The following is a 57,671-nucleotide window of genomic DNA, read 5'->3' on the forward strand; positions in this document are numbered from 1 at the left end:
CTTTTGACTGTCCTGTACCGTTTTAATGTAAAAATTTTAATGCGTGATTTTTTGTAGCAATGTCATTTAATTGGTTTTTGCTGCAAAATTTTGCTTTAAAGACTACATAAAAAGATGCAAAAATAAGCTAATTTGCATCGTACAATATGTAGTGCGAACTTGAGAGAAAGGTGGAAAAATTGCAGCAGTATGCTATTGGTCAACGTTGGCTATCAGACACAGAAACTGAGCTCGGTTTAGGTGTGCTTATTGATGTAGATGAAAGATCTGTCAGCATTTTATTCCCCAAAAGTGATGAGACACGTGTCTATGCACGTAATAACGCTCCACTATCTCGTATCATCTTTAACACAAATGATGAAGTTCAAGATCAGGAAGGCAAGAAGTGGATTGTTGAGTCTGTTGAAGACCGACATGGCGTTTTGCGTTACAACGTTGTTCGTACCTCAGAAAATGGTGAACAAGATCGTAAAGCGCTGAATGAAACACGTATCGGTGCACAAATTCAGTTGTCGAAACCTTTAGATCGTTTGCTTGCAAGTCAGGTTGACTATAAAGAGTGGTATGACCTGCGTATTGAAGCGATGCTTATGCAAGCACAAATGCAGAATAGCCCTTTACGTGGTATGGTTGGGGCGCGTGTTGGTTTAATTCCACATCAGCTTTATATCGCACATGAAGTTGGTAAACGTTTTGCACCTCGTGTTTTACTTGCCGATGAAGTGGGCTTGGGTAAAACAATTGAAGCTGGCTTAATTATCCACCAACAGCTTAAAACTGGTCGCTCAGAACGAATTCTTATTTTAGTCCCTGATTCTTTACAGTATCAGTGGATGATTGAAATGCGCCGTCGTTTTAACTTGCAATTCTCTCTGTTTGATTTAACACGTACTGCATCTATTAAAGAACATGATCCAGAACTCAACCCGTTCTTGACTGAGCAATGCATTATTGCCAGCGTTGATTTGATGGTTGACCATGATGATTTACGTGAGCAAGCAATAGAAGCTGGCTTCGATTTGCTCGTGGTCGATGAAGCACATCATTTGATGTGGAGCGAAGAAGAAGGCGGTAATGATCGCTACGATTTAATTGAAGAGCTAGCTGAAAATACGGCTGGGGTGTTATTGCTTACTGCAACACCTGAACAGCTTGGTGTAGAAAGCCATTTCGCACGTTTACGTTTACTTGATCCGCAGCGTTTTAGCAGTTTAGAGCGTTTCTTAGATGAAGAAACTCAGTACCAGCAGACTGCAAAAATTGCTGAAGTGCTCATGTCTGATCAGCCTTTAGCTCCTGAGCATTTATCTGCTTTAGAGGGTTTGTTAGGTCACAGTATTGAAGACCAGCCGGACCAACGCTTTAGAGCAATTCACGAATTATTAGACCGTCATGGTACGGGTCGTATTTTATTTCGTAATACGCGTGAAGCAATTCAAGGCTTCCCAGGGCGTGATTGTCAGCCAGCACCATTACCAGCACCAGAAGATTGGTCAAAAGATGGAAAACTGCGTGAGCAGATGTGGCCTGAAGAAGCACACCTTGATGGTTCATGGATGCAAAATGACCCACGCGTGCTATGGGTAATGGAAATTCTACGCAGAGATCTTAAGCATAAAAAAGTGCTTTTAATTGCGCGTAGTGGACCCGTTGTTGAAGCTTTAGAAAATGTATTGCGTTTGCATGCAGGCATTCGTACGGCAATGTTCCATGAAGGCATGAGCTTACTTGAACGTGACCAAGCGGCTGCCTATTTTGCTGAAGAAAGCTATGGTGCACAAATTCTACTGTGTTCGGAAATTGGTTCTGAAGGCCGTAATTTCCAATTCGCCAGTGATCTAATTTTATTTGATCTACCAGCTAATCCAGATGTTTTAGAGCAACGTATCGGCCGTCTAGACCGTATTGGTCAAGAAAACCGTATTCAGATTCATGTGCCATATCTTGTGGGAACAGCTCAAGAGCGTATGTTCCGTTGGTACAATGAAGCACTTAATATTTTCAGCAATATTTCGCCAACAGCGCAAACGCTGCAAGAAAACTTTATTGTTGAATTAAAAGACTGTTTGCTTGCAGACCAAGGTCAAACATTTGAGGATTTGCTTGAAGAAGTGAATGTTCAACGTCAAGCTTTAGAAGCTGAACTTCAAGCGGGTCGAGATCGTTTACTTGAATATAACTCATGTCGTCCTATCGTGGCGCAAGAGATTGTTCAGGCTTTAGAAGATTATGATGACAATACAACGCTACCAATGTTTGTGAAGCGTTTCATGTCATCAACCAATATCGACTTTGATGAGCAAAGTAACGGTACTGTGATTATTCGTCCAACAGACCAAATGCAAGTGCAAGGTTTGGCGCTAGACGAAGAAGGCATGACAGCTACTTTCTATCGTGATCAGGCTCAGCTTCGTGAAGATGCTCAATATTTAACTTTAGAGCATCCATTTATTGAAAGTGTAATGGAAATGATCCGTACGCAATCATTTGGTAGTACCAATGTTGCTGTACTCAAATCTAACGCATTAAAGCAGGGTTCAGTATTAATTGAAGTGTGGTTTAAAGTCGATGTCGTTGCGCCTAAGGCGTTGAACTTACCATCGAGCTTACCTAAACAGTTAATTCGTGTGCTATTAAGCGAAACTGGTCAAGATTTGTCTGAAAAAATTGATCCAACAATTTTGAAACCATATTTACATCACTTAGATGGCAATAGCTGTCGTCAGGTGGTTAAAGCTCGCCGTGATATCATTGAGGAACGTTATAAACAAGCGTTGGATATTGCAAAAGTTGATTTGCCACAACTTCAGCAGCAAGCAAAAGAGCATTATGGTAATAAATGGCAATATGAAATTGACCGTTTAACTTATTTAAAACAGTTCAACCCAAGTATTCGTCAAGATGAAATTGACCGTTTACAAAAGCTGCAAAAAGAAGGTTTGAGCTTGCTTGAAGGTTTAACTGTTACACCAGAAGCGATTCAAGTATTGGTTGTAGTTAAGCCATAATTAACTTCAAATAAAAAAAGCGCCTAGAGGGCGCTTTTTTTATAGATCGATTTTGAATTAGATGAGACCAGCATCTTTTAGTTCTAATTTTAAATATGCATAGAAAATTGGAGCTGCGATTAAACCACCTAAGCCAAAAATTGACTCAAATACCAGCATTGCTAATAAAATCTCCCATGCATTTGCATTGATTTTATGTCCAATAATTTTAGCATTAATAAAATATTCAAGTTTATGAACCAGAATGAGATAGAGCAACGCTGCACCTGCGAGTCCAAGGGAAACAGTAAGAGCGGCAATGAACGTTAATGTATTGGAAATAAGATTACCTAAAATTGGAATCAGTCCAAACATGAAGGTCAAAATAGTAAGAGTTTTGGCAAAAGGAAGATGGACTCCCCAAAGCGGTAATATAATAAAGGCAAATAAAATAAAGAGCAGTGTATTAATTGCTGAAATTTTTATTTGTGCAAAAACAACATTTTTAAATGAAATTGATAATTTCTGAATACGTTGGATCAGAAGAGATTTAAAAACAGGTTGCGGAGTACGGCGGTGAAAACCATGTATAGCGACCAAAATACCGATAATGAGGCCCATAACCATCGTCACGAAGTTATGCAAAATATCGGAACTGGTATTTTTTAATATAGTCACGTTATCTTTCATAAACGCGAAAATTTCATCTTTTAATTCTGTCACGCTATCAGGAATATAGCCCGGAAGATATTTGCTGACTTCAGCTTGTAAATGCAGCAGGGTTTGATCAACTTTGCTGTTGATGTTGTGGATGCCTACACCTTTTAAATCATGAACAACAAAGCTAATTAAACTTGTAAAGAAAAATGCAATGAGTGAAATTGTAATAATACTTAATAAAATACTAATAAAAATGCGGGCTCTTTGACCATCAATATAACGCTCTACAACCGAGCTTAAGCTAATAATAATTTCATAAATAAGAAAGCCTGCAAAAAAACTTGCTAAGAGATGTAATGGGATAACCGAAAGCAAAAAGATGCCCATAAGAATGTAGCTTGCAATCAGACTTTGACGATTATTCAAATTTTGCATGTTGATCCCTGAGATCGTTGGGAATATAGAAAAAAGAGCCAATGGAATAATTATTTATACTCTTGCAAGCTATTCGCTTCAATCGGTGAATTATATTTTTATTGGAAAATAGAGGAGTTAGATGTAAAAATGGCCTGTTCATTAACAAGCCATTCATTAGATCATTTTAACGAATTTCTGCTTTATCCAAGTGCCGAGCACCCTCTAAAATCATTCGAATCATAATCATCGTTTGCTCAGCCACTTCCGCACGTTGATGAATTGGAAGATCAATCACTTTGGCGCCCATGTGAAACACAAGTTGCGTAATTGCTTTTGCAACAAGTTCAGGGTGGTATAAGTGGTTGTTGTTTAAGTGCTCTAGACGAATTAAATCTTCTTGTAACTCTTGCTGGAAAAAGTTTAATTGACGATCAACCGCAGCTTTATAAGAGGTAGAACCTGTAAAGCCTTCACGTAGTAGTAAACTTAAATTACCTTCATCGGCATCGAGCTGCTGAAGAAAAATATCGACAGAACTGCGAATAATACTTTCTTGTAAGGAAGCACGTAGGCGAGCCTGACGGATAATTTTACGTAAAACAATACCTGCACGGTCAATTAAAGAAATTGCTAACTCATCAATATCTTTAAAATGTCGATAGAAACTATTTGGCGCAATGCCAGCTTCTCGTGCTACTTCACGTAAACTTAATGAAGCAATACTCTTTTGTGGGCCAATCAGATTTAGAGCAGCCTGAAAAAGTTCTTCTTTAGTAATTGTCGCTTTTCTTCCCACAGAACGCGTAGCTGTTTTAATTTCAATGACATCTTGTTGTAGAGGTGTGTCATTCAGGTTCTGAGAAAGTGAAGATTGGGTCATGCTGTTCAATATATTTGTAAACTCTTAGGATTATAGCCTTAGAAGCTGAACTTGTGAAATTGTAATTAAAAGTACGGGTGTATATACAAATATATATACATGTGTATAATAATTAAAAAAGAGCGACAGAGCCTCCAGCTATGCAAGCAATCGAAAAGAGAAATTCTCTATTCAATTCATTGACACAAACCATTTTTGATAAAGAAATGGCTAACTTCTGGCTACAAAAAGTTAATCCTTTATGGTCTGTAAAACATGGGCTTGTTCAAATTGTAAAAAAAGAATTTGTCGCTCATGACATGGTAAGTCTTACACTAAAATGTAATCGTTTAGTGAAAATAGGTGTTGCTGGTCAGCATCATCCTGTCATTGTTGAAATTGCTGGTCGTCGTTATGAACGTACTTATAGCTTGACGCAAATTGACGAACAACATTTACGTTTAACGATTAAAAAAGTAGCCGATGGTATCGTCAGTAACTGGTTTATGACTGAAAGCCAAATTGGCGATGTTTTTGAGCTTGGTCAGCCTTATGGCGATATGCAGCAAAATATCAAAACACCCAAATTAATTATGCTGGCTGCGGGTAGTGGTATTACCCCAATGTTGAGCTTAATCACTGCAATTAAACAAAGTCAGCAGTTAGATAAAGTTCAAGTACAGCTTTTATATTGGGTAAAGCAACGCTCAGATGCAGCTTTTGTTGAATACTTTGAAAAAGTTGCGCAGCAATTCCCAAATTTTAGTTATCAGGTTTTCTATACACAAGAAACACCAAATGACGAACGTTTAAATGCAGAGCATTTAGCATTAGTAGACGATTTGGAAAATAGCACTATATATGCGTGTGGACCTTCTGGTTTCGTTTCAACAGTGGAACAGCTTTTTGAAAAAGCACCGACTGTCTTAACAGAAGCTTTTAGCTTAACGCGTGATAGTACGGCTGAAGTTGGTTATGTAAATGTCACATTAACCCAGTCTAATAAGGTTATTGCAATTCCAAAAGGCGAATCAATTTTGGTGAGTCTGGAACATGAAGGCCTTAAGCCAACACATGGCTGCCGTATGGGAATTTGTAATAAATGTGTTTGTAGTAAAGCTCAAGGTTCTACACGTAACTTACTCAATGGTAGTGAAAATACCGAACCAAGCCAATTACTTAAAATTTGTGTGAACTCAGCACAATCTGATCTAGTTATTGATCTTTAAGAGAGAACTTTTATGAATATGCCAGTGAAAGTCGAATATTTTAAAAATCCTAAAAATCGAGATTTGACTCCAGCAGAACTTGACGCATTTGCAAAAGAGCTTGATCAGATCAAACAAGAAGTATTGGATGATTTGGGTGAGAAAGATGCTAAATATATCCGCCGTGTCTATGCAGCAGTTCGCTACAGTAGCTTTTTAGGCCGAGCATGTTTATTTGCAGGTTGGTTCCCACCAGCTTGGGTTTTAGGAACAGGTCTATTAGGCTTTTCTAAAATTATGGAAAACATGGAACTTGGTCATAACGTTATGCATGGCCAATACGACTGGATGAACGATCCTAAATTTAATGGTCAAACTTACGAATGGGACACTGTCGGTACTTCTGATAACTGGCGCCAAACTCATAACTATAAACATCACACATATACCAACATTAAAGGTATCGATGATGATATTGGTTATGGTTTACTTCGCTTATTCCCAGAGCAACGCTGGAAACCAGGTTTCTTGTTTCAACCGGTTTATAGCATTCCATTTTGCTTATTGTTCCAATGGGGCGTAGCTATTCAGAACCTTGAAATTGGTCGCGTTCTTTATAAGCGTAAGAGCATGGCAAAATTCGTGGAAGAATTAAAACCTGTTAATAAAAAGATTGGTACCCAGCTTTTCAAAGATTACGTTTTTTTCCCATTAATTGCAGGGCCAGCAGCATTACCTGTATTTACTGGAAATTTGGTTGCGAATGGTCTTCGTAATATATGGACGTTTACGATTATTTTCTGTGGTCACTTTACTAAAGATGCAGAAGTATTTCCAAAGTCTGTTTTACAGGATGAAAGCCGTGGTCACTGGTACATGCGCCAGATTCGTGGTTCTTCAAACTTAAAAGGTTCAGAAGCATTACATATTTTAAGTGGACATTTGAGCCATCAGATTGAGCATCATTTATATCCTGATGTTCCTGCGCGCCGTTATCGCCAAATGGCTCCAAAAGTTGAAGCTGTATGTAAAAAATATGGTTTGAACTATAACAACGCAAGTTTGACTAAACAGTTTGGTCAGGTTGTAGGTCGTATTTTGAAATATGCTTTACCATTTAAAAAATAAGATATTACTTTAACCTCGAAACGCACTACTGATTTTTCAGTAGTGCGTTTTTTTATGGTTAGCACTAGCATGAAGAAGTAAGAGGAGCATTATTTAATATACCCCATCGTTCAAACTGCTTTAAAGATAATGAAATTTCTTTTTCAATATCATTTTCATCTAATTGATTTGCATTAAAAACAACATGAGGTGTGTGCCAGCTTAATCCGCATCGGCGTGCAGTAGCTTTCAAAGGTGCCATCAGCTCATCTAGGGTGAAGCCATTTTGTCCTTGTTTTTGATATGCCGAATCTAAATTGCCAACCGTAACATGTAGGTAAAGTGATTTACCTTCAATAACCTGACCTTCCTGCTCATAAAAAAGATAAAACATCCGCGTTAAAACCGTATCCATCCAAGTTTTGAAAATCGGAGGAACTGAATACCAATAGATAGGGAACTGGAAAATGATGTGTGAAGCAGAGATTAGACGTTGGGCTTCAATTGCACCGTCTTTCATTATATCTAGAGATCCGTTATATAACTCTTGAATATCAAAAATATCGAGTTGGTTTCGAAGCTTTAATGCTTCAACCAAAGCACGATTAACCTTGGACTGATTTAAATTGGAATGAAAGACCAGTAAAAGGGGCTTATTCATAGTATGTCTCCTTAATTTCTATGATGATTAATCACATGCATAAACAATATTCACATCATAAAAAAAGCAGACCTATAATAAAATTGACTAAATTAATTGAGCAGATGAAAGAATTTTGATGAACAAACAGTCTTCTTGGGATGATCAGAAATTCTTTTTAGTGGTTTTAGAAGAGGGGAGTTTCTCGGCAGCCGCTCGTAAATTAGGCGTTACCCAACCTACTGTTCGAACACGTATAGAACAACTTGAAAATCAGTTGGGAACTGTTTTGTTTAGCCGTTCTGTTCATGGCTTGAAACCGACAGAGCATGCTCTAGCTCTTGAACTGCCAGTTCGGGCTATGCAACGTGCTTCTGACCATTTTATGCGTACAGCAAGTGCCCCTCTAAATCTAATTGCAGGTAGTGTACGAGTGAGTGTATCGGAGTTCCTAGGCACGCTTGTTTTGCCTCAAATGCTCTCAAAATTCCGTTCACTTTACCCGGAAGTTAATATCGAAATATCTTTAAACAATGCTTCTGCCAACTTACTAGAGCAAGAAGTTGATCTGGCAATCAGGATGTATCCTCCTGTTCAGGAAGCGCTTGTAGCAAAAAAGGTTGGTGAGGTGCCATTGGGTCTATATGCACATCGAGATTATATACAGCGTAAAGGTTCTCCCATCTGTCTAGCAGATTTAAGTCAGCATGATCTGATAGGACCCGACCGTAATCTTCTTGAAAGAGAAATGATGAGGGTTTTTCTACCTGAAATAAAAAATGAACAATTCAAAATACGGACCGATAGTCATCCTGCTCAATTCTCAGCAGTTAAAGCTGCTTTGGGGGTAGGTTTTATTCAGTGCCCTATAGCAAATCAATGCTCAGAGCTTGTTCAACTGCTTCCAGACCTAGATATTCATCGATATGATCTATGGCTGGTCATTCATGAAGACTTTAGACAAATTCCAAAAATCAGAGCGCTTTTTGATTATTTGGCTCAAGCGTTTGCAGAGTATTTAGATGGGGACGTTAGTTAATAAAAAGCCCAAGCAGTTACGTGCTTGGGCCGGAAAAGGTAATTTATTTAAACTGAATTGAACCGTTTGCATTCACAGTAATTTTAGACTCACCAGCTGCCATATCTTGAGCTGGTGCAGCTTCGGCCATAGCAAACTTAGCCATGCTGGCACGCATTACAGGCTGAGGGAAATAGTTGCTAGTATTTAAGTTTAAGTTAACGAGCGTGTATTGGCTTTTATTCCATGCTTGAGTCAACATTTGAGCACGTTGTTGAAAGTTTTTAGACGCTTCGACCATCAAATCATTTTCAACTTTTTTACGTTGCTCATCTGAAACTGTAAAATTAATTGATTGAGTTTGGAAGCTTTGTTGCAATTCATTGACTAACTGGCTTGCAGCTTTAAAGTCTTTACTTTCAAGACGAATTTCAGCACGGCCACGCCATTCTTTTAGCTTGTTACTGTCGTTATCGTAAATTGGGTAAGTGCTTTGAGCGCCAGTTTCCACTTTTACTTGCGGATATTTACGAGAAACAGCAAGTGCCTGATTCATCAATTGATTAATCTGATTTGAAAGTTCAGCTGGTTGCTTGTTACTTTTTTCAATATATAAAGTTGCGTGCATTTCATCATTAGAAACTTGACGAGAAGCTTCAGCTTGTACATTCACAATATTATAGTTCAAAGCATTATCATCCTGAGCGAAAACCAAAGGGCTAAGGAGAGAACCTAAAAGAAGGGTTGAAACAGCTAAAGTACGCATAATTTTTTCCTTTAAAAATTAATATAAATTTAATTTTTTTCATTAAGAAATGTTAAACATAAGTTATGCATAACTTTTGCAGATTTTGTGGCGTATTTGTAATATTTAGATCAGTTTTTTTAAATTTTGGTAAATATAAAATCTTTTAAAAATAAAGGCTTAAAAATAAAGTATGTCAATGTAACTTAAAAAATCAAAGTAATATAAAAAAAGAATATTTTCTTTAGGTTGTCACATAGTATGATCATAATTCATCTTAACTATTGGGATGATACATTTTTTCAATAAGATTAGATGAGTAAAGTACATAAAAGACGTTTTTTTTCTTGTAAAATTAGGTATCATCGCGCTCCTAGTTACAAGATATAAAATAAGTGTCTTTACTAGTTCTATAAAGCACCGAGTCAAAGGACCAAAAGTCACCAGACTTATTTCTTTCTACCCCTATCAGAGATGGTAATCCGATATGAGCGTTACTTCCGTTAACCCTGCCACTAATGCTACTAACGAATATTATTTGACTCGCCAAAGTCAAATGGAATCAAATGTTCGTAGCTATCCACGTAAATTACCGTTAGCGATAGCGAAAGCACAAGGATGCTGGGTTACTGATGTTGAAGGTACAGAGTACCTTGATTGTTTAGCTGGGGCAGGTACATTGGCTTTAGGTCATAATCATCCTGCGGTGATTCAAAGTATTCAAGATACGTTGGCAAGTGGTTTGCCATTGCATACTTTAGACTTAACCACACCTTTAAAAGATGCATTCACTGAAGCATTGTTAGCATATTTACCTGGTGGTAAAGAAGAATATTGCTTGCAGTTCTGTGGTCCTGCTGGTGCAGACGCAACTGAAGCAGCAATTAAACTTGCTAAGACTTACACTGGCCGTAGTTCAGTGATCAGTTTCTCTGGCGGTTACCATGGTATGACCCATGGTGCACTTGCTATGACTGGTAACTTAAGTGCAAAAAATGCAGTTAACGGTTTAATGCCAGGCGTACAATTCATGCCATATCCGCATGAATACCGCTGCCCACTTGGTTTGGGTGGTGAAGCTGGTGTTGACGCTTTAACTTACTTCTTTGAAAACTTTATCGAAGATGTTGAAAGCGGTGTAACAAAACCGGCTGCTGTTATTCTTGAAGCGATTCAAGGTGAAGGCGGCGTAGTTACAGCTCCAGTAAAATGGTTGCAAAAAATCCGTGAAGTGACTGAAAAGCACAACATCGTTTTAATTTTAGACGAAGTTCAAGCTGGCTTTGCACGTTCAGGCAAAATGTTTGCATTTGAACATGCAGGTATTGAACCTGATGTTGTTGTAATGTCTAAAGCCGTAGGTGGTGGTTTACCACTTGCAGTATTAGGTATTAAACGTAAATTTGATGCTTGGCAACCTGCAGGTCACACGGGTACTTTCCGTGGTAACCAACTTGCTATGGGTACAGGCCTTGTCGTATTAAAAACGATTACTGAACAAAATCTTGCTCAAAATGCGCAAGAACGTGGTGATTATCTACAAGCTGAATTTAAAAAATTAGCTCAAGAATTCCCATGTATCGGTAACGTACGTGGTCGCGGTTTGATGATCGGTGTTGAGATTGTTGACGAGCGTAAACAAGCTGACCGTATCGGTTCACTTCCTGCAGACTCTCAATTAGCTGCTGCAATTCAAACTGCTTGCTTCAACAATAAATTATTGCTTGAAAAAGGTGGTCGTAACGGCACTGTAATTCGTTTACTTTGTCCGCTTATCATCACTCAAGAAGAGTGTGTTGAGGTAATTGCTCGCTTTAAGAAAGCAATTGCAGAAGCATTGGTTGCAGTACGAGGCGCATAAATATGGTGGATTTTGCAGAACATCGTAAAGCGTTACTCTGCAATGATGCACAATCCATTGCTGACTATGAGTCAGCAATGGGCGAAGCGGTAAAAGCCGTTTCAGCATGGTTGCAAAATGAAAAGATGTACACAGGCGGTAGCATTAAAGAATTGCGTTCAGCAATTTCTTTCCAACCTTCAAAAGAAGGTATGGGTGTACAAGAATCACTTCAACGTATGATTGAGCTTTTCTTAAATAAAAGCTTAAAAGTACATCATCCACATTCATTAGCACATTTACACTGCCCAACCATGGTGATGAGCCAGATTGCGGAAGTGTTAATCAATGCAACTAACCAGTCTATGGACTCATGGGATCAAAGCCCAGCCGGTTCATTAATGGAAGTTCAGCTCATTGATTGGTTGCGCCAAAAAGTTGGTTATGGTTCTGGTCAGGCAGGTGTGTTCACCTCTGGCGGTACTCAATCTAATTTAATGGGTGTATTACTTGCTCGTGACTGGTGCATTTCGAAAAACTGGAAAGACGAAAACGGTAAGCCGTGGTCTGTACAGCGTGATGGTATTCCAGCTGAAGCAATGAAAAACGTCAAAGTTATTTGTTCTGAAAATGCGCATTTCTCTGTGCAAAAGAACATGGCAATGATGGGCATGGGCTTCCAGTCTGTTGTGACTGTTCCTGTGAATGAAAATGCACAGATGGATGTAGATGCTCTCGAAAAAACGATGGCGCATTTGCAATCAGAAGGCAAAGTAGTTGCTTGTGTCGTTGCGACAGCAGGTACAACTGATGCTGGTGCAATTGATCCATTGAAGAAAATTCGTGAAATCACAACCAAATATGGTTCATGGATGCATATCGATGCGGCATGGGGCGGTGCATTAATTCTGTCAAATGACTATCGTGCAATGCTTGATGGTATTGAGTTGTCTGACTCAATTACCCTCGACTTCCATAAGCATTATTTCCAAAGCATTAGCTGTGGCGCGTTCTTGTTAAAAGACGAAGCGAACTATCGTTTTATGCACTACGAAGCTGAATACTTGAACTCTGCTTATGATGAAGAACACGGTGTACCAAACCTTGTTTCTAAGTCATTACAAACGACTCGTCGTTTTGATGCATTGAAATTGTGGATGACAATTGAATCACTTGGTGAAAACCTCTACGGTTCAATGATCGACCATGGTGTAAAACTTACTCGTGAAGTTGCAGATTACATCAAGGCAACGACAGGTTTAGAGCTTTTAGTTGAACCACAATTTGCTTCAGTATTATTCCGTGTTGTTCCACAAGGTTATCCAGTTGAGTTAATCGATAGCTTAAACCAAAACGTAGCGGACGAATTGTTTGCACGTGGTGAAGCAAATATCGGTGTAACAAAAGTTGGTAATGTACAGTCATTGAAAATGACAACATTAAGCCCTGTTGTGACATTTGAAAACGTTAAAAACCTTTTAGGTCAAGTATTGGCTGAAGCTGATCGCATTAAAGATGCAATTGCTTCTGGTAACTATGTACCACCAATCGACTAATTGAGTTGATAACAAAAAAAGCCCAGTTTCTTGCTGGGCTTTTTTATTACAGATTCTTTTTATTCAAAATGTGTATGAGTAAATAAAAATATGCACAAACCATGCATATTTTTTAAAAACAAAAATAATTATGCATGATCTATCTTATGCAAATTTCTTATTGTATTGGTATGTCCCCAATATTTTTGGTCACATTGATATATCAATATCGTACTTACTTTAAATAATCCCGTTTTAACTGAAAAAAGTAAGTGGCTGTAATTACAATTAAGACAAGGAAGAAGAAATGCAACAAGTTAATGTGCTTAATGAATTTAAACTGATTATTAACGGTCAATCTTGTTCAGGTGAACAGGGTGAACTAGAAGTTATTAACCCTGCTACAGGTCTAACTGCCGCGCGTTGCGCAAAAGCATCGGTTGAGCAAGTAAATCAAGCGGTGAGCGCTGCTAAACAAGCATCTAAAGCTTGGCAACAAGTTTCACACGATGAACGTAAATCGATTTTAAACAAGATTGCGGATGGTATTGAAAAGCACGCAGAAATGCTTGCAGAGTTAGTTGTGCTTGAGCAAGGTAAGCCACTTGCACTTGCGCAAATGGAAGTGCAGGGAGCAATTGGTTGGACTCGCTATGCAGCCGCTATGGATTTACCTGTTGAAGTGATTGAAGACAGTGAAACCAAGCGTATTGAGCGTCATCGCCAGCCATTAGGTGTGGTGGCTTCAATTACCCCTTGGAACTGGCCGCTTATGATTGCGGTTTGGCATATCATGCCTGCATTGCGCGCGGGTAACGTTGTCATTAGCAAACCTTCTGAATACACACCACTATCAACTTTGCGTTTATGTGAAATCATTCAGCAAGAAGTTCCAGCCGGCGTTATTTCAATTGTGGTGGGTGCTGGTGAGATTGGCGAAGCATTATCTTCTCATCCAGATGTACAAAAAGTGGTGTTTACGGGTTCAACTCGAACTGGTCAGCACATTATGGCTGGTGCAGCTCAACAGTTAAAACATTTAACTTTAGAGCTTGGCGGTAATGACGCGGGTATTGTATTACCAGATGCAAATATCGATGAAATTGCTGCTAAGATTTTTAATATGGCGTTCTTAAATGCAGGCCAAACATGTGCAGCGTTAAAACGTTTATATGTACATGAAAGTCAATATGAGGCTTTATCTCAAAAGTTAGCTGACATTGCCAATGCTCAAGTTGTGGGTGATGGAATGGAATCTTCTACAACATTTGGTCCGGTACAAAACCAAATGCAATATAATAAAGTGAAAACTCTTATTGCTGAAGCTATTGAGCAAGGTGCAAAAGCACTTTCTGGGCAACAACAATTACCAGAGCAAGGCTACTTTATTGCACCTACCATTTTGACTGAAGTGTCTGACTCTTGTCGTGTGGTCCAAGAAGAACAATTTGGTCCTGTGTTACCTGTCTTAAAATATACCGATATCAATGATGCAATTGCTCGCGCTAATGACAGTGAATTTGGTTTAGGTGGTTCAATCTGGTCTTCTGATATTAAAGCTGCTCAAACTTATGCGACTCAGCTTCAATGCGGTACTGTTTGGATCAATACACATGCGGAAGTTCTGCCTCATGCACCTTTTGGTGGCTGGAAAATGTCAGGCTTAGGTGCTGAGTTTGGTTTAGAAGGTTTACTTGAAAATACGATTGGGCAAACAGTCCATATCAGTAAAGTCTAAATATTAATTTTAAGGCGGATCTAGTATCCGCCTTTTTATTTTAAATTATCTTATTAAATACTAATTTGCTTAAGTCGTGTGATGGTAGCCGTGACTTTTAGGTTTGATTAAAAAATGATTCTGTTCTTTAATTTTTTTTAGAACAATGTAAGACTTTATGTGACCAATAAAATTATAAGAAAGCAATCTTTCGGTCACAAATTGAGAAAGCTGTTCTAAGTTTTCAGCAACGACTTTTAAAATAAAATCCGCATCGCCACTAATTGAAAAAGCATCTTGAATGTTATCTTCCGCTTCAATTAACTCTTGAAAAGACTGCTGCGATTTTGCTTCGTGTGTTCTTAAATTAATGTGAATCATTGCCGTGACTTCCAGTCCTAGCGCTTGCTGCTGGATGCGGGCCGTGTAACCTAAAATTATGCCTTTTTGCTCAAGTAGCTGTCTTCTTCGAGAACATTGGGAAGCAGATAAACCGATTAAATCTCCAACTTCCTGATTGGTGAGCCGTCCATTCTTTTGTAATGCCTGAATGATTTGCCAGTCGAACTTATCCATTGCATAAAATCCTTTTATGATACACAAATCATGTATTTTTATTGAAATGCGTTTTCATTATGCACGAAATCTAAAAGGTAGATGAAATATTATTTTTCTATGGAATAAAAATTGGTCTCAAAGGATATAGAGCAATGTTCATAGAAATCGGTGACTTTTTAAATCTTCGTTTAAAACAAATGGGTATCCAACATCTCTTTGGTGTACCTGGTGATTTTAACCTCTCGTATCTAGAACAAGTTGAAGCAGATCCAGAACTCGAATTTATTGGAAATTGTAATGAATTAAATGCTGCCTATGCAGCAGATGGTTATGCACGAATTAACGGTTTTTCTGCCTTGGCGACCACTTATGGTGTAGGTGATTTAAGCGCGATTAACGGCATTGCAGGTGCATATGCAGAAAATGTACCTCTTGTTCATATCTCTGGTATTCCGCCTTTACATGCAGTTCAAAAGGGCACTTTAATTCACCATACGCTTGTTGATGGCAACTACGATAATATTATGAACTGTATGAAAGAGTTCACGGTTGCCCAAACTCGTTTAACTCCTGCAAATGCAGCCTTTGAAATTGACCGTGTATTACGTCAGTGTTTCCTTGAACGTCGCCCTGTGCACATCCAGCTAGCAGGAGATATTACTCACGTTAAAATTGAAGTGTCTGAGCGCCCACTAGATTTAAGTTATCCAGCGGTTGAGCCAGATTTACTACACAGCGTAGTTAATAAACTTTGCGACATTTTGAACAATGCAAAAAGCCCAGCGCTTCTTATTGACAATGAAGCTTCAGTTTTTGGCGTGACTTCGCTTTTAAATGATTTATCTCAAAAGTGCTCAATTCCATTTGCCGGTATGAATACTGCAAAAAATATTATGGATGAAGGCTCACCTCGTTATATCGGTACCTATGTTGGTGGGGCAAGCCAACCACACGTAAAAAATATAATTGAACAGTCTGATTGCCTAATTGGTATTGGCGCACGTTTTACAGATGTCGGTTCAGCTGTATTTACTCATCAAATTGCAACTAAAAACTATATTGAAATTAAATCTTATGGCTTAAATATTTTTGGTCAGGATTTTCCGGGCATTGAAATTGGACAGTTACTTGTTGAGCTAAATAAAAAAGTTGCGCCACGTAAATCGTCAATGCCTCTTCTTGAGAAACAACCACAGAAAGTAGTTGAAGCTCCAGCCCAACAAAAGCTAAGCCAAGATGTACTTTGGAACTACATTGCAGGTTTCTTAAAAGAAGACGATGTGATTATTGGTGAAGTTGGAACTTCAAACTCAGCTTTGTCTGGTTTAAAACTTCCTGCTACAGCTAAATATATTGCTCAGCCGCTTTGGGGTTCAATCGGTTATACCTTACCGGCTTTACTTGGTAGTTTGCTGGCAGCTCCTGAACGCCGTCAAATTCTCTTTATTGGTGATGGTTCTTTCCAGCTTACGGTACAAGAGCTTTCTACGATTATCCGTCATGGTTTAAAACCAATCATTTTCTTGCTTAACAATGGTGGTTATACCATTGAGCGCTTAATTATGGGTGAAAATGCAGCTTATAACGACGTGCAAAACTGGAAATATACTGAAATTCCTGCGGTATTTAACGGTAAAAAAGGCCATACCACCTATGTGGTAGAAACTGCCGGACAGCTTAGAAGTGTTTTAGATAATGTTCATTTAAATGATCAGCTAACTTTTATTGAATTAAAACTACCGGCAATGGATGCGCCAGTGAGTTTGAAAAAATTTGCTTCAGTCATCGCGCGTTTTGACTATGGTGATCGTGGCTATGAAATTTTAAAGGAGCGTTCCCAGCCTATTAAATGTAAGGATGCAAGCTCGTTTTAAATAGAAGATAGGACAAGTCTTCTTAAAAATTAAATGGACTCATATTAAAGCAAACTTATGTCCGAAGGTCGGTTTCTGATCTTCGGATATGGTGCTGAATAAAGGTGTACAGGAAGTGACACCAACATTGGAGATAACGTTATGGATGCAAACAATAAGCACGAGTTAAAACAAGGCTTATCCAATCGGCATATTCAACTCATCGCGCTCGGAGGTGCGATCGGAACGGGGTTATTCTTAGGTCTTTCTCAAACGATTAAACTGGCAGGTCCTTCAATTTTATTAGGATATGCAATTGCCGGAATTATTGCTTTCTTAATTATGCGTCATTTAGGTGAAATGGTTGTTGAAGAACCCGTAAGTGGTTCATTTAGTTATTTTGCTAATAAGTATTGGGGGAAAATGGCTGGTTTTATGTCGGGCTGGAACTATTGGGTGTTATATGTACTAGTAAGCATGGCTGAACTCAGTGCAATTGGAACCTTCATTCAGTTCTGGTGGCCTGAAATTCCCACTTGGATGACTGCTTTATTTTTCTTTATTTTAATTAACGGCATTAACTTGGTGAATGTCCGCTTTTTTGGGGAATCCGAATTCCTATTTTCCTGCATTAAGATTGTTGCAATTTTAAGCATGATTGGTTTCGGTACTTATCTTTTATTTACAGGGTCTGCTGGTCCGCAAGCAGGAATTGCAAATTTATGGCAGCACGGTGGTTTCTTCCCGCACGGGATTCACGGTTTTGTCATGGCTTTAGCCGTTATTATGTTTGCATTTGGTGGCTTAGAGTTAATTGGTATTGCTGCGGCTGAAACTAAAAAACCTGAAACCACTATTCCAAAAGCAGTGAACCAGATTGTTTATCGTATTTTAATTTTTTACATCGGTGCAATTGGGATCTTACTATGTCTTTACCCATGGAATATGGTTGCAGAAGGTGGTAGTCCATTTGTAATGATTTTCCAGTCATTAAACAGTAATGGTGTTGCGAACGTTTTAAACTTTGTAGTCTTAATTGCTGCTATTTCGGTTTATAACAGCTGTATCTATTGTAATAGTCGTATGTTGCATGGTTTAGCAGAGCAGGGTAATGCTCCAGCAATTTTGAAAAAAGTAAACAGCCGTGGTATTCCAGTTCCAGCCGCAGTTCTTTCTGCATCAATCACAGCAATATGTGTGGTTGTAAATTACCTGATTCCTGGTCAAGCTTTTCAGCTCTTTATGATGCTTGTTGTGGCGGCACTTGTTATTAACTGGCTTATGATTTCAGTAACTCATTTGAAATTTACTAAAGCAATGAAATTGCAAAAACGTCAAACCAAGTTTCAAAGTATTCTTAGCCCATGGAGTAATTACTTAACCATTAGCTTTGTATGCTTCATTCTTATTATCATGGCAATGACGCCAGATATGAGATTGGCTGTGATTTTAGGCCCAATCTGGCTTGTTGTTTTGGCACTGATGTATTTCTTAAAGTATCGTAAAAAAATGGTAGCGATGCCAGAAGTACAATCGAATTAGTTCACTAAATTTACAACGATATTGCGGTTACCTTACTTTAAGTAGGTAGCCCTTTATCTTTTGTCATATTATTTTCATGTTACAAAGAAATTATTATTTTTTAGCCTATTTAATAAGAGTTTTAGTAATAAAATTATTTTTAGTATTAAAAGTAAAAACAGAGTTAAATAATCGATTTTTAAAATATTTATAATATATTTGAGTTTTATATTTTATAAATACTTAAAATCTGTATTTTTAATTGATGTCATAATAGAGACTAATATACAGGGTAAAATACCCACTCGAGTTGAATTAAATATTTGATAATAGATAAAAAATAATAATGTGACAATTAACAATATCGAAATCATTAAAGCGTCATCATACTGTAACTTAATTGTCATATTTTCTATTCACAATGCAGCTATCGAAGAGCGTACAAGCACTCAACAAAAAGTGACGTACAACCTATTGCATTAATGAGAGAGAACAGAATGCGCTTAAATACACGTCAAATCGCAATTGCGTTAGCAGTAACTGGGGCAGCTGTAGCAACGACTGCAAATGCAGCTCGTGATACGATTCAAATTGCTGGTTCTTCAACTGTACTACCATTTGCCAGCGTTGTAGCTGAAGAGTTTGGTAATACATTCCCTCAATTTAAAACTCCTGTAGTTGGTTCTGGCGGTTCTTCTGCTGGTTTGAAACAATTCTGTCAAGGCGTTGGCGATAACACAATCGACGTTGCTAACGCTTCTCGTAAAATTAAAAGCACTGAAATTGAAGCTTGTAACAAAGCTGGTGTAAAACAAATTCAAGAAATCAAAATTGGTTACGACGGTATCGTATTTGCGTCTAACTCACATAAAGCAGCTTATAAATTAAAACCTTACCATGTGTTTGCTGCGTTAGCTGCACAGTTACCTTCAAAAGGTAAGTTGGTTCCAAACCCATATACAAACTGGAACCAGATTGATAAATCACTTCCAAACGAACCAATTACTCTTGTAATTCCTGCATCTAACCACGGTACTCGTGAAGTTTTCCAAGAAAAAATGGTTGATGCTGGTTGTGAATCATATGAATACTTCAAGAGCCTAGATAAAGATGCTCAGAAGAAAGCATGTTCGACTTTCCGTAAAGACGGTCGTGTAATTGAAATTGCTGGTGACTACACAGAAACATTGGCTCGCTTAAAGACTTCTCCAAGTGCAGTAGGCGTGTTTGGTTTAAGTTTCTATGATATGAACCGTGACAAGTTGCGTGTAGCTACAGTAAACAACGTTCTTCCATCTGAGAAAACAGTATTGAACGGTACATATCCTGTATCTCGTCCATTGTTCTTCTACGTGAAAGGCGAACATTTAAAATCAGTTAAAGGCTTACCGCAATATGTAGAATATTTCGTAAGCAAAAAAGCAACAGGTAAAGGTTCTAAAGCTGAACGTGATGGCTTAATCGCAATGTCTGATGCTGAACGTGCAAAAGTATTGGCTGACTTTAAAGCGGGTAAAACTGTTAAATAAGTTAGTTTGAATAGGGGCTGGTGATCTTGAGAGTTCATCAGCCTTTTTGTCTAACTTGTTTTTTCCAAATTATGACAATTGAGAAAACAGTGGAGAGTACATGAATCTGCTACTTATCGGTGTGTTGTTAGCCCTTGTGGCAATCGCATATCAACTTGGGCTAAGAAAGAGCCGTAGCCTAGCAGGTAAGGGAAGCAACTCGGCGATGTTACATTCTCGTCCTGGTTATTATGGTGCACTGGTTGGTCTTTGGTGCGGTATCCCTGCTTTTTTAATTTTGATCATTTGGAGCTTGGTTGAACCAAGTATTTTAAATCATATTATTTTTAATAATATTCCCGCGTCTATAAGTGCTTCACTTGATGAAGCCGGCAGAAGTGTATTGGTTGACCGTGTTCAAGCGATTGCTTCTGGTTTTGGGGTAAGTGATAAACCGGCAGCCTATGAATTAGCAGCTGCACAACAGTTCGCAAAATTTCAAACCATTGGCTCTTTTGCCAAATTTGCTGTTGTAGTTTGTGCAGCTTTACTGGGTTTAGTTTGGGCAAAGAAAAAGATTAATCAACAATATCGTGCGCGTAACCAAGTTGAACGTGCCATTAATGTTGCTTTGATTTTATGTTCTGGCGTTGCGATTTTAACAACCATCGGTATTGTGATGTCGATGTTTGGCGAAGCAATGCACTTCTTCCGTTTTGTAAGCCCGCTTGATTTCTTCTTCGGAACAGAGTGGAACCCAGGTTTTAGTACTTCGGGTAATGTTGAAGGTAGTTATGGTTTATTGCCATTGCTTTGGGGCACACTCATGGTCAGCGGCATTGCTTTACTCGTTGCCGTACCAATTGGATTAATGATTGCTATTTATTTAGCTGAATATGCGTCTTCGTCTTTACGCTCATGGGCAAAACCGGCGATTGAAGTTTTAGCAGGTATTCCAACAATTGTTTATGGTGTTTTTGCCATGATGATTATTGGTCCATTTTTCAAGACAGCTGGTGCTTACGTTGGTCTTGAAATTAACGCGACCAGTGCTTTAACTGCTGGTTTCGTGATGGGGATTATGATTATTCCGTTTGTTTCTTCTTTATCAGACGACATTATTACCCAAGTCCCTCGTGCACTACGTGACGGTTCTTTAGGACTTGGAGCAACGAAGTCAGAAACAATTCGTCAAGTTGTTTTACCTGCTGCGTTACCGGGTATTACGGGCGCCTTTTTATTAGCTGTTTCTCGTGCCGTAGGGGAAACCATGATTGTAGTTTTGGCAGCAGGCAACAGCCCACTTTTACATGCAAATCCATTTGAAGCTGTTTCGACAGTGACCGTTACGATCGTAAAACAGTTAACTGGTGATACTGACTTTGCCAGCCCACAAGCTTTGGTTGCATTCGCGTTAGGTCTAACACTCTTTGTGATTACCTTATGTTTAAACATTGTTGCACTGTACATTGTGCGTAAATACCGTGAGCAATACGAATGAGTACATCAAATACATCGTCTCCTATGGATCAGAACGTATTTGATCCAAAAGCTGCTGCTGAATCACGTGAACGACGTAAACAGGTCATCCAAAAATCTTTGGCTAAGCGTCACCGCAAAGAAAGAGCTTTTCGTTATGCTGGTTTCTCGGCAGTCGTAATTGGACTTGCATTCGTTGCGCTATTGTTTAGCAGTATTTTGGCAAAAGGTTTACCTGCTTTTTGGCAAACAAGCATGAATGTTCCAATTTACTTCGATCCGAAGGTGATTGATGCAGGTCCTTTACCTGTTCGTGGGCAGGGGGAAACACCTGCGCATTATCAAGAGCGTTATATCGACTGGCAAACCAAAATGGGTATGGTGGATTGGGACGGTATTATCGTAAATGGAATGATTGCTAAGGACCCAGCACTTGCTAGTCAACGTGATCATTTAAGTAGTCTTTATGCAAGTTCTGAGGCTTATCGTTTACGTGACATGGTTTTTGCAGACCCATCACTCATTGGTAAAAAAGAAAATATTAATTTCTTGGGTGATGCCAATGTCGATGTCTGGTTAAAAGGTAATATTGACCGTTCATTGCCAGATGATCAGCAGCAACTTGAACCTGAAGTTCGTAAGCTTGCAGATGATTTAAAAGCAAAAGGTGTTCTTGAAAACACGTTCAATTTGAACTTGTTTAAGAATCCGGACTCTCGTAGTTCACCAGCAATTAGTGGTCTTGCAGGTGCATTCATGGGTTCATTGTTTATGATGCTGATTGTGATCATTATTGCAATTCCAATTGGTGTTGCCAGCGCAATCTATCTTGAAGAATTTGCTCCAAAAAATATTCTTACAGACATTATTGAAGTCAACATCAATAACCTTGCTGCTGTTCCTTCAATTGTGTTTGGTTTACTCGGTGCAGCAATTTTTATTGGCTGGATGCATTTACCTTTATCTGCTCCGTTTGTTGGTGGTTTAGTTTTAAGTTTAATGACGCTACCAACAGTCATTATTACGACACGTGCTTCATTAAAAGCAGTGCCACCTTCTATTCGACAAGCTGCACTTGGTTTGGGAGCTTCTAAGTTTCAAACCATTTTCCACCACGTTTTACCATTAGCTTTACCGGGCATTATGACTGGCTCGATTATTGGTGTTGCCCATGCGCTTGGTGAAACTGCGCCTTTACTTTTAATTGGAATGAGTGCATTCGTTGCAAGTATTCCAACAACTCCATTTGATCAATCAACCGCTTTACCTGTCCAGGTTTACTTATGGCAAGGTAATGAGTTGCGTAACTTCTTCGAAGGCCGTACTGCCGCTGCGATTATCGTACTACTTGCACTATTGATTGGTTTAAACAGTCTTGCAATTTGGTTACGTAAAAAGTTCGAAGTGCGTTGGTAATAGAGGATAAATTATGAATACTATTGATATTACGAATTCCTTAGAAAAGGATAAGTTAGTGAACACTGAACAATCTCAATTTACAGATAAATCGCAGAATCATGGCACTTCGTATGTTTCGCATTTTGAACCACACACTTCAAAAAAGCAGAACTCAACCGAAATCAAAATTAGTGCACAAGATGCCCATGTTTATTATGGTGATTTTGAAGCGATTAAGGGTATTGACCTCGATATTTACCAAAACGAAGTGATTGCCTTTATTGGACCGTCTGGTTGTGGTAAATCGACCTTTCTTCGTACGATAAACCGCATGAATGACACCATTGATGGTTGCCGTGTGACAGGTAAGATTACACTCGATAACCACAATATTTATGATCCGAACCTTGATGTCGTATTATTACGTGCTCAGGTTGGTATGGTATTCCAAAAGCCAAATCCGTTCCCTAAAACTATTTTTGATAACGTGGCATATGGCCCTAAACTTCATGGTCTGGCGCGTAATAAATATGATCTTGAAGAAATTGTTGAAAATAGCTTGCGTAAAGCGGGTCTATGGGACGAAGTGAAAGATCGTTTGAATCAACCGGGTACTGGTTTATCAGGTGGTCAGCAACAACGTTTATGTATTGCACGTACCATTGCAGTAAGTCCTGAAGTGATTTTAATGGATGAGCCATGTTCTGCGCTTGACCCAATCGCAACAGCAAAAATTGAAGAATTGATTTCTGAATTGTCGAATCAATATACAATTGTGATTGTGACTCACTCAATGCAACAAGCGGCACGTGTGTCTGATCGTACTGCTTATTTCCATTTAGGTGATTTGATTGAAGTCAACTCAACTGAAAAAGTCTTTACTCAACCAGACCATCAGTTGACGGAAGCCTATATTACTGGACGATTCGGTTAACTAGTCATCCATACAAAAAAAGAGCCATGTGCTCTTTTTTTTTATTTTATAAATGAAAATGAATCTATTTTGCAAAAACGCTATTGAATTTTAGTCAAAAGGACCACATCTTAAGGCTATAAAAGATAACTTATGAGCTTAGAATTTTATGTTATTCCATTTGCCTAAACTCCCTGCAGAAATACGTGTTAGTCATTTAAATGCACGTGTAAATGAACAGAGAAAAAAAATTGCACAAACAACTGCAAGCCGTTTAGAACTTTTACAATTGGCTCAACAACTTGCTAAAGAAGCTAAAATTCGCCGTAAGAATAACCAGAAAATCTTTGTTTTAGATTTTAAGGGTGATATTCAAGCTTCAGCAGTTGAAAACATACGAGAAGAAATTACCCTCATTTTAGCAACTGCTAAAGCAGGTCGTGACCGTGTTGTGGTTCGCCTTGAAAGCCCTGGTGGCATGGTACATGGTTATGGTCTAGCAGCAGCTCAATTGGTACGCTTACGCGATGCAGGTTTCCATCTGACGATTTGTGTAGACAAAGTAGCAGCAAGTGGCGGCTACATGATGGCATGTATCGCAAATGAAATTATTACAGCGCCATTTGCTATTGTGGGGTCAATTGGTGTAGTTGCTCAGGTTCCAAATTTTAATCGTCTTTTAAAACAACACAATGTGGATTTTGAGCTTTACACAGCAGGGCAGTATAAGCGTACTGTGACCATGTTTGGTGAAAACACTCCTGAAGGTAAAGCAAAGTTCGAAGAAGAGCTTCAACAAACTCATGTGTTATTTAAACACTTTGTTGAAAAGTATCGACCACAACTTAATGTTGATAAAGTTGCTACAGGTGAACATTGGTATGGTGAAGATGCGCTTAATCTGAACCTTGTTGATAAATTACAAACATCTGATGAATATCTATTAGCTTTATTACCACAACATGATGTCTATGTAATTAACACACGTAAGAAAGCAACCTTGGGTGAAAAGTTAGGTTTGCAAGCGGCACAAATGGCAGATAGCTTGATTCCCGCTGTAATGAATAAAGTTGTAGATAGCTTGGCCAAAGCCAATTCAACCTTAGTTCAAATACGCGATACTAGATTTTAATTAAGCTAAATTTTGAAATAGAGAGTGCCTACATAGGTGCTCTTTTTTTATGTGAATAATGAGAAAAAATTGATTAATATTTGTTTAAGTTTCAATTGTAAAAGTTATAGTTAACTTTTCACTTCTGAGTTTTTGTAATGTCAAAAACATGGTCGCACATTGATATTTTGATACGCATTTTACATATCATTATTATGCTTGGTTTTATTGGTGCTTACTTTACTGGAGACAATGAAGATCTACACCAAGTCCACATGATGTTTGGGTACATACTTCTTATGAGTATTACCGTGCGAGTGATCTGGCACTTTTTGAGTCCACGTATTTCAACTACAACACCGTTTGGCATTAAAAAGAGAAGTAGTGTGGCAATAAGTGCGATCAAAAAATCTTTAAGCCATGCAAAATTTAAGACGATTTTTTCTAAAAATTCAATTCATTCAATCAGCATTGCACTCTTTCAAATTTCAATTGTACTTATATTTCTCGTGATTCCAATTGTGGTGGGGCTAGGGTATGCGACTGAGCATGTTAATTTTTCTTTGAAAGACTTACATGAATTTTTTGCAAACTTGTTTTTAGCTTTGGTTTTGTTGCATGTTTCAACTCTTATTCTAAATAGCATTTTCGCAAAACGTTTTCAGGGCTGGAGCATGCTAAAAATCACCCTATCAGATGCGAAAATAACTAAATTTGCCACTTTATGTCTTTTGATTCTAATAGGTACTTTTAGCTTTTTTTACTTACGAATGTAAAATGATGGCCCTAATAGAGGCGAAATTTAGTAAATATTAGAATATGTAATATTTCAGATTGATATAAATTTTATGAGGAATAAATATTTTAATTAAAAGTCAAAAATAATTATTGATAAATATCCTTTTTGAATTGTGATAAACACATGGTTTTGATATTTTAAACAGCAATAAAATAGCTTTTAGATGAATCATTTAAAAAGTTAGACATTTAAAAATATAACTGAAATTCAGGATAGGAAATAATGACAAGAATAATTGTGGCATCCAAAGAGGGTTTGGACGTTCTGCAAGATGGTCAGCTCAATAAAGTGGTTTTAAACCAACCAGCAATCATTCAAATTGGTGTAAGTCAAAAAGATATTGCATCAATGGAAAAGCAAGGTGGAAGTCTTATCATCCATTTAAAAAATGGAGAAACTCTTGTTTTAGAAAATTTCTTTAATGAAGCAACAAATACAACAGACCATTCACTTGTTTTTCCGACTGAACACGGAAAGTTTGTTGAAGCACAATTCGATGCACAAGGTAAGGTTATAGATTATAAAGGTCTAAACCATGTCACAGATTTAGCCTATACAAGCACTAGTCAACCAGCTTCATCAATGGCGATTGATGACTCCCCAACTTTTTCGATGGGCAATGTGTTAAAAGCTGGCTTAGCAGTTTTAGCCGCTGAAGGTTTATACCTTTGGGCTTTTGATAAAGATGACAAAGATGATTCGCCTGTTGATGTCCCAAACACTGCGAAACCAACAGAAGTAAAGCTTGCAGATGATGCTGTTACAGTGACTGGTAAGGCAGAGGCTAATGCAAAAATCTACATTAGAGACTTGAATGGAAATACGATTGCTTCTAGTACTGCCGATGCAAATGGTAATTTTACGATTAAGCTCGATAAGCCTTTGACAGATGGAAATAAATTAAATGTTTTAGCTCAAAATGGGGGAGGTAAAGAGTCTAGTGCTTATTCTATTACAGGTCCAAAAGATACTATTGCTCCAGATGCTCCACAAGCCCAGTTAAGTGAAGATGGCTCGATCTTGGATGGTAAGGCTGAACCCGATGCAAAGGTTTTCATTTATGATGCTAATGGCAAATTGATAGATACTGTAAAAGCAAATTCAGATGGGAAATTTTCTTACAAATTTACTCCGCCATTGACGAGTGATGCGGGTGGTAAAGTTGTAGCTGTAGATAAAGCGGGAAATGAATCTGAGCCAACTAAAATCATTGCTGGAAAGGACACTTTCGCTCCAGATGTTCCTTTAGTTGATGTGAATAAAGAAGGAACAGTAGTTGAAGGAATAGCTGAGGCGAACGCAAAAGTTCAGATAAAAGATGCTGATGGTAAGGTGATTGGAGCTGGTACGGCAAATGCACAGGGTGAATTTCAAATTACGCTTTCTTCTGCCTTAAAAGAATCGCAAAAGGCGACAATCACTGTTGAAGATGCAGCGGGTAATACCTCTAAGCCTTTAGAAATTAAATCTGGCTACGACACTATTGCACCGGATAAACCTACAGCTCAAATTAATGCAGATGGAACAACGGTAACGGGAACTGCTGAAGCTAATGCGAAAATACAAATAACAATAGGTACTAAGGTAATTGGTACGGGAACGGCAGATGCAAATGGAAAATTTACAATCACTATTTCACCTGCTTTAACAGATAATAATAAAGCGAATGTTACTGCAATAGATAGTGCAGGTAATAGTTCTGGAGCATTTGAGGTAACAGGTACAAAGGATACAACACCTCCTGATAAACCTACATTTAATAGCGTGTATAATGATAATGGGACTACTTTAAAACAAATTACTCCTAACTCAGAAACTGATGATGCAACTCCAAAAATTACTGTCAAAGTTGAACCTAATGCAACCTTAACTATCTATGATAATGGGGTCGTAATTTCGGTTATTAAAGTTGGTCAGGTAGGTGCCAATAATCTATGGTCATTTACACTTGATAAAGATTTAGCTGTTGGGAAACATACAATTACTTTAATTCAAACAGATGCAGCAGGTCTTCCCAGTGAAGAGAGTACATCATTTACCTTTTATGTGGTCGCACCAAAAGTGGCGAGTACGAGTGAAATTGTCAGTAGTGATATAAATGATGTTGTCCCTTCTGTAGCGGATAGTGTTGGATTAAATACATTAAAGCTAGTGCAAAACACAACCCATGAATCGAATAGTCAGCAGCAAAAATCTGTGCCGTTAGATGATTTATTAAAAAGCTCTTCAACTGACGCTTCTGACCCAATCGCAAAAATTTTATCTGCAACAGAGTCTAAACCAGTGGTGAATGAGCAGATTGACGTAAATAATACAGCTAGTGAGGTCACCACTCACCTAGATCAACTTCTACCAAATACGGTTTCTTCAGCTTTACCAAGTTTGTTAGATCAAACTTATCCGGTAGTCTAAAAAACCTTAAAAAAAAAGCGCTCATTGAGCGCTCTTTTTTATTTATGAATGATTTATTTTAGGTGCTTTTATAAGAGCCGCAAGTCCATAGAGAATTGCACCAATTGTTGCTAATAGCATATCTTTATGGGCATCCCACATGTCGCCTTGCTGGCCATTATAATTCTCAGCTTGCTCTGGTGATAAACCAATTGCAATCGCCCATTCAATGAGTTCATAAAAAACACTAGATGCCATGACGAACTGGGCCACAAGTAAAAACAGAGTAAAAGGCCGTGCTGTAGGTAACCAAACCTGAAAAACTCGATAAATAAGAGGGTAGAGTAAAACACCATAGGCAAGATGAACTAAACGATCATACATGTTGCGGGACCATCCCATGTATTGATCTAGATTAAAATGGAATATGTGTTGAATCCAGTCATTGTACGGAACATATGAATACAGGTAGTGTGCACCGATAATATGGATGAGCAAAAAACCTAAATAGAAAGTAAAACTTAAAAAATCGAGACCAATCTTTTTAAAAATAATAAATAAGAGAACTAACATAAAAATTGTACCCACCTGATGAAGTAAATAAGCTTCAAATTCAAGGGGCTGAATGCCGGAAATGACAATCGCAATTAAAAGTAGGCCAAGAGCAATATAGTGTTTAAGTTTGAATTTTTTTTCGATCATTTTAGAAATATAACTTTATTGTGCTTTATATCAGTGTAATAAAAAAGCGAAGCCGAAGCTCCGCTTTTTATGAACTTTTTTAATTAGATTTTGCTAATTAAATCGTTAATTTGTTTAGCTTGTTCAGCTGCATTACCTGTGTAAGTTGCAGGAGTAAGTTCAGCTAAACGTGCACGCTCTTCGCTTGGTACTTGAGAAAGTTCATCACCATTTACGAAGTTAACCATCATGTCGCGAGTCATTGCTTGACCACGAGTTAATGCTTTTAACTTTTCATATGGCTTTTCAACGTTATAACGACGCATAACAGTTTGAATTGGCTCTGCTAAAACTTCTTGAGCTTGATCGAGATCTTCAAGTAAGCGGTTTGCATTGAGCTCAAGTTTACCAACACCTTTTAAACACGCATCAAAAGCAATTAAACTTTGCGCAAAACCAACACCCATATTACGAAGTACAGTTGAGTCAGTTAAGTCACGCTGCCAGCGAGAAATTGGTAATTTTTCACCTAAGTGCGCTAATACGGCATTCGCAATACCTAAGTTACCTTCAGAGTTTTCAAAGTCAATTGGGTTAACTTTGTGTGGCATAGTTGAAGAACCAACTTCACCATCTTTCAATCTTTGTTTGAAGTAACCTAATGAAATGTAACCCCATACGTCACGGTTAAAGTCGATTAAAATTGTGTTAAAGCGACGTAACGCATCAAACAACTCTGCCATGTAGTCATGTGGTTCGATTTGTGTCGTGTACGGGTTGAATGCTAAACCTAAAGATTCAACAAAAGCTTGAGCATGCGCAGCCCAGTCAACATCTGGGTAAGCAGAAAGGTGAGCGTTGTAGTTACCTACAGCGCCGTTGATTTTACCTAATAGCTCAACATTTTCAAATTGTTTAATTTGGCGAGCTAAACGGTATGCAACGTTTGCCATTTCTTTACCCAAAGTTGTTGGGCTTGCAGTTTGGCCGTGTGTACGTGACAACATTGGTTGTTCAGCGTGAGTCGTTGCCAAAGCAGAAATCGCATTTAAAATTTGCTTCATGCTTGATACTAAAACTTCGCGACCGTTTTTAAGCATTAATGCATGAGACAAGTTGTTGATGTCTTCTGAAGTACATGCAAAGTGAATGAACTCACCCGCATTTTGTAATTCAGTAATACCTGCGATTTTCTCTTTTAAGAAATACTCAACAGCTTTTACATCATGGTTAGTTGTGCGTTCAATTTCTTTAATGCGGTTTGCATCTTCTTCAGAAAAGTCGCTAACAATTGCATCTAAAGCTGCATTTGTTTCATTTGAAAAAGGAGCAACTTCAACAATTTCTGGACGGTTAGAAAGCGCTTGTAACCAACGCACTTCTACAGTGACACGAGCATGAATTAAACCAAACTCAGAAAGAAAAGGGCGTAGCGCATCACATTTGCTGGCATAACGTCCATCTAATGGTGATAGTGCGGTTAAAGCGTTCATAACGATTCCTTAATGTTGGAATAAACATAAAACAAAAAATAATCTCTTTACAGCCTTAGATGACTTGGTACTGTAAACGAGCAAGTGCCTGAATATCCTGTAGCAATTTACGTTTGCTAAAAATCATGTTCCACGAACTACCACCGAGTTGTCGCCATAAATGGGCCATTTGCAAGCCAGTAAACAGACAAGCACGGATGCGGTTAGTGTGGTTGGTATCTTTAAATGCTTCTGCATTACCACGAACGAGAATGCGAGGGTTAATCTGCCCAGCAGTATCAACATAGGTTTGAGCCAAATTGGCTAAAATGCTTGGGTGTAAGTAGTTATTATCAAAAAAAGAAAGCTGTTTTAAAATCTTTTGCTGAGCTTTTTCAATGATTGCGACGTATTCAGGATTGCTATAGACCTTCTTTTCTAATTGCAAAAGGGACATCGCATATGACATTGGAAGCTTGGCAGTGCCCATTTTTGGAAGGCGAGATTTGGGCATATTTGTAAAAGGTTGAGTAATACAATTTTCGAGGGTTTTAAGCCCCAAAGAAATATCTGCCAACTGATTAAAAAAATCTAATGTTTGAACACCATTGTTGACTGTAGGGCGAATATTTAAACTCGCTTTGATTAACAGCTCAAAATAGAAGTTACCACTTTCACCAATACTCTGCTGACCCGTTAAAGCTGTCATGTGCGTGAGCTGGGTAGCCTGAAATACCCCAGCCAAGGCAAGGGCACGGTTTTGGCGAACATTCAAGGCTTGTGATTGTTGAAATGGTAACTCCACCATGTCATTCATTCCCTTAAATAAAATTTGGTGTAGGGGCATTTGTATGGTGAATGACACCCCCGCCTAAGCAAACTTCATCTGAATAAAATACAACGCTTTGACCCGGTGTAACAGCGCGCTGAGGTTCATCAAACTCAACTCGTACACCGTGTTCACTATTTTCATCAATAAAAACTGTACATGCTTGATCAGGTTGGCGATAGCGTGTTTTAGCTGTACAGCGTAAACCTTCAACAGGAATATTCTGTTCACCTGCCACCCAGTCAATTGACTCACTCCAAAGCTGTGTGCTTTGCATGAGAGGGTGTTCATGTCCCTGACCAATAACAAGGCGGTTATTGGCAATATCTTTATGTAGTACGAACCATGCACCTTCAGCTGCACCTTTCAAACCACCTAGACCAATTCCGCCACGTTGACCGAGCGTATAGTACATCAGACCGTGATGTTCACCAACTTCTTTACCTGTATCAAGTACAATTTTTCCAGGTTGAGCGGGCAAATATTGTTTAAGGAAGTCATTAAATCGACGTTCACCAATAAAACAGATGCCAGTAGAGTCTTTTTTCTTGGCTGTAGCAAGATCAAGTTCTTCTGCAATTCTGCGAACTTCTGGTTTTTCAATCTCACCTACTGGAAATAGGGTTTTGTTAATCTCTTTACCATGAACAGCGTGCAAGAAATAAGTTTGGTCTTTGTTATTGTCTACACCACGTAATAACGGTGCGTATGCTTCGCCTTTCGAGTTGTATGCAGTTTCACCACGGCGAGCATAATGACCAGTCGCGATAAAGTCTGCACCTAAAGTCATGGCATGATCTAAAAATGCACGGAACTTAATTTCTTTATTACATAAAATATCTGGGTTTGGGGTGCGTCCAGCTGCATATTCAGCTAAGAAAAGTTCAAATACGCGGTCCCAATATTCCATAGCAAAGTTTGCTGTATGGAGTTTAATACCGATTTTATCAGCTACTGCTTGAGCATCGGCTAAATCTTCCATTGCCGTACAGTATTCCGTGCCGTCGTCTTCCTCCCAGTTCTTCATGAAAAGACCTTCAACTTGATATCCCTGTTGAAGTAAAAGTGCTGCAGAAACAGAAGAGTCTACACCACCAGACATACCGACGATGACACGTTGTTGCATAGGACTAAGCATCCAAATGAGAAGTTAATGAGGGAGAGAAAGGGTGCTCATAAATAAGCGCTAGAGGATAATGGTGGCCTTTAATGGCATCTTCAACTGCTTTTAGCACGAGTGGACTACGGGCACGAGCAGATTCTTTGAGCTCATCTGGTGTCATCCACACAGCAGCTACAATACCTGTATCGAGTTGAGGATTATTTTCAACCTGAGTTACATGTGCCAGAAAACAAAAGCGGTAATAGGTACGATCCGGAAACATGGGCGGGGTATACGTATAAATACCAAGCAAGGCATCAATTTCAACATGATGACCTGTTTCTTCAAGTGTTTCTCGAATGGCTGCTTGAGTTAATGACTCACCGCATTCCACATGACCAGCAGGTTGGTTAAATACTGTGTGTACAAAACCTTCGCTATGTTCTTCTACAAAAAGATAGCGTCCATCTTTTTCGACGACTGTAGCAACAGTGACATGAGGAGTCCATGCGGCCATAAAAAAGCACCATGATTTAAAAGACGTATGATACGAAATTTAGGGGTTTTTGGCTACGGTGATCTGCTAAACGATATGAGTAATACTACAAAACTATATCGTTTAAAAAATCAGAATTTTATTGCTGATATTTCATAGAGCTAATTAATCTTGCTCTGCTTGAGCCGCTTTATGATTATTTTGTACTTTTACATAATGTCTTGCCGAATAAGGAAGAAATGCTAATTCTTTTTCGGTCAGTGGTCGCACTTGTTGTACTGGGCTTCCTACATACAAATAACCACTTTTTAAGACTTTGCGCGGTGGAACCAAACTTCCAGCACCAATCATCACATCATCTTCAATAATCACGTCATCTAAAACAACAGTATTGATTCCGATTAAAACTCGGTTGCCAATAGTACAGCCATGCAAAGTCACATGATGTCCAACTGTCACATCTTCACCAATAATAAGAGGTGAGCCATTAGGTTTTGCATCATTTTTATGGCTAACATGCAACATACAATGGTCTTGTACATTACTGTTTTTACCAATTTGAATACTATTTACGTCACCGCGAATAACGGCAAAAGGCCAGACAGAAACATTTTCGGCTAAGCTGACTTCACCAACTACAACGGCCATGTCATCGACATAACATGTTGTATCAACTTGTGGACGGTGTTCAAGATAAGGACGTATGTTCTTTGCCATGAGTAGTATCAAAATAAAATTTAGAAGGATTATAAAATAAAAAAGCACTCAGGCTAAATAGCGTGAGTGCTTAATTCAACTATTCAAAAATTAGAATAAATTGCTGAAGAATTGTTTAACATGGTCGATTAAGCGTGCAAAGAAGCCTGCTTCTTCAACTGGCTTTAATGCAACTAATGGCTTTTCAGCAATTACTTTGCCGTCAAGACTAGCAACAAGTTTGCCCACGACTTGACCTTTTTGAAGTGGTGCATTTAAGTTTGGTTGAACAACTAACTGCGTTTTAATGCCGTTAGCTTTGCCTTTAGGCATAGTCACACTAAAGTTTTCAGCTAGACCAATTTGAACTTCATCTTCTTTACCAAACCACACTTTTGCTTTTGCAAGAACTTGATTGGCTGGTTGAATATTTGCAGTTTCAAAGTTTGCAAAGCCCCAAGACAATAATGTACGTGTTTGGTTGGCACGTTCATTAACGCTATCTGTTCCGAAAATAACAGAAATGAGACGCATTGGACCACGTTTGCTTGAAGTTGTTAAGCAGTAACCCGCTTCATCAGTATGGCCTGTTTTTAAACCATCTACGCTTGGGTCTGTGTAAAGCAAGGCATTACGGTTACCTTGTTTAATGCCGTTAAAAGTAAATTCTTTTTCAGAGTAGATTGGGTAATATCTTGAGCTGTCTTTAATAATATGTTGCGCTAAAACAGCCATATCTTTGGCTGTTGAATAATGGCCTTCTGCCGGTAAACCAGTTGAGTTCATGAACTGGGTATTTACCATACCGATACGTTTTGCTTCCTGATTCATCATGTGAGCAAACGTGCCTTCATTTCCGGCAATATGTTCAGCCATTGCTTTTGATGCATCGTTACCTGACTGGATGATAATACCGCGAAGCATTTCTAGAACAGTCGCTGTACCATTTAAAGGGACATACATACATGATTCAGAGCTACTTCCTTTACACCATGCAGACTCGTTCATACGAACCTGCTCATTTTCAGTCAGTTCACCTTTTAATAATTTTTGTTCAATGATGTAGCTTGTCATCATTTTTGTCATAGAAGCAGGAGCAAGCTTTTCATTTTCATTTTTAGAAGCGAGAATTTGTCCTGTCTCGTAATCCATTAATACATAAGACTTATTATTTAATTCTGGCGGAGCTGATAAGACAGTTGCTGCATAAGAAAAACTTGGTACGAGGAGGAGTGCAGCAATAGCGCTTTTTCGAGTCATTCTAGGTAATTCCAATATCTTGTATGAAGCAGAAGAACCTAGCATTTTAGGATAAAGCAAAGCCGACTTCTATGGGGGAAGTCGGCTTTTTCAAACAGTATTGTAACTCAAGAGTTTTTTACTAATTTAGTTTTGCGATTGATATGCTTTCACGTCTTGGCAAACTAATGTGTTTTGCTCATCACCAGCAGCTTTTGCATCTTTACGTGCTTCTTTTAAGTATTTTTTGAAGCCTTTGTCTTTACTACGTTTTTCTAATGCAGAGACAGCATCAGTTTCATTTGGTAGATAATCTTTAACTAAACGTTCATAGCCTTGAGCAAAATCAGCATCTTTTTTCCCAATAAGACTTGGGCAAATTTCAGAAAGTACTTGAATTGCAGCTAATTCTTCAGGAGTTATGCTTTGTTGTGGAGTTACTTCAACAACATTTTCATTTTCGGTTTTCTTTTCAGTTGTTTTCTTCTTATCAGCAGCAAAACCAACTGTTGCCATGCTCATAAGTAAAACCAAAGAGAGCGATTGAACTAAGCTTTTCTTCATAAACATCGATAACCTGAAATAAAATTTTTAAATATGCGGTTAGCTTAACCAATTTAGATTTTAAAAAAATGGAAAAAATGTATTGTTATGTTGGTTTTCTGCTTAATACCAAGCAGAAAACCTCAATAAATTTCTACGCTAAAAGAGCAAAAACCTATTCTTTATAATTGACGATCTCTTCACAGAGTTCATGTTGCTCATGATGATCCATTTCTTTTGCACTTTGACGTGCTTCATTTAACAAGGTTTTAAACTCTGCATCATTTTGTAGAGTAGTCAAGGTAATTGATTTATCTGAATAGCCGTTTAGATACATCGCAATAATTTTTTGAGTGTTTGACTCAAGTTTTTTATTTGTCCCTACGAAAGCTGGACAAATTTCCTGCAAGACCTGCGTTGCAGCAATATCATCTTTAATTAAGCTATCAGCCTCTTGTGTTGAGATATCCTCATCTGCAAAAACCGCTTGCGTACACAATGTGATACTGATCCCCAATACCTGAAAAAAAGGAGCAAAAGTTTTCATTTTTTCACAATTTTATAATGCTATGGAGGCATAAATATATATAATTCAACAAATAATTCAATTGTGAAAACCTTTAGGTTTATTTGTAGAGAAAGATTTTAGTGAATATTTTAATTGCGAATGATGACGGTGTTTTTGCGCCAGGTATACAGGCTTTAGCTGATGCATTAAAACCACTTGGCCGTGTGGTTGTGGTTGCACCAGAAAGTGAAAGAAGTGGTTTTTCAAGTGCATTGACATTAGATCGACCATTACGCCCAATTCAAATTGCCGAAGATGTATGGGCAGTGAATGGTACACCAGCAGATTGTGTGTATTTATCTATGAATGGTTTGTTTGATTTCGAATTTGATTTGGTCGTAAGTGGAATCAATAGTGGTGCAAACTTAGGTGATGATGTTTTATATTCTGGAACAGTCGGTGCTGCATTTGAAGGTCGTTTAATGAAGCAACCCGCAATTGCTGTTTCTTTGGCTGGCCCTAATGTGCGCGCTTATAACGATAAAGAAGATTATGCTCAGGCTGCACAGTGGGTTCATGATTTTATTGCAAGTGGGCTTCCAGCTTTGCCTCCACGACATATCTTTAATATCAATATTCCTGATGTGCCGCAGTTACAAGGATCACAAATTACTTATCAGGGACGTCGTGCTCAATCTAAGCCTATTACTAGCCATGTCGACCCAAGAGGACGTCAAGTTTACTGGATTGGGTTGGCAGGAGAGGCGGTTACAGATCCAGAGCGTGTTTCAAGCCAGATTCAATCGGATTTCTTTGCGATCGCAAACGGATATGTCAGTGTTACCCCTATTCAAATGGATGCTACAAATTACGCCGTTTTAGAAGAACTACAGGTCAGTTTGAGTCAATAATCTGCTTCGAATGTTATAACTTTGTGAATAAAGAAAAAGAGGAACGTGTTTCCTCTTACTTTTTTGGTACTCTTAGCCGAAATGATTTGTAGCATTTAGTGAGGGAGATCGATGCATTTAATTGGGCAACAAAGCAAGCTGAATATCCAAAAAGACAAAATAATGAAAATTATGCTGTTATCTGTAGCTGTAGGTTTTACCGTGGCTATGGCTGGATGTGCTTCTAAACCACAAATTAATAATAGTTCTCGCTATGCAATGGCTCCTAACTATTACACAGTTCGTTCAGGTGATACTTTAAGTGGTATTGCAATGCGTTATGGTCTGGACTATATCAGTATTGCTGAAATGAATGATATTCCTGCGCCATATCGTATTTATGTCAATCAATCTTTGCGTTTGAAGAAAGGTTCTTCACCAAGAACAGTGTCTACGCAAGTCATGGCACAGCCTGAACAAATTAAGCGTCAAACCATTGCTCTACCAACAACACAGCCAGTTACTCCAGTAACTCAGCCGTCAACTACTGCACCGTCAACAAATACTACAGTGGCATCGGTTGCACCAAATTCGAGCTTACGTTGGATAAAACCGACTAACGGACCAGTAATTCAAGGGTTTAATTTGGCAAATAATGTCAAAGGAATCCGTTATGGTGGAAATCAGGGTGACCCTATTTATGCCGCAGCCGACGGTCAAGTCGTCTATGCAGCAGATGGCTTAAAAGAATACGGAAATCTGGTTTTAATTAAGCATATTGATGGTTACATCAGTGCGTATGCCCACAATAGCAAGATGTTGGTGAAAAGCGGAGATAATATAACCGCTGGACAAAAAATTGCCGAAATGGGGTCTACTGGAGCATCTCAAGTCATGCTCGAATTCCAGATTCGTTTGGATGGAAAACCGATTAATCCTATAAATCTTTTACCAAAATAGCTAATGCATAAAACTTAGGTTTCCTCGTATAATGTAATTGGTTGCTTTCATTACAACAATAAGCATTTTTTATAAATTTAAAATTAGATTTGAGGAAACCTATGTTAGATCAGCTTCGTGCGATGGGTGTTTTCGCTTGTGTGGTCGAAAAAAGTTCATTTAGTGGTGCTGCACGTGAATTAGGAATTACAACAAGCGCAGTGAGCCAACAGATTCGCTCGCTTGAAAATGAAATGGATGTAACTCTATTACATCGCTCCACTCGTAAACTTAGTTTGACAGAAGCCGGACAGGCTTTTTTTTCAAGCTGTCAAGAGATGTTGGCGGCCGCTGAAAGGGGAAAAATCAGAATTAATGAATTGAGGGATGACTTAATCGGGGATTTGCGTATTGCAACAACTCCTGATTTAGCTGTTCAACACCTCATTCCTGCATTATCTCACTGGATGTCGGCTCATCGCGGTTTATCTGTGCATTTCGAAGTTGGGCATCGCTATATCGATTTGATTGAAGAGCGAATTGATATTGCAGTCCGTATGAGTTCTACTCCGGTAGAAGAGAGTAGCTCTATTATTCCGATGGCTTTTGTAGATCAAATTTTGATTGCTTCTCCAAGTTATCTGAATCAGTCTAGTCCAATTGTGCATCCTAATGATTTAAAAGATCATGAGTTGTTGTCGATTAATGTCATGAATGACTCGCGCAATTTTACTTTTCAACATGTAAAAACAGGTGAAACCCTTAATATTGAAATGCAAAGCCGTTTGCAGAGCAATAATTTACAAGTTGCAAAAGCGTTATGTCAGCAAGGACATGGTATTGCACGAATTTTATATCTGGACGCTCAAAAAGAATTAAAAAATGGTTCTTTGATTGAACTCATACCAGATTGGAAATTACCAACGTTTACTTTGTATGCAGAGGTTGCCAAGCATGAACAGCAGCCAATGAAAATTCAACGTTGCGTTGAAGCACTTAAACAATATTTTAGCCAGTTAGCAGGAGGTCGAGCGATTCAAATCGTTCGTTAATTTTGCAAGTCTAAAAGTAAAAGGGCCTGTATTTTACAGGCCCTTTTTTTATTACTTCTGTTTTAATGCGGCAACTTCTTCTGCATTTCCTTGTTGCAGATCATTCGCAGTAAGTTCTTCATGCTTCTTAATTTTTTTCTTATTTTTCTTCTTCTTTTTTGGCTCTTCTTCAATTTCAGCACCATCTTCAATGGCTTGCCAATATTCAAGTTGTTCCATTACTGCTGCATAAATTGAATTTTTGCTGTATTTACCCTTTTTATCGAGTGTACCGACCGGACGAGCCATTAAAATTTCAAGTGCCTGATCAATCGTATCAATCGCGTGGATATGGAATTGACCGCTGCGAACAGCATCAATAACATCTTGACGTAGCATTAAATGCTGCATATTTTGACGAGGAATAATGACACCTTGCTTACCTGTCAAACCTTGCAATTTACATGCATCATAGAAGCCTTCAATTTTTGCATTTACGCCACCAATTGGCTGAACTTGTCCTAACTGGTTCATCGAGCCAGTAATCGCCCATGATTGATCAATTGGGATCTGGCTAATCGCAGAAATCAATGCTGAAAGCTCAGCAACAGTGGCACTATCACCATCGACTTGACCATAGCTCTGTTCAAATGCAAGCGCAGCAGAGAAGTGCAAAATCTGTTCACGGCCAAAGTGAGCTTTCAAGAAGCTAGACATCAGCAACACGCCCTTAGCATGAAGTGAACCACCAAGTTCTACACTACGTTCAATATCAAGAATATCACCGCCACCTTGATAAACAGACGCCGTTAAACGTGAAGGCAAACCAAACTCAACATCTGCGTAATGAATCACGGAGAGGGCATTGATCTGACCTAAACGATATCCTGATGTTTCGATTAATTGTGTACCACGTGAAAGATCTTGCCAGTAAAGCTCTCTTAAATAGCCTAAGCGGTATTGGCGATGTTGTAGAGCTAGGTTGATATGCTGTTCAGTGACGATCTTATCTTCGCCTTTAAACGCATGGTGGTGCGCTTCTCGGATGAGATCACCTAGAGTAGAGGCATGTAATGATAACGAGCTCTGATCTTCAGCTTGGCGGCTAGAATCAGTTAATAAAGCTGCTAAAGCACTACGATCAAATGGTAATAATTTATCGGCTTGTACATAGTCAGCAATTAACTGCATATAAGCTTGTTCATTTGCTTCATTGCGTTGAAGAGTATCGGTAAAATCTGCACGAATTTTAAAGACACTACCAAGTTCCGGTTCAACCTCTAAAATTTCATAATAAATTTCAGGCTCAGCCATTAATATCACTTTAATGTCGAGCGGAATTGCAGCTGGTTCAATCGAAATGCTACCTGTTAAAGTCAGCATGTGTTCGAGCGAAGATAATCTAAGCTGTCCAGATTTAAGCGCGCGTTTTAAACCTTGCCAAGCATAAGGTTGCTCTAGTAATTGCTCAGCTTCAAGCATTAAAAAGCCACCATTGGCTTGATGCAATGAACCCGGACGGATCAAGGTGAAATCTGTGATAATTGTGCCGTTATGGGTGAGCTGTTCAACGTGGCCGAGTAAATTATAGTGTGTTGGAAAGTCTTCAAAAATAACAGGAGCACCGCTATTTGGTTTATTTGCAACAATCACATTGGCTTGATAACGTGCAGGAACACGATTGAACATTGATGGAGCATAATCATCTTCATCTTGTTCTAAAATCAGTTCCACATTATCAATAATATCTTGCGCATATTGTTTTAAGTAATCTTCAAGTCCTTTAACCTGACCATATTTATTTAAAATAAGTTCCATTCTTGGCATAACGACTTGCGTTGCAATATCTCGATTTAACACAGATACTTTGTCACGTGCATCGTCTTCTAAATCACCCAAATGTAGACCAAGGCGATCGAGCTTTTTATCCATATAGCGAATATTGGCAGCAATTTCCGCGCGTTGTTTACTATTTAACGCATCAATATCTGTTTGGGTAAGTTCTTGAACTTGATCGTCTTTGACTTGTACAGGTACAAAGCCGTGTTTCTCATTACGGGAAATGAGTTTTAAATCGAGTTCTTCACCTTCTTTGGTCAGTTCAACAAGCGCTTGTTGTTGTACATCACCTGTTTCCTGACGGATACGTTCAATACGGTTGTGATAAGTCTCTGCACTAAAACGGCGTTCAAGTTGTTTTAAAATAATTTGCCAAGTTTGTTCATGTGCCTGTTGAAACTTAGTACCTTGACCCGCTGGAAAGCGTAGGGCAATAGGTTGACGTGCTTGTTTGAAATTATAAACATACACCCAGTCATCAGGTGTTGGCATTGTTTTGGCATGCTGCTGTAACAAACGTTTGATCATCGTACGTTTGCCTAAACCAGCAGTTCCTACTGCAAAAATGTTATAGCCTGAGTAGGGTAAAGAAATTCCCGCCTCTACAGATGCTTTTGCACGATCTTGACCTAAAAAATTATTAAGAGGTTTGATGCGTTTTGTCGAAGCTGGAATTTTTTCAAAATCTGGGATATGTGTAAGTTGTTCAGGTTTTAAAACGGTCTTATCTAAGGTCATTTTTATATCAGGTTTCTCAAAAGCTGAAGGAAATGCATTTACTGTGACGTTTGTGGTGTTTGTTTTAGCGAGTGATAAAGTTGAAATAGTCACTTGATCAAGTTTTTGTGTCACTGTTGATATCCAGCAAAAGAAAACGAAGTTTGAAGCCTAAAGGTATACAGGTTTAGCATAAAATATCAAGCAAACTTGCGGTTTTTATCGCCAAACCCAAAATGTTTGCATAAAGAATCTTGAAAGCAATTGTAAGAAGAGTTTGAATAGGCACATTTATAATTTATGGAAAATAAAAAACGAATGACCACACAAGCTTCGGGTTGGGTCTCGGCTTTTAAAGCATTTTTAGATCGCCGTGCATTAATTATGCTATTTCTTGGTTTTTCTGCCGGAATTCCAATTTTATTAATTTTCTCTAGTCTCTCTTTATGGCTTGGAGAAGCAGGTATTGATAAAAGTGCAGTCACTTTTTTTAGCTGGGCGGCTCTAGGTTACTCTTTTAAGTTCGTTTGGGCTCCTCTCATTGATGAGTTACCTGTCCCTGTTTTAACTAAAATGTTAGGCCGAAGACGCGCTTGGTTGTTGATTGCACAGTGTTTGATCATTCTGGCTATTTGTATTATGGCTTTCTCTGATCCTGCCTTAGGTCAGAGTTATCTTGTTCAAATGGCAGTAGGTGCGGTGTTGCTTGGTTTTTCAGCAGCAACACAAGATATTGTAATTGATGCCTACCGTATTGAATTAGCCGAAACAGAAATGCAAACCGTGTTGGCATCTACCTATAATGCTGGTTATCGAATCGGAATGATCGTGGCCGGAGCGGGGGCATTATTTCTGGCTGCACATTTGGGAACTGCTAAAGGTAATTACATTTACGAAGCTTGGAAAATGACTTATTTAACCATGGCAGCGGTTATGTTAGTCGGTATTGTAACGACGTTACTCGTTCGTGAACCTCAGGTAAATCGCGTTTATAAAAACTATAAGAGTAGTGATTATTACCGCTTGGTGTTCGTGTTTTTTGTTGCCGTTATTTCATTTGTAGTTACCTATATTTATTCTGGACTGATTACAGATGCAATCTCGCAAGCTGGAAATATAAAAGACAACGCAGCATTATTTGGTCTAGAAGCTTTAAGATTTTTAACGGCCACAGCTTGTGCCATTTTTGTGGGTTATTTACTGGTTAAATTTGGTGTAGTTAATCAGCAAATGGCGAAAGAGACGTGGATTGCACCCATTTTAGATTTCTTTAAACGTTATGGTGTCAAACTCGCGTTAGTCTTACTACTTCTCATTGGTTTCTTCCGTATTTCAGACATTATTGCTGGTGTCATTTCCAATGTGTTTTATCAAGATCTTAACTTTAGCAAAGAAGAAATTGCCGAAGCAGTCAAAATCTATGGCGTCTTATTCAGTTTAGTTGGTGGGTTCTTAGGCGGGCTTTTAGCACAGCGCATAAACATTATGAAGCTTATGTTTGTGGGTGCCGTTTTAGCAAGTTCTACAAATTTAATTTTTATTGGACTGGTAAAATCTGGTCAGCCATTAGATATGGTTGATGTAAAAGTTGGCAGTCAAAGCTATCAGGTTAAACCAGATGAAGTAGGTTTATGGAAATTAGAAGTTCCAAGTTCTGCTTTTAGCGGAACAAAACAAATTGAAGTAAAGGCTGCTTATGCTACACAAAATACTGTGCCGCCTGTAGTACGTACTCAGCCGTTACTCACTACTGAATTGGCAAAATCACCTCTACAAATTTTACCTGTCATGGGAAATGATCAGGTTTCATTGAAAGAGGGAGAGGGAAGTGTTGTTGTTCGAGGCCAATACTTTGGACAAGCTTTAACTTCCGCACAAAAAATTATAATTAGCCTTGATGGGCAAAATTTTGATGCAAAAATGACTGACCAAAAAGGTGTTTTTAGTGCAGCAATTGATGCGAAAAAATTAGTGGCATCAACCAGTAAAAAGCTTGATGTAGCTGTAGTAGAAGGCGAACAGAAAATACTTTCTGCATCTCATCCATATGCAGTGAGCGCAAATCTAAAAGCGACAAGTGAATTAGATGTGAATATTGAGCCACTACCTTACATCGATCCACTCTCTAGCCAGTCAGTTGAAATTAGCGGTAAGGTAATTAAACCATATAGTTCTTTATGGCTTTATTTTGCAATTATTGTCGACAACTTGGCTTCTGGCTTGGCTGGTGCAGCATTTATTGCCTTCCTTTCAAGTTTAACGAGTGTTTCATTTACAGCTGTTCAATATGCGATCTTTAGTTCACTCATGACGCTCACACCAAAACTTTTGGGTGGATATTCAGGTACCATAGTGAGTAATATTGGCTATCCAAAGTTCTTTTTGATGACCACTCTTATTGGTATTCCAATCTTGATTTTAGTCGTTTGGGTTGGAAAGCTTCTAAAAGATCATCAAACACATGAATCAGAAAAGGCAGGTGAATAAACATGCGAATGCTTCATACAATGTTGCGAGTAGGCAATTTAGAACAATCTTTAAAGTTCTATATCGAAGTATTAGGAATGAAGTTACTTCGTAAGCGTGATTATGAAGAAGGGCGTTTTACACTGGCATTTGTTGGTTATGGTGATGAAGAAACCAATACTGTGCTTGAGCTTACCCATAACTGGGATACATCAAGTTATGAGTTAGGTAATGCCTATGGTCATATTGCCATTGGCGTTGATGATGCCTATAAAGCGTGTGAAGAAATTAAAGCACGTGGCGGTAAAGTCGTTCGTGAAGCTGGCCCAATGAAAGGCGGTGTTACCGTTATTGCATTTGTTGAAGATCCAGATGGTTATAAAGTCGAATTGATTCAACAAGATGCTAATGCCAAAAATAACTAAAAATTGACTATGACGCTTTAAGATTTAGGTCTTAAAAGTCTAGCTTTATTTTTTTAGCCCAGTATGATGAACGCTTGACCAAATGGTCAATTTATCAGCTGGGTTTTTTATTTATCTAAAATAATCATAGGATGTGGCTATGTTGAAGTTATTGGCACTTGATCGATTTACAGTTTTGTTAGTTGGAATGGTACTACTAGCAACATTTTTTCCAGTCAGTGGTCAAGCAGCGCAATATTTCAATACACTGACCACAGTCGCTATTGCAGTTTTATTCTTTTTGCATGGTGCAAAGCTGTCTCGTGAGGCTGTAATTGAAGGCGTTTTGCATTGGAAAATGCATTTACTTGTATTCGCATTTACTTTTTTTGTTTTCCCCTTGCTTGGTTTGTTAGCTAAACCGATTCTGTTGCCTCTACTTGGTCAGCAGCTGTACTGGGGTTTTTTGTTTATGTGCTTTTTACCCTCTACGGTTCAATCTTCTATTGCATTCACATCAGTTGCAAAAGGGAATGTGGCAGGAGCGGTCTGTAGCGCATCTTTTTCAAATTTGATTGGTATGTTTATTACACCAGTGTTGGTGAGCTTTTTTATTTTAGGCCAAAGCCAACATGGGTTCGATCCGACTTCTTCAATTATACAAATTACATTGCTGTTGTTAGTGCCATTTATTTTAGGGCAAATATTACGTCCTTATATTTTCCCTTATATGGCAAAAGTTCCGAGTATTGTTAAAGCATTCGATCAAGGTTCAATTTTGATGGTGGTGTATGGCGCATTTAGTGGGGCAGTGGTCGCAGGGCTTTGGCATCAGGTGAACTGGAAAACCTTACTTATTTTAGTGGTTGCTTGTTCAGTTCTTTTAACCATCATTATGCTATTAGCACTGTATCTACCGCGTGCTTTTGGATTTAACCGAGCAGATCAAGTTACGGTTTTCTTTTGCAGCTCAAAAAAGACGCTGGCAAGTGGTGTACCAATGGCGCAAATCTTATTTATTGGCCAGCCTTTAGGCATGATTGTGTTACCTATTATGATCTTTCACCAAATCCAATTAATGGTTTGCGGGGTCATTGCAAATTACTGGGCTAAATCTAAAGATTAATTCGCAAATAAAAATTATTTGACGTATAATCTTGTCCACTTGTTGTGCTTAGCTCTAACCCTAGGGGTTTCGGTGAGCCAAAAGAATGGTCTGTTGTGGTGTTGATCTGCTCATTTTGAGCTTTCCTCGATTTATTTTGAGAGTGATCAATTGCGATAACAGCTTAAGCCTTTCTAAATTAGGAGTAATCGACGATGCGCGCCGATATTCACCCAAAATATGCAACATTAGTAGCAACTTGTTCTTGCGGTAACGTAATCGAAACTCGTTCTGCTTTAGGTAAAGACACTATCTACCTTGACGTATGTTCAGCTTGCCACCCTTTCTACACTGGTAAGCAAAAGAATGTAGACACTGGTGGTCGTATCGACAAATTCAAACAACGTTTTTCTGGTATGTCTCGCACTATCAAGCGTTAATACTGAAAAACGAAACAAAAAACGGGCTTTATGCCCGTTTTTTGTTTATGAACGACAAGACCATTATTGGTCTTGTACATCTGTTAAGCGATCAAGTTTTTTCTGGAAATAGCGACCTTGTAAGAAACGTGCTTCCACATTCCAAGCGTTCGCAAATAAGTTCATATCATTAAGATCTGCAAGTAAAATCCCCACAGGTTTTACAGTCAAGTAATTCAGAATTTTTTCCTGTAATTGCGATAACCCAACGTCTGAGTTTAATAGCTCTGTCTTCTTCGATTGCAATTTTAAATATTGAACATCAAGTTGTTGCAATATCGATTCACTATACATAGAAGATGTGAAATCCCGAATTGAAATTTCTGCGCCGTGTTGACGTAGGCGGGCTATAAGCTGCTGCGCAATTGCAAGGTGTGGCTGAATCGCTTGCTCTGAAAATTGTAAAATCAACGGGCTTTCTTGCTTACTACCAATAATGGTGAGTAATTTCGAAATGAGTTCAGGAGCTGATTTATCTTTGAGTAAGATATCAATATTCAAGTTAATAATCAGCTTAGCTTTCGGGTACTGGGTAATGAAATTATGTAGTTGCTTGCAAGCCTCGACCAAAATCCAACGGTCTAATTGAATAGAAAGTTCGCTATCATCTCTTAATGCGACTAAATCATTTAAATCATGCCACTGTTCATCTGCAATAAAACCGCTAGTCACTTCGTAGTTATGGGTTTCTTGATCATGCTTATCATAAATCTGTTGATATTTTAAATGAATTTCACCCCGTGCTAGCTGTTGCTTTAATTGCTGCAATAGCGGTGACTGCACAGGAGCATCAACCTGTTGAAGGCTTAAATCAAGTGACAGAGAAGAGCGTTCAGAAGAGATAATATCGATTGTTGGAGTTAACTCAATTTCTGACTTTGCCTTAGGTAGCTCTTGCTGATTTGTTTGATCAATAAGCTTTGCAAAGTTAGTTTCATTTAACTGTTCAGTAATTTCGGCATAACTCAGTTTGAATTGTACTGAGTAATTAAGTTCATCAATCGTTAATAAATGCTCTTTTTGCAAACTTTGCAGACTAGCCAATTGAGAGTTAAGGACTGTACTGTTTTCGGCTTGCAAGACCCCAAGATATGCTCCAAGTTCAAGATTGAAAATCGGCATTTGAGCCTGTTCTTTCAGAAAGTTTTGCAGCTGATTAAAATATTGTCCAGGCGTTTGCCAATCTAGTTGAAACACACGTTCCGGGCAGTGATTTAATCTAAATAAAACCAATGCATTTGCTTGAGCAGGGTGTGTCGATACATGTCGATTAATCTGTTGCCAAGGCGCAATTGTCCCGTAACTCTTTTCAGAAAAAACTGTATTTGCAGGTGTTTGTAAATCCAGTTGGTAGTCAATAGTTAACTGTACGGCATCTTCTTCCTGACTAGGAATAAATTCAAGTTTTAAAGCATTATTACCTGAAATTGCTGCATGCTGACTCTGGATTTCAAAACGAGCCTGATCAAATTGACCTAATGAAATTTTCTTAAATCTTTGTTTAAAAATATTTAAATCATTGGGTTGTAAAACATCTAAGATGGGCAGGCCAATAATCTCTTCTTCTTGCTTAAAGCCAAAGAGATTGAGATATTCAGTATTTGCCTTAACGTGCATGCCTTCTTGAAAAAGGGCAACTGCTTTATGGCTGTTATTGACCAATGTTTGTGTATGAGAATGAATAGTTTCTAGTTCATTGGTCAGACGTTGCTCGGTTTGCAATAAATGGCTATATGACAAGGTTCGAATAAGCGTGATATAAAAATAATCTAATGGCTCTAATGGAGCTACATCATAAATACCTTTATGAATATACGCTTGATATTGCTGTGGTTGATAATCTTCAGGTTGCAATAATAAAACAGGTAAATGTGGCTGCTCAGATGCTTGAATAAGGGAGAGGGTTTGTTCAATTTTTAGGTCATAAGCACGACCAAAAATAATAGCATCCCAAGGCGTATTTAACTGTTTCTCGAAACTTTTTAGATCATCAAGCAGTAAAGCATGAACTTGATAATTATTCCCCAATAATAAATTTAAAATCTGGTTATAACGTAGCTGGTTGTCATCAATAATGAGTAAACGTGTTTCAGTACGTTTTAACTTTTTAGATAATAAAGAGTTTCTCACTTTAGTGCTTCCCATAAATCTTGACTGCTAGAGTTGCTATTCTTTTTCATCATGAACTGATCAAGCAGATTTTGTTGCTGCTCATTGAGAAGTTCGAACTGAAATTGAATAAAACTTTGAGTAATGAGTTGTGCTTTGAGTAGATACACTTTGATTTCTTCTGTCCCCAATCGTAAATGAATTGTTTGTTGCTCTCTAAAAATTTGTGACCCTGGTAAAATCAACGTATTTTGTATTTCTTCTAGATTTTGTGTTTGTAGTAATAGTGCAGGATGATAATTGCGTGTATGACGCTCTGCCTGAACATGCACTGCACAAGGGAACATCGCCTGTGACAAAATCTCTAGACCTAACTCTAGAGATTTTTCTGTCGATTGCTTAATCCAGCGGATTACTCCACCACGCCATTGTCCATGCAAGGTTTCTTTTACTAAAATATATTCACCGGTTCTTAGATTTTTCGGTGCTTCCCCAGACCATTTAATACGATATCCATTGACACTAATATCTAGAACCGTGGTTTGATAAATGGTTTTAGTTTCACGACTTAAGCGTTGATAGGATGTCGTTTGTTGTTCTTTTTTCTCTAAATTTGATAAAACTTTAGACTCACTTTGTAAGTTGTAGTTATTGTTGAGTTGAAGCGTTTCTTCAAAGTTTTTTGCTTTCGCTAGATAGAAATGAGCTGTACTTAAACCGAAACAAATTTGTAGCTCTGCATTGTACTCATAACGTTCGTGACGACGTTGAGCTGTTGTACCCAAAATCGTTTGAACATGAAACTTTAAAGCTGGGCTTAAATAAAACTTTTCATTTTTAGAAATATATTGCGCATTTTTATGCATGGTTGCAGTGACATGCTCAAGTAAAGCTTGTGTGCCTATAAAAATGCTTGGACTAAAATTAGAGCTGCGTTTGGTGTTATAGACTGGCGGATGGTCTTTACTTGGGTCGACCACATATTTAGTTACTGCTGTATCTTTCGGCAAAATATGAATCATTCTTGCCCAGTCAAAACTACATTGGAATAAAGCCTGAATTTCTGACTGGCGAATCTGATTTGTATTTAAAATATCGAGCAAAATTAGCTGAGCATAAGCTTGTGTAATATTTGCTAGAGGGTGGTGGATACCCTGAATATGATTAATATTGATGAGATGATATTTGTGTTGAACAGCAGTTTCGTAAAGCTGATGTGCAACTAACCACTGTCCTTTAAGAGGCTCACTATAGAGCATATGCTGCTGATATAAGAGACTCGTTAACTGTTGTAGCGCATGAAAAGTCGATAAGGTACGTGCCGTTTGCAAATTCTTTTTTTGTTTATAGGCAAATAGAGAAAACTTTTGATGCTGTAATTGCCCATGGCTATTTTGTGCAATATTTAAATAAATACTGGCGAAATAGCAACGCAGCAACATCGCTAACTCAATAATATGTTCGTTACGGTCTGTACTAATAACACCTTGGTTAAAAAAGTTTTTTTCTAGACTTGCAAGAACGTTATTAATGGTGGGATGAAGCGTTTGTATAAGATCAAAACGTAAGGTTTCACTACATTTTAATTCATTGAGCTCTAAAATGGCGGTGAACAATGCTTTTGACGTATCGCCGAGTTGCATAATAGAAAGGGTAGTGACCCATTCATTAAGATCTTTAATATTGGCTTCACAAAAGCTTAACCGTTCACGAGTGAGCTCGGTTTGATTGTGAAAAATGTCTGATAGTGCATTATTCATCATCACTTATTATATAACTCAAAATGTTGTAGCCCCAAAAAGCGGTGTTTTATTCTTTTCGCCCGCAATTTCCCTGACGAGTTTAGGAACCAAATACCCCGGTAGGTTCGCTAACACATCACGATATATATCATCTATCTCAGATGGTATTAAATCAAAATGTTGTGCACCTTTTACTTTATCTAAAACATGTAAGTAATAAGGCATAACGCGAGCTTCAAATAAACGATAACTTAAATCAATTAATGTCTGTGCAGAATCATTAACACCTTTAAGCAATACTGCCTGATTAAGTACAGTAATGTGCTCGGCAGATAACTGCAACAATTTTGAACAGGTAAAGTCATCGAGTTCAGAAGCGTGGTTTGAGTGTACCACCAGAATAATACGCAGCCTACTGTTTTTTAATAAAGAAATCAGCTCTTCGTCGATCCGGTTTGGAATCACAATTGGAACTCGTGAATGAATTCTCAGAATCTTAATTTGTTTGAGAGATGATAAACGTTCTAGCCAAAGTGCTAATTTACGGTTAGAAAGCGTAAGGGGGTCTCCACCACTTAAAATGATTTCATTAATGTGCGGATTCGCTTCAATGTAATTTTTAATATTTAGCCAATCATCATTTTTCGGTAAATTTTCTTGATAGGGAAAATGACGACGGAAACAATAACGGCAATGTACGGCACAAGCACCCGTCAAAGTCAGTAAAAAGCGTGATTTATATTTATGTAATACGCCTGGTAATTGATTTGCGGCTTCTTCGCCCAAAGGGTCCGTTACAAATTCAGGATGTTCTTCGAGTTCTAAATGATGGGGTAAAACCTGTAGCAAAAGCGGGTCAAACGGGTCTTTAGCGTTCATTTTTCCGACGAACGCGCGAGGAACACGCAATTTAAACTGTTCAGAAGCCAGAATCGCACCTGATAATAGCTGATCGGTGGATAACTCGAGTAGGTTGAGCAACTCCGACGGATCAGTAATAAGGTCACTCAGTTGCGATTGCCAGTTTTGCTCTTGGTATAAATAGTTTATCATTTGACACGATTAAGATAATGCAAGAACGCATTATATCGCATAGTTGACTTGTTAAGTTTGGAGTGTGCCAGTCATGGCCAATTATTCTACAAATGATTTCAAGCCGGGCCTTAAGGTCATGCTTGACAGTAACCCATGTTCAATCATGGAAAATGAATACGTAAAGCCAGGTAAAGGTCAAGCGTTCAACCGCGTAAAATTACGTAACCTTAGAACTGGTAAAGTTTTAGAAAAAACTTTTAAGTCTGGCGATACTGTAGAAGCGGCTGACATCGTAGAAGTAGAAATGGACTACTTATACAATGATGGCGAACTTTGGAACTTCATGGATCCTGTAACTTTTGAGCAAATCGCTGCAGACAAAACTGCAATGGGCGATGCAGCTAAATGGTTAAAAGACGATTCAAATGAAAAATGTACTATTATGTTGTTCAATGGCGTGCCTTTAACTGTAAGCGCACCGAACTTCGTAGTATTAAAAATTGTTGAAACTGATCCAGGTGTACGCGGTGATACATCTGGCGGTGGCGGTAAACCAGCTAAGCTTGAAACAGGTGCGGTTGTTCGTGTTCCGTTATTTGTTCAGCAAGAAGATAGCGTTCGTGTAGATACTCGTACTGGCGATTATTTAGAGCGTGCATAATAGTTAAAAAATAAACTATTATCGAAGGGATGATGTAAATCATCCCTTTTTTTATGCGAAAGTATAAGAGGAAAAAAATTAAAGGAGGAGTACAGTCACAAGGATTTGATAGAACAGTACATAACAATATAAAAATGCTGTAGTTATTTATTGAGAGGTTAAGAATGGACACAATGCAAGCGAAATCTACGCTTCCCTCCAAGCTGGTCTGGAGCCTAGTGGCAATTATAGGTGCAATTTCTTTTGGGATGCTGGCACTCAGTCGTGGTGAACATGTTAATGCGGTTTGGCTTGTACTGGCTGCAGCATGTGTATATAGCATCGCATATCGATTTTATAGTCTATTTATTGCAACTAAAGTATTTGAATTAAACCCAAGACGTTTAACCCCAGCACATCGTTTAGCTGATGGTCTGGATTATGTTCCCACCAATAAATATGTGCTTTTTGGTCACCACTTTGCGGCAATTGCAGGAGCGGGGCCATTAGTCGGGCCAATTTTGGCTGCACAAATGGGCTTTTTACCTGGAACGCTCTGGCTACTGGTCGGTGTGGTTGTCGCAGGTGCAGTACAAGATTTCTTAGTTTTATTTATTTCAACGCGTCGAGACGGTCGTTCGCTTGGTGAAATGGCAAAACAGGAACTGGGTTCTTTTGCTGGTATCGTTGTAATGCTTGGTGCGCTTGGGGTAATGATTATTATCCTTGCAGTGTTGGCTTTAGTTGTGGTTAAAGCACTCGCTCATAGTCCATGGGGTGTGTTTACGATTGCAGCAACTATTCCAATTGCATTATTTATGGGCGTTTACATGCGATTTATTCGCCCGGGACGTATTGCTGAAGTTTCTATTATTGGCTTCGTCTTAATGATGCTTGCCATTGTTTACGGTGGACATGTTGCAGCCGATCCTTACTGGGGTGAATTTTTCACCTTAACCGGAACACAGCTTACATGGTGCTTAATCATTTATGGTTTTATCGCCTCAGTCTTACCTGTCTGGTTGTTGTTAGCACCACGTGATTATCTATCAACATTCCTTAAAATTGGTGTCATTCTCGGTTTAGCAATCGGTATTATCATTGCATTACCTGAACTGAAAATGCCAGCAGTGACTCATTTTATTGACGGTACTGGCCCTGTTTTCTCGGGTAGCTTATTTCCATTCCTATTTATTACCATTGCCTGTGGCGCTATTTCTGGTTTCCACGCACTTGTATCAAGTGGTACGACACCAAAACTCATTGATAACGAAGCTGACATTCGTGTGATTGGTTATGGCGGTATGCTCATGGAATCTTTCGTCGGTATCATGGCGATGATCTGTGCAACTGTCTTAGACCCAGGCGTGTACTTTGCAATTAATGCGCCTGCGGCTGTATTGGGTACAACTGTAGAAACAGCGGCAGAAGCTGTGCGTAATTTAGGCTTTGTGGTTACTCCTGAAATGTTAACGCTGTTGGCACAAGAAGTCGGAGAAACTTCGATTTTATCGCGTACAGGTGGAGCACCTACGTTTGCGATTGGTATGGCGCACATCATTTCGGAAATTTTCAATAGCCGTTCAATGATGGCGTTCTGGTATCACTTTGCCATTTTGTTTGAAGCATTATTCATCTTAACTGCTGTAGATGCGGGTACACGTGCTTGTCGTTTCATGGTGCAAGATACGGTTGGTATTGTTATTCCTGCGGTTAAAGCATCAGGTTCATTCTTTGGTAACTTGGTCGGTACGGCTGTTGCGGTAGGTGGATGGGGCTTCTTCGTTTATCAAGGTGTGATTGATCCACTCGGCGGTGTCAATTCACTCTGGCCTTTATTTGGTGTTGGTAACCAAATGCTGGCTTCGATGGCCCTTATTTTGGGTACAGTCATTTTGTTTAAAATGAAAAAAGAAAAATATGTATGGGTAACGATCATCCCAACAATTTTCTTGTTCGTGACCTGTATGACTGCGGGCTGGCAAAAGATTTTCCACGAAAATCCAAAGATTGGTTTCTTGGCACAAGCACATAAATTCTCTGATGCAATCGCTCGTGGTGAAATTCTTAAACCAGCTAAAACCATTGCTGAAATGCAAAACATTGTGATGTCGAATCAGATTAATGCTGCGCTTTGTGGCTTCTTTATGATTGTTTCGATTGTCATGATTATTGCTTCAATTGGTATTGTACGCCGTGCTTTAGCAAGTCCAACACCGACTGTAAATGAATCTCCAGCTGTATATGCCGATCCGGAAGTAGTAACTCCACGAGGAGAGTAATGATGAATTTTAAATTTGCAAAAAATGGAACTGTCATTATTGCGAAAATCATCAAAATGACAGTGCTCTCACAAAAAGAGCTGTTGCTTTCTCCAAAGAACTGGTCGCGTATTGCGACGCTGTGGCAGCGTTTGCAGCAAAGCTTTCGACTGATGGTTGGTGTGCCAGACTATCAGACTTATTTGGAGCATATGAAAGCTCATCATCCTGATTTAACACCAATGGATAATAAAACTTTCTATCGTTATTGTGTGGATGCGCGTTATCCATCGGCAGGCGGTACTTTGAAGAAATGCCCTTGTTAAGTTGAGAGTTAAATTCAGCTAAACAAAACGGTATGTGGTTAAACCATGTACCGTTTTTCTTTTTTGGGAAATGAAAAAGGTTTGCTTAAAGTCTGCTCATTTGTATTTTTTTCAATTGAAAATCACTTGTTTTGCTTTTGAAAAATGAATATTATGCTTTCCATCTCAGGTGTATAGCTCAGTTGGTTAGAGCGCTACGTTGACATCGTAGAGGTCTCCAGTTCGAGTCTGGATATACCTACCAAGACATTAAAGTCATATAAACTCGAATAGCTTTACATGACTTAAAAAGCCCTAAACTATAATGGTTTAGGGCTTTTTTATGGCTTTGTATAAATTTATATAGCAGATTGATCCTTATGCGGTTCCTTTACTCTGTCAGGCAATAGCTCTTTTAAATAGAACCAATAGATTCACGGACTAAATCTTCATAGGTACGTAGGGGATGTCCTATTATCAACTCTAAATTTTCTACTGTGCCAGCAGCAGCTTGCATCCCAAATGTTTGGATTTCAGCCATCATAAGACGCATATCGTAAGCCATCCAGCTAGGGCTAAATGAAGATAATTGCCCCTCAAAAGCAGCAACATCATCACCGCCATAAGTGATTTTTTGACCTAAAGCTTCACTCCAAATTTTCGCTACAGAATTACCCGTAAGCACCTCAGGCCCAACTAATTCGAGTGTAATACGATCAAGTACAGAGGAAGATCTGTCACGTCTTAATAATTCAGCTACGGCCACATCTGCAATATCTCGTGCATCGATCATAGAAACTCCAGCAGAACCAATGGGCATTGGATAAACTGAATAATTTTGAACTGTCTGTTGAACCATTAAATCATTTTGCATGAAGTAAGCTGGACGAAGAATAGTTGCTGGAATGTTATGACTTTCAATCATACGTTCGACTGTATGCTTCCCCGTAAAATGAGGAACATTTGTAAACTTGTCGGCATGAATCACCGAAAGGTATACGATGCGTTCAATACCAGCTTCACGTGCAAGGTTCAATGTGATTAGGGCTTGGGTCACCTCATCTGGTGTAACTGCATTTAGCAAAAATAGTGTACGTACAGATGACAGTGCTGTACGCATGGAAGCGACATCAGTAAGGTCTCCCACTACTTCAGTAACGCCCTCAGGAAAGTCTCGCTTACCCGTTTTGCGTACAAGTGCTTTAACCTCAGCCCCCGCATTTGCAAGTCCTTGAATGATAAATGAACCGATGGTGCCTGTAGCACCCGTAACAAGAATACTCATATTGATCTCCTAGAATTGATACGTAATGGTTTAAATAGAAAAATCTGCAACGACCTTACCTATCCCAGAAACGGTACGGTTGCGTTCAATTGCATTTGGAATATCAGTAAAACCGACTACATCACCAATCCTGAATTGAAGTGCGTCGTTTGATACATCTATAGCTAGTCTTTCTAGTAGTTCGGGATTTGGTTGATTCATAAACCAGAGTCCTCGACGGTTCGGAGGCATACGGATTAGAATGTCGGGAGATGCAGTACTAATAACTGTTCCATCAGTTGCTAATACTTGCCATGAGAGGTCTAGAACTTCTCCACCAACATAATCAAGTACTAAGTCGATGTCTTGTAGAATGTCTTCAAAACGTTGGGTGTGATAATTGATGACTTCATTAGCTCCAAGACTTTTCACAAAATTTAAATCAGCTTGACCTGCGGTAGCAAAGACTTTAGCACCTGCTTTTTTCGCATACTGAACAGCATAAGAACCTAAACCACCAGCAGCACCATGAATAAGAATTTTTTGACCTGAGTAAAGGGGTCCTGCGTAATGAAGGCTGTTCCAAGCAGCGACTGCTGATACTGGTATAGCAGCAGCATGAATATCACTTAAAGCTTCAGGTGTAGGAGAAAGGTTTGCTTCGTTAATTACTACGAATTCAGCAAATGCTCCCAATTTACCCATAGCACCCATAACACGATCACCTACGCGGAAACGAGATGTGTTCGGCCCAACGGCTTCAATAACACCTGCCATTTCGGCACCTAAGATGATTGGTAATTGAAGCGGAAAAGCTCTTTTTACATTCCCTTCACGTACCTTCCAATCAATACCATTAATACCAGCAGCTCGTACTCGAACCAGCACCTGACCAGATTCTGGTATTGGTTTCTCAATAGTGGCAATTTCAGTAATTTCTGCACCACCATAATCACGGATTAATACAGCACGTTGAACGTTGCTCATAGCAATTCCTAATATCAAGTTTTCATAACAAGACATTATTCCATTGCATTTAATAAACAAAGATTATAAAAACTAAACACCTTGTTTTAAAAATGGAACACTATGAACTTAAATGCACTATCTGATTTCATCCTTGTGGCAACACAGGAAGGCTTGGGGAAGGCCAGTCGTTTGAGTGGTATTCCAAAAGCCACGTTATCTAGAAGAATTGCTGATCTTGAGGAACAATTAGGAGTCAGATTGATTGAGCGTAGTGCTCGAGGATTGAAGCTTACAGAAGCAGGTCAGCAATTGATGTCCCGCACTGAGATATTGATGCTTGAGGTAGCTGAAGCAATGACTTCTGTTAGTGATGGAATTTCAACACCTCGTGGGCGATTACGAATAGCAGCGCCAGTTTTATTCTCTCAACTCTCAATGGGACGTATTAGTGCCGAATTCTGTGCAGCTTATCCAGAGATTGAGATTGAAGTTGTTGCAGAAGATCGCTTGGTGGATATTGTTGAAGAACAATTTGATATAGCTATTAGACTTAATCCAAGTCCTGATAGTAATTTAGTCGGGCGATGCTTCGCCAAAGATAAGCTCGTTGTTGTAGCAGCTCCAGAAATTACTAAACCTCAATCTGGTGCAATCAGACAAGTTCCCAGTATTGTAACGACAAGCTTCCAGCCCACACATTGGAAACTAAATGAAGAGGAGTTAATTCTGGAACCAATCCCGAAACTGCGATTCTCGTCACTACTTATGGTCCGTGAAGCTGCAATTGCTGGTGGTGGTGTTGCACTCATTCCGCAGTCCATAGCATGGAACCAGATTGCCCGTGGTGAATTAATTCAGTGGGGGGTACTGTCAGGAGTAGAGAGGTCATTATGGGTTTTACATACTTCTAGACGACTTGCAGCTCCTAAAGTACGGGCATTTGTTGATTTTATCTGTGAAAGATATCCAGATATGTTCTTAACATTAAATGGATAGAGCCACTTTGTTATTCCATACATATTACATAGATAAGCAGCATGCTTGTTCAATTTTATCCTAGATAATCTATTGCTAATGCTATTAAAAAATAGTTAATGCGTAATAGAAGATTATAGCTATTGAGGCACTACCTACTCAAGCGAAGGTAGTAGCAATATTTTTGTATCATGGCTTGTATCGCTATTAATTTGTATTTTATTAAATATATATTTATTCGTATCTTATAGTCTTTTTTGGTATTGGACGCTACCAAGATTTATAAAGACTTATAAGCAATTTATTAGCTTATAAGTCTTTTTTTATGCCTGTTTGTCTCATTTTATATAAGGTAAGCGAAGAGGTATGCCAAAAGAATGTCTGCATTGAGCATAACTTGCTTATAAACAACTTAGAATTAAGAGAATTCATCATATTTTATAAATAAAATAAATATATATATTAGAAAACTTGATTAATTTTATTTTTCGTATATAATGAACATAACTAGAAAAAGTCATGTTTGGTAAATCTTCTCTAAGTACCGCAGTATTAGTCATAATCCTTCGTTTTTTTTAGATTTTAAGCTCCATTCTTTATTATTTCGATGTTACTCATAGCCAATAAACTGGCTTAAATTTAAAAAAATAGGATTTATTATGTCTAATTCA

Annotated in this window: 49 protein-coding genes and 1 tRNA gene (2 of these 50 running past the window's edge); 30 read left to right on the top strand and 20 right to left on the bottom strand. The window is 38.5% G+C overall.

Features of this window, described 5'->3' with window-relative positions; translation table 11 throughout:
- Together F935_RS02325 and rapA are read left to right on the top strand one after the other, a co-directional pair.
- A protein-coding gene (locus tag F935_RS02325) for an RluA family pseudouridine synthase (RefSeq protein ID WP_009393487.1) crosses the window boundary here: on the top strand, positions 1 to 26 show its 3' portion. The gene continues 613 nt to the left of window position 1, outside the view; 26 of the gene's 639 nt are visible here — the last part of the coding sequence; the start codon falls outside the window, past its left edge; the stop codon is at positions 24 to 26.
- A 144-nt stretch (positions 27 to 170) separates the two neighbouring features.
- Complete coding sequence (gene rapA / locus F935_RS02330; protein ID WP_016137429.1) at positions 171 to 3,008, top strand: RNA polymerase-associated protein RapA; 2,838 nt, start codon at positions 171 to 173, stop codon at positions 3,006 to 3,008.
- Positions 3,009 to 3,065: 57 nt separating this feature from the next.
- On the opposite strand, the gene F935_RS02335 is transcribed toward rapA, so the two are convergent.
- Both F935_RS02335 and fabR read right to left on the bottom strand, forming a co-directional pair.
- Positions 3,066 to 4,082 carry an AI-2E family transporter gene (locus F935_RS02335; RefSeq protein ID WP_016137430.1) on the bottom strand — a complete coding sequence of 339 codons (1,017 nt, stop codon included), beginning with the start codon at positions 4,080 to 4,082 and terminating at the stop codon, positions 3,066 to 3,068.
- Between the two features lie 166 nt (positions 4,083 to 4,248).
- Positions 4,249 to 4,944, bottom strand: coding sequence for an HTH-type transcriptional repressor FabR (gene fabR / locus F935_RS02340; RefSeq protein WP_016137431.1), 696 nt, complete (start codon positions 4,942 to 4,944; stop codon positions 4,249 to 4,251).
- 140 nt (positions 4,945 to 5,084) lie between these two features.
- Here fabR and F935_RS02345 point away from each other — a divergent pair, with 140 nt between their 5' ends.
- Both F935_RS02345 and F935_RS02350 read left to right on the top strand, forming a co-directional pair.
- Positions 5,085 to 6,152 carry a ferredoxin reductase gene (locus tag F935_RS02345; protein ID WP_016137432.1) on the top strand — a complete coding sequence of 356 codons (1,068 nt, stop codon included), beginning with the start codon at positions 5,085 to 5,087 and terminating at the stop codon, positions 6,150 to 6,152.
- Positions 6,153 to 6,164: 12 nt separating this feature from the next.
- Entirely contained in the window at positions 6,165 to 7,259 is a 1,095-nt protein-coding gene (locus F935_RS02350) for a fatty acid desaturase family protein (protein WP_016137433.1), read from the top strand.
- 64 nt (positions 7,260 to 7,323) lie between these two features.
- Here the strand turns inward: F935_RS02350 and F935_RS02355 are convergent, their stop codons facing one another.
- A complete protein-coding gene (locus tag F935_RS02355; protein WP_016137434.1) occupies positions 7,324 to 7,899 on the bottom strand; it encodes an NAD(P)H-dependent oxidoreductase in 576 nt (191 codons plus the stop codon).
- Positions 7,900 to 8,017: 118 nt separating this feature from the next.
- Between F935_RS02355 and F935_RS02360 the strand changes: the two genes are divergently transcribed.
- Positions 8,018 to 8,917 carry a LysR family transcriptional regulator gene (locus tag F935_RS02360; RefSeq protein ID WP_016137435.1) on the top strand — a complete coding sequence of 300 codons (900 nt, stop codon included), beginning with the start codon at positions 8,018 to 8,020 and terminating at the stop codon, positions 8,915 to 8,917.
- A 43-nt stretch (positions 8,918 to 8,960) separates the two neighbouring features.
- Here the strand turns inward: F935_RS02360 and F935_RS02365 are convergent, their stop codons facing one another.
- Entirely contained in the window at positions 8,961 to 9,662 is a 702-nt protein-coding gene (locus tag F935_RS02365; RefSeq protein ID WP_016137436.1) for an SIMPL domain-containing protein, read from the bottom strand.
- A gap of 466 nt (positions 9,663 to 10,128) precedes the next feature.
- On the opposite strand from F935_RS02365, the gene F935_RS02370 reads away from it, so the two are divergent.
- The 3 genes from F935_RS02370 to F935_RS02380 all read left to right on the top strand — a co-directional run bounded on the left by F935_RS02370 (position 10,129) and on the right by F935_RS02380 (position 14,754).
- On the top strand, positions 10,129 to 11,502 hold the full coding sequence (locus F935_RS02370; RefSeq protein WP_016137437.1) for a diaminobutyrate--2-oxoglutarate transaminase: 1,374 nt from the start codon (positions 10,129 to 10,131) through the stop codon (positions 11,500 to 11,502).
- A gap of 2 nt (positions 11,503 to 11,504) precedes the next feature.
- A complete protein-coding gene (locus F935_RS02375; RefSeq protein ID WP_016137438.1) occupies positions 11,505 to 13,037 on the top strand; it encodes a pyridoxal phosphate-dependent decarboxylase family protein in 1,533 nt (510 codons plus the stop codon).
- Between the two features lie 286 nt (positions 13,038 to 13,323).
- Positions 13,324 to 14,754: an aldehyde dehydrogenase family protein gene (locus F935_RS02380; protein ID WP_016137439.1), complete on the top strand. Its 1,431-nt coding sequence runs from the start codon at positions 13,324 to 13,326 to the stop codon at positions 14,752 to 14,754.
- Positions 14,755 to 14,823: 69 nt separating this feature from the next.
- Here the strand turns inward: F935_RS02380 and F935_RS02385 are convergent, their stop codons facing one another.
- On the bottom strand, positions 14,824 to 15,309 hold the full coding sequence (locus F935_RS02385) for an Lrp/AsnC family transcriptional regulator (RefSeq protein ID WP_016137440.1): 486 nt from the start codon (positions 15,307 to 15,309) through the stop codon (positions 14,824 to 14,826).
- A gap of 134 nt (positions 15,310 to 15,443) precedes the next feature.
- On the opposite strand from F935_RS02385, the gene F935_RS02390 reads away from it, so the two are divergent.
- The 9 genes from F935_RS02390 (at position 15,444) to blp2 (ending at position 28,285) form a co-directional block, all read left to right on the top strand.
- A complete protein-coding gene (locus F935_RS02390; protein ID WP_016137441.1) occupies positions 15,444 to 17,165 on the top strand; it encodes an alpha-keto acid decarboxylase family protein in 1,722 nt (573 codons plus the stop codon).
- A 141-nt stretch (positions 17,166 to 17,306) separates the two neighbouring features.
- Complete coding sequence (locus F935_RS02395) at positions 17,307 to 18,686, top strand: amino acid permease (RefSeq protein WP_016137442.1); 1,380 nt, start codon at positions 17,307 to 17,309, stop codon at positions 18,684 to 18,686.
- Between the two features lie 476 nt (positions 18,687 to 19,162).
- Positions 19,163 to 20,194: a substrate-binding domain-containing protein gene (locus F935_RS02400; RefSeq protein WP_016137443.1), complete on the top strand. Its 1,032-nt coding sequence runs from the start codon at positions 19,163 to 19,165 to the stop codon at positions 20,192 to 20,194.
- A gap of 100 nt (positions 20,195 to 20,294) precedes the next feature.
- On the top strand, positions 20,295 to 21,674 hold the full coding sequence (gene pstC / locus F935_RS02405) for a phosphate ABC transporter permease subunit PstC (protein WP_016137444.1): 1,380 nt from the start codon (positions 20,295 to 20,297) through the stop codon (positions 21,672 to 21,674).
- On the top strand, positions 21,671 to 23,068 hold the full coding sequence (gene pstA / locus F935_RS02410; protein ID WP_016137445.1) for a phosphate ABC transporter permease PstA: 1,398 nt from the start codon (positions 21,671 to 21,673) through the stop codon (positions 23,066 to 23,068). Before pstC ends, pstA begins: the two co-directional genes overlap by 4 nt.
- A 13-nt stretch (positions 23,069 to 23,081) precedes the next feature.
- Complete coding sequence (pstB, locus tag F935_RS02415; RefSeq protein ID WP_016137446.1) at positions 23,082 to 23,984, top strand: phosphate ABC transporter ATP-binding protein PstB; 903 nt, start codon at positions 23,082 to 23,084, stop codon at positions 23,982 to 23,984.
- A gap of 148 nt (positions 23,985 to 24,132) precedes the next feature.
- Positions 24,133 to 25,095, top strand: coding sequence for a protease SohB (gene sohB / locus F935_RS02420; RefSeq protein ID WP_016137447.1), 963 nt, complete (start codon positions 24,133 to 24,135; stop codon positions 25,093 to 25,095).
- A 137-nt stretch (positions 25,096 to 25,232) separates the two neighbouring features.
- Positions 25,233 to 25,850, top strand: coding sequence for a cytochrome b/b6 domain-containing protein (locus tag F935_RS02425; protein ID WP_016137448.1), 618 nt, complete (start codon positions 25,233 to 25,235; stop codon positions 25,848 to 25,850).
- A gap of 245 nt (positions 25,851 to 26,095) precedes the next feature.
- Positions 26,096 to 28,285, top strand: coding sequence for an Ig-like repeat protein Blp2 (gene blp2, locus F935_RS02430; protein ID WP_016137449.1), 2,190 nt, complete (start codon positions 26,096 to 26,098; stop codon positions 28,283 to 28,285).
- A 42-nt stretch (positions 28,286 to 28,327) separates the two neighbouring features.
- Here the strand turns inward: blp2 and F935_RS02435 are convergent, their stop codons facing one another.
- From F935_RS02435 to F935_RS02475, 9 genes are all read right to left on the bottom strand, one after another.
- Positions 28,328 to 28,966, bottom strand: a complete 639-nt coding sequence (locus F935_RS02435) for a DUF2238 domain-containing protein (RefSeq protein WP_016137450.1) — start codon at positions 28,964 to 28,966, stop codon at positions 28,328 to 28,330.
- Between the two features lie 83 nt (positions 28,967 to 29,049).
- Entirely contained in the window at positions 29,050 to 30,438 is a 1,389-nt protein-coding gene (gene purB / locus F935_RS02440) for an adenylosuccinate lyase (protein ID WP_016137451.1), read from the bottom strand.
- A gap of 55 nt (positions 30,439 to 30,493) precedes the next feature.
- Positions 30,494 to 31,225 carry a high frequency lysogenization protein HflD gene (gene hflD / locus F935_RS02445; protein WP_004643577.1) on the bottom strand — a complete coding sequence of 244 codons (732 nt, stop codon included), beginning with the start codon at positions 31,223 to 31,225 and terminating at the stop codon, positions 30,494 to 30,496.
- Positions 31,226 to 31,238: 13 nt separating this feature from the next.
- A complete protein-coding gene (mnmA, locus tag F935_RS02450) occupies positions 31,239 to 32,372 on the bottom strand; it encodes a tRNA 2-thiouridine(34) synthase MnmA (RefSeq protein ID WP_005307300.1) in 1,134 nt (377 codons plus the stop codon).
- A gap of 4 nt (positions 32,373 to 32,376) precedes the next feature.
- On the bottom strand, positions 32,377 to 32,865 hold the full coding sequence (locus tag F935_RS02455) for an NUDIX hydrolase (protein WP_016137452.1): 489 nt from the start codon (positions 32,863 to 32,865) through the stop codon (positions 32,377 to 32,379).
- Between the two features lie 144 nt (positions 32,866 to 33,009).
- Entirely contained in the window at positions 33,010 to 33,561 is a 552-nt protein-coding gene (locus F935_RS02460; protein WP_016137453.1) for a gamma carbonic anhydrase family protein, read from the bottom strand.
- A gap of 90 nt (positions 33,562 to 33,651) precedes the next feature.
- Positions 33,652 to 34,800, bottom strand: coding sequence for a D-alanyl-D-alanine carboxypeptidase PBP5/6 (gene dacC / locus F935_RS02465; protein WP_016137454.1), 1,149 nt, complete (start codon positions 34,798 to 34,800; stop codon positions 33,652 to 33,654).
- Between the two features lie 126 nt (positions 34,801 to 34,926).
- Positions 34,927 to 35,349: an MCR_0457 family protein gene (locus F935_RS02470; protein ID WP_016137455.1), complete on the bottom strand. Its 423-nt coding sequence runs from the start codon at positions 35,347 to 35,349 to the stop codon at positions 34,927 to 34,929.
- Positions 35,350 to 35,497: 148 nt separating this feature from the next.
- Positions 35,498 to 35,869 carry an MCR_0457 family protein gene (locus F935_RS02475; protein ID WP_016137456.1) on the bottom strand — a complete coding sequence of 124 codons (372 nt, stop codon included), beginning with the start codon at positions 35,867 to 35,869 and terminating at the stop codon, positions 35,498 to 35,500.
- Between the two features lie 101 nt (positions 35,870 to 35,970).
- Between F935_RS02475 and surE the strand changes: the two genes are divergently transcribed.
- From surE to F935_RS02490, 3 genes are all read left to right on the top strand, one after another.
- Positions 35,971 to 36,741 carry a 5'/3'-nucleotidase SurE gene (gene surE, locus F935_RS02480; protein ID WP_016137457.1) on the top strand — a complete coding sequence of 257 codons (771 nt, stop codon included), beginning with the start codon at positions 35,971 to 35,973 and terminating at the stop codon, positions 36,739 to 36,741.
- Between the two features lie 111 nt (positions 36,742 to 36,852).
- A complete protein-coding gene (locus tag F935_RS02485; RefSeq protein ID WP_016137458.1) occupies positions 36,853 to 37,680 on the top strand; it encodes a peptidoglycan DD-metalloendopeptidase family protein in 828 nt (275 codons plus the stop codon).
- A gap of 101 nt (positions 37,681 to 37,781) precedes the next feature.
- Positions 37,782 to 38,711, top strand: a complete 930-nt coding sequence (locus F935_RS02490) for a LysR family transcriptional regulator (RefSeq protein WP_016137459.1) — start codon at positions 37,782 to 37,784, stop codon at positions 38,709 to 38,711.
- Positions 38,712 to 38,762: 51 nt separating this feature from the next.
- Here F935_RS02490 and F935_RS02495 read toward each other — a convergent pair whose 3' ends face one another.
- Complete coding sequence (locus F935_RS02495) at positions 38,763 to 41,381, bottom strand: Lon protease family protein (protein ID WP_016137460.1); 2,619 nt, start codon at positions 41,379 to 41,381, stop codon at positions 38,763 to 38,765.
- Positions 41,382 to 41,546: 165 nt separating this feature from the next.
- Here F935_RS02495 and F935_RS02500 point away from each other — a divergent pair, with 165 nt between their 5' ends.
- The 4 genes from F935_RS02500 to rpmE all read left to right on the top strand — a co-directional run bounded on the left by F935_RS02500 (position 41,547) and on the right by rpmE (position 45,661).
- A complete protein-coding gene (locus F935_RS02500) occupies positions 41,547 to 43,733 on the top strand; it encodes an AmpG family muropeptide MFS transporter (protein ID WP_016137461.1) in 2,187 nt (728 codons plus the stop codon).
- Between the two features lie 2 nt (positions 43,734 to 43,735).
- Positions 43,736 to 44,137, top strand: coding sequence for a lactoylglutathione lyase (gene gloA / locus F935_RS02505; RefSeq protein WP_016137462.1), 402 nt, complete (start codon positions 43,736 to 43,738; stop codon positions 44,135 to 44,137).
- Between the two features lie 133 nt (positions 44,138 to 44,270).
- Positions 44,271 to 45,242, top strand: coding sequence for a bile acid:sodium symporter family protein (locus F935_RS02510; protein WP_171068101.1), 972 nt, complete (start codon positions 44,271 to 44,273; stop codon positions 45,240 to 45,242).
- Between the two features lie 194 nt (positions 45,243 to 45,436).
- Positions 45,437 to 45,661, top strand: coding sequence for a 50S ribosomal protein L31 (gene rpmE / locus F935_RS02515; protein WP_016137464.1), 225 nt, complete (start codon positions 45,437 to 45,439; stop codon positions 45,659 to 45,661).
- A 63-nt stretch (positions 45,662 to 45,724) separates the two neighbouring features.
- On the opposite strand, the gene F935_RS02520 is transcribed toward rpmE, so the two are convergent.
- Genes F935_RS02520 through epmB form a run of 3 tightly spaced genes read right to left on the bottom strand, consistent with a single transcriptional unit; the run spans position 45,725 to position 50,604 of the window.
- Positions 45,725 to 47,830, bottom strand: coding sequence for an EAL domain-containing protein (locus tag F935_RS02520; RefSeq protein WP_080645671.1), 2,106 nt, complete (start codon positions 47,828 to 47,830; stop codon positions 45,725 to 45,727).
- On the bottom strand, positions 47,827 to 49,572 hold the full coding sequence (locus F935_RS02525; RefSeq protein ID WP_016137466.1) for a hypothetical protein: 1,746 nt from the start codon (positions 49,570 to 49,572) through the stop codon (positions 47,827 to 47,829). The genes F935_RS02520 and F935_RS02525 overlap by 4 nt, the downstream gene beginning before the upstream one ends.
- Positions 49,573 to 49,587: 15 nt before the next feature.
- A complete protein-coding gene (gene epmB, locus F935_RS02530; RefSeq protein ID WP_016137467.1) occupies positions 49,588 to 50,604 on the bottom strand; it encodes an EF-P beta-lysylation protein EpmB in 1,017 nt (338 codons plus the stop codon).
- A gap of 73 nt (positions 50,605 to 50,677) precedes the next feature.
- Between epmB and efp the strand changes: the two genes are divergently transcribed.
- From efp to F935_RS02550, 4 genes are all read left to right on the top strand, one after another.
- Positions 50,678 to 51,247 carry an elongation factor P gene (gene efp, locus F935_RS02535; RefSeq protein ID WP_004643557.1) on the top strand — a complete coding sequence of 190 codons (570 nt, stop codon included), beginning with the start codon at positions 50,678 to 50,680 and terminating at the stop codon, positions 51,245 to 51,247.
- Positions 51,248 to 51,411: 164 nt separating this feature from the next.
- Positions 51,412 to 53,508 (top strand): carbon starvation CstA family protein, encoded by a 2,097-nt coding sequence (locus F935_RS02540; RefSeq protein ID WP_016137468.1) that lies wholly within the window; start codon positions 51,412 to 51,414, stop codon positions 53,506 to 53,508.
- Positions 53,508 to 53,813 (top strand): YbdD/YjiX family protein, encoded by a 306-nt coding sequence (locus F935_RS02545; protein ID WP_016137469.1) that lies wholly within the window; start codon positions 53,508 to 53,510, stop codon positions 53,811 to 53,813. The genes F935_RS02540 and F935_RS02545 overlap by 1 nt, the downstream gene beginning before the upstream one ends.
- Positions 53,814 to 53,980: 167 nt before the next feature.
- A tRNA-Val gene (locus F935_RS02550) sits at positions 53,981 to 54,057 on the top strand.
- Between the two features lie 150 nt (positions 54,058 to 54,207).
- Here the strand turns inward: F935_RS02550 and F935_RS02555 are convergent.
- Together F935_RS02555 and F935_RS02560 are read right to left on the bottom strand one after the other, a co-directional pair.
- On the bottom strand, positions 54,208 to 55,077 hold the full coding sequence (locus F935_RS02555) for an NmrA/HSCARG family protein (RefSeq protein ID WP_016137470.1): 870 nt from the start codon (positions 55,075 to 55,077) through the stop codon (positions 54,208 to 54,210).
- A 30-nt stretch (positions 55,078 to 55,107) separates the two neighbouring features.
- Positions 55,108 to 56,043 carry an NADP-dependent oxidoreductase gene (locus tag F935_RS02560; RefSeq protein ID WP_016137471.1) on the bottom strand — a complete coding sequence of 312 codons (936 nt, stop codon included), beginning with the start codon at positions 56,041 to 56,043 and terminating at the stop codon, positions 55,108 to 55,110.
- Positions 56,044 to 56,145: 102 nt separating this feature from the next.
- Here F935_RS02560 and F935_RS02565 point away from each other — a divergent pair, with 102 nt between their 5' ends.
- Complete coding sequence (locus F935_RS02565) at positions 56,146 to 57,021, top strand: LysR family transcriptional regulator (RefSeq protein ID WP_016137472.1); 876 nt, start codon at positions 56,146 to 56,148, stop codon at positions 57,019 to 57,021.
- 638 nt (positions 57,022 to 57,659) lie between these two features.
- Positions 57,660 to 57,671 carry the 5' portion of a cold-shock protein gene (locus tag F935_RS02570; protein WP_016137473.1) on the top strand. The gene runs 204 nt beyond the window's last position, so only the first 12 of its 216 coding nucleotides appear in the window; its start codon is at positions 57,660 to 57,662; its stop codon lies beyond the right edge, outside the window.

Origin of the sequence: Acinetobacter calcoaceticus ANC 3811 (genome assembly GCF_000399665.1) — a bacterium.
Taxonomy (GTDB): domain Bacteria; phylum Pseudomonadota; class Gammaproteobacteria; order Pseudomonadales; family Moraxellaceae; genus Acinetobacter; species Acinetobacter calcoaceticus_B.

Bases quoted from the DNA above. Each gene is read 5' to 3' on its own strand.
- F935_RS02345 (WP_016137432.1), top strand. From the start codon at position 5,085: ATGCAAGCAATCGAAAAGAGAAATTCTCTATTCAATTCATTGACACAA.
- F935_RS02565 (WP_016137472.1), top strand. From the start codon at position 56,146: ATGAACTTAAATGCACTATCTGATTTCATCCTTGTGGCAACACAGGAA.
- pstA (WP_016137445.1), top strand. From the start codon at position 21,671: ATGAGTACATCAAATACATCGTCTCCTATGGATCAGAACGTATTTGAT.
- pstC (WP_016137444.1), top strand. From the start codon at position 20,295: ATGAATCTGCTACTTATCGGTGTGTTGTTAGCCCTTGTGGCAATCGCA.
- F935_RS02485 (WP_016137458.1), top strand. From the start codon at position 36,853: ATGCATTTAATTGGGCAACAAAGCAAGCTGAATATCCAAAAAGACAAA.
- hflD (WP_004643577.1), bottom strand. From the start codon at position 31,225: ATGGTGGAGTTACCATTTCAACAATCACAAGCCTTGAATGTTCGCCAA.
- epmB (WP_016137467.1), bottom strand. From the start codon at position 50,604: ATGATAAACTATTTATACCAAGAGCAAAACTGGCAATCGCAACTGAGT.
- mnmA (WP_005307300.1), bottom strand. From the start codon at position 32,372: ATGCAACAACGTGTCATCGTCGGTATGTCTGGTGGTGTAGACTCTTCT.
- F935_RS02360 (WP_016137435.1), top strand. From the start codon at position 8,018: ATGAACAAACAGTCTTCTTGGGATGATCAGAAATTCTTTTTAGTGGTT.
- F935_RS02455 (WP_016137452.1), bottom strand. From the start codon at position 32,865: ATGGCCGCATGGACTCCTCATGTCACTGTTGCTACAGTCGTCGAAAAA.
- rpmE (WP_016137464.1), top strand. From the start codon at position 45,437: ATGCGCGCCGATATTCACCCAAAATATGCAACATTAGTAGCAACTTGT.
- F935_RS02555 (WP_016137470.1), bottom strand. From the start codon at position 55,077: ATGAGTATTCTTGTTACGGGTGCTACAGGCACCATCGGTTCATTTATC.
- fabR (WP_016137431.1), bottom strand. From the start codon at position 4,944: ATGACCCAATCTTCACTTTCTCAGAACCTGAATGACACACCTCTACAA.
- F935_RS02475 (WP_016137456.1), bottom strand. From the start codon at position 35,869: ATGAAAACTTTTGCTCCTTTTTTTCAGGTATTGGGGATCAGTATCACA.
- F935_RS02370 (WP_016137437.1), top strand. From the start codon at position 10,129: ATGAGCGTTACTTCCGTTAACCCTGCCACTAATGCTACTAACGAATAT.
- F935_RS02335 (WP_016137430.1), bottom strand. From the start codon at position 4,082: ATGCAAAATTTGAATAATCGTCAAAGTCTGATTGCAAGCTACATTCTT.
- F935_RS02540 (WP_016137468.1), top strand. From the start codon at position 51,412: ATGGACACAATGCAAGCGAAATCTACGCTTCCCTCCAAGCTGGTCTGG.
- F935_RS02500 (WP_016137461.1), top strand. From the start codon at position 41,547: ATGGAAAATAAAAAACGAATGACCACACAAGCTTCGGGTTGGGTCTCG.
- F935_RS02460 (WP_016137453.1), bottom strand. From the start codon at position 33,561: ATGGCAAAGAACATACGTCCTTATCTTGAACACCGTCCACAAGTTGAT.
- F935_RS02350 (WP_016137433.1), top strand. From the start codon at position 6,165: ATGAATATGCCAGTGAAAGTCGAATATTTTAAAAATCCTAAAAATCGA.
- F935_RS02365 (WP_016137436.1), bottom strand. From the start codon at position 9,662: ATGCGTACTTTAGCTGTTTCAACCCTTCTTTTAGGTTCTCTCCTTAGC.
- F935_RS02525 (WP_016137466.1), bottom strand. From the start codon at position 49,572: ATGATGAATAATGCACTATCAGACATTTTTCACAATCAAACCGAGCTC.
- F935_RS02390 (WP_016137441.1), top strand. From the start codon at position 15,444: ATGTTCATAGAAATCGGTGACTTTTTAAATCTTCGTTTAAAACAAATG.
- efp (WP_004643557.1), top strand. From the start codon at position 50,678: ATGGCCAATTATTCTACAAATGATTTCAAGCCGGGCCTTAAGGTCATG.
- F935_RS02490 (WP_016137459.1), top strand. From the start codon at position 37,782: ATGTTAGATCAGCTTCGTGCGATGGGTGTTTTCGCTTGTGTGGTCGAA.
- F935_RS02355 (WP_016137434.1), bottom strand. From the start codon at position 7,899: ATGAATAAGCCCCTTTTACTGGTCTTTCATTCCAATTTAAATCAGTCC.
- F935_RS02425 (WP_016137448.1), top strand. From the start codon at position 25,233: ATGTCAAAAACATGGTCGCACATTGATATTTTGATACGCATTTTACAT.
- gloA (WP_016137462.1), top strand. From the start codon at position 43,736: ATGCGAATGCTTCATACAATGTTGCGAGTAGGCAATTTAGAACAATCT.
- F935_RS02400 (WP_016137443.1), top strand. From the start codon at position 19,163: ATGCGCTTAAATACACGTCAAATCGCAATTGCGTTAGCAGTAACTGGG.
- dacC (WP_016137454.1), bottom strand. From the start codon at position 34,800: ATGACTCGAAAAAGCGCTATTGCTGCACTCCTCCTCGTACCAAGTTTT.
- F935_RS02385 (WP_016137440.1), bottom strand. From the start codon at position 15,309: ATGGATAAGTTCGACTGGCAAATCATTCAGGCATTACAAAAGAATGGA.
- purB (WP_016137451.1), bottom strand. From the start codon at position 30,438: ATGAACGCTTTAACCGCACTATCACCATTAGATGGACGTTATGCCAGC.
- F935_RS02380 (WP_016137439.1), top strand. From the start codon at position 13,324: ATGCAACAAGTTAATGTGCTTAATGAATTTAAACTGATTATTAACGGT.
- F935_RS02435 (WP_016137450.1), bottom strand. From the start codon at position 28,966: ATGATCGAAAAAAAATTCAAACTTAAACACTATATTGCTCTTGGCCTA.
- F935_RS02545 (WP_016137469.1), top strand. From the start codon at position 53,508: ATGATGAATTTTAAATTTGCAAAAAATGGAACTGTCATTATTGCGAAA.
- F935_RS02375 (WP_016137438.1), top strand. From the start codon at position 11,505: ATGGTGGATTTTGCAGAACATCGTAAAGCGTTACTCTGCAATGATGCA.
- F935_RS02560 (WP_016137471.1), bottom strand. From the start codon at position 56,043: ATGAGCAACGTTCAACGTGCTGTATTAATCCGTGATTATGGTGGTGCA.
- F935_RS02395 (WP_016137442.1), top strand. From the start codon at position 17,307: ATGGATGCAAACAATAAGCACGAGTTAAAACAAGGCTTATCCAATCGG.
- pstB (WP_016137446.1), top strand. From the start codon at position 23,082: ATGAATACTATTGATATTACGAATTCCTTAGAAAAGGATAAGTTAGTG.
- sohB (WP_016137447.1), top strand. From the start codon at position 24,133: ATGTTATTCCATTTGCCTAAACTCCCTGCAGAAATACGTGTTAGTCAT.
- F935_RS02470 (WP_016137455.1), bottom strand. From the start codon at position 35,349: ATGTTTATGAAGAAAAGCTTAGTTCAATCGCTCTCTTTGGTTTTACTT.
- blp2 (WP_016137449.1), top strand. From the start codon at position 26,096: ATGACAAGAATAATTGTGGCATCCAAAGAGGGTTTGGACGTTCTGCAA.